Source organism: Desulfobulbus oralis, from assembly GCF_002952055.1.
GTDB classification, from domain to species: Bacteria; Desulfobacterota; Desulfobulbia; order Desulfobulbales; family Desulfobulbaceae; genus Desulfobulbus; species Desulfobulbus oralis.
Genome location: NZ_CP021255.1, coordinates 2,636,941 through 2,694,611 on the forward strand (window position 1 = coordinate 2,636,941; position 57,671 = coordinate 2,694,611).

Below are 57,671 nucleotides of genomic sequence, written 5' to 3' on the forward strand. Positions count from 1 at the left end.
CTGCGGCCAGGGCCGCCCTGGAAACGGCCCGCATCAACCTGAACTATACCAAAGTCAAAGCGCCGATCAGCGGCCGCATCGGCAAGAGCAAGGTCACCGAGGGCGCATTGATGACCGCCCAGCAGGCCGAGGCCATGGCGGTGATCCAGCAGATCGATCCGCTCTATGTGGACGTGAACGCGCCGGCAAACGAGCTTCTGGCCCTGCGCACCAAGCTGGAGAGCAGCGGCGCGAACGCCGCCGCCTCGGCGCCTGCGAGCGTGCAGGTGCTCATGGCCGACGGCGCGCCGCTGGAGCAGCAGGGCACGATGGAGTTTTCGGACATCACCGTGGACCAGGGCACGGGCACGGTCAGCATCCGCGCCACAGTGCCCAATCGGGAGCGCAAGCTGCTGCCCGGCATGTTCATCCGCGCCCGTCTGACCAGCCCCCAGGAGATGCCAACGATCATGGCGCCCCTGGCCGCCCTGACCCGCACCCAGAGGGGCGAGCCGATGGCCTACGTGGTGGACGAGCAGTCCAGGGCCCAGATCCGTCTCATCCAGACCGGCCGCACCGAGGGCCAGATGATGGTGATCACCAGTGGCCTCAAGGCCGGCGAGCGCGTGATCGTGCAGGGGCTCCAAAAGATCCGTCCCGAGGTCCAGGTCAGGGTGGTGGACAAGGCCGCAGCCCCGGCGGACGCAGGCAAAGCGGAGTGAGCCATGGCCAGATTCTTTATCGACCGGCCCATCTTCGCCTGGGTCATTGCCATTGTCATCATGCTGGCGGGCCTGCTCGCCATCGACACGCTGCCCATTGCCCAGTATCCGGAAATCGCGCCGCCCTCGGTCCGCGTCACCACCTCCTACCGGGGCGCCGCGGCCAGCACCGTGGAAAGCAACGTGGTGCAGGTCATCGAGGAGAACATGACCGGCCTGGACAACTTCCTCTACATGAAGAGCGAAAGCGCCTCTTCGGGCCGGGTCTCCATGACCCTGACCTTCGAGTCCGGCACTGATCCGGACATGGCCCAGGTGCAGGTGCAGAACAAGCTGCAGGGCGCGCTCAGCAATCTGCCCCAGGCGGTGCAGCAGGAAGGCGTGAGCGTGGCCAAGGCCAACGACACCTTCCTCATGCTGGTCTCGCTGATCTCCCCTGACGGCAGCCTCGACAACTACGACCTGAACGATTTCCTCGTCTCCAACATGCGCGATCCGGTAAGCCGGCTGGAGGGCGTGGGTTCGGTGCAGGTCTTTGGTTCCGGTTACGCCATGCGCGTCTGGCTGGACCCGCACAAGCTGAACAGCCACAAGCTCACCCCTTCGGATGTGACCAACGCCATTGCCGTACAGAACAAGCAGGTGACTGTGGGCGCCCTGGGCGGCGCGCCCAGCATTCCGGGCCAGCAGACCTCCTTTACGCTGATGGCCCAGATGATGATGACCAATATCGACGAGTTCAAGGACATCCTGCTCAAAGTGAATGCGGACGGCTCCCAGGTGCGGCTCAGGGACGTGGCCCGGATTTCGGTGGGGGCGGAAAATTACAACGCTTACGGCGTCTACGCCAAGGATGGCCAGATCCAGCCCTCCGCCTCCATGGCCATCATGCTGGGCAGCGGCGCCAACGCCATGGCCACGGCCCAGCGGGTGCGCGCCAAGGTCAAGGAACTGGAGATCTACTTTCCGCCGGGCGTCCAGGCCCTCTTTCCCTACGACACCACCACCTTCGTCAAAGTCTCCATCACCGAGGTGGCCCATACCCTGGTCGAGGCCATCATCCTGGTCTTCCTCGTCATGTACCTCTTTCTCCAGAATTTCCGCGCCACCCTGGTGCCGACCATTGCGGTGCCGGTGGTGCTTCTGGGCACCTTTGGCATCATGTCGCTCCTGGGCTACTCCATCAACACCCTCACCATGTTCGGTCTGGTACTGGCCATTGGTCTGCTGGTGGATGACGCCATCGTGGTGGTGGAGAACGTGGAACGCGTGATGCGGGAAGAGGGGCTGTCGCCCAGGGAGGCCACCCGCAAATCCATGGACCAGATCACCGGCGCCCTTATCGGCATCGCCCTGGTGCTCTCCGCCGTGTTCGTGCCCATGGCCTTCATGGGCGGCGCCACCGGCCAGATCTACCGCCAGTTCTCGATCACCATCGTCTCGGCCATGGGCCTCTCGGTGCTGGTGGCCCTGACCCTGTCGCCCGCGCTCTGCGCCTCGCTGCTGCAGCCGGTCAACCAGGCGAAGCATCAGGAGAAAAGGGGCTTTTTCGGCTGGTTCAACCGGGGTTTCGAAGCCAGCGCCGACCGCTACCGCGACACGGTGCGCCATGTGCTGTACGCACCGGGCCGCGGCATTCTGACCTATCTGGTCATTCTGGGCATTATGGGCCTGCTCTTCGCGAAGCTGCCCTCTGCCTTCATTCCTGAAGAGGATCAGGGCGTATTCGTGACCCTGTTTCAGCTCCCGGCCGGCGCCACCCTGGAGCGCACCATGGCGGTGCAAAAGGAGGTGCTGAAATACTACACCACCGATGAAGGGGAAAATATAGAGGGCGTCATTGGCATAGTTGGCTTCAGTTTTGCCGGCATGGCCCAGAACATGGGCATGGCCTTTGCCCAGCTCAAAGACTGGAGCCTGCGGCCCCGGGCCGACCAGAGTGTGGACGCGATCCTGGGCCGGGCCATGCAGCGCTTTGCCCGGATCAAGGAGGGCATAGTCATTTCCTTCAACCTGCCGGCCGTGCCCGCCCTGGGGCTGGCCACAGGCTTCGACCTCTTTCTGCAGGACCGCGCCGGTCTGGGCCATGCGAAGCTGCTGGAGGCCAGAAACCAGTTGCTGGGCCTGGCCAGCCAGAACCCGAATCTGGTGCGGGTGCGGCCCAACGGCATGGATGATGTGCCGGAATATCATCTCGATATGGATTACGAACAGGTCATGGCCCAGGGCGTGAGCATCTCCGACCTGAACAACACCCTGGCCATAGCCTGGGGTTCCAGCTATGTGAACGACTTTCTCTACAAGGGCCGGGTCAAGAAGGTCATGGTCCAGGCCGACGCGCCCTACCGCATGACGCCCGAGAATGTGGACCAGTGGTATGTGCGCAACAATCAGGGCGCCATGGTGCCGATCTCGGCCGTGACCTCGGGCGCGTGGAGCTACGGCTCGCCGCGTCTGGAACGCTACAACAGCTATCCGGCCGTGGAGATCCAGGGCGAGCCCATACGGGGCAAGTCCAGCGGCGATGCCATGCGGATCATGGAGGAACTGATAAAACAACTCCCTGAAGGTTTCGGCTTCGAGTGGACCGGCACCTCCTTCCAGGAGCAGCGGGCCGGCCAACAGGCGCCTTTCCTCTATGCGGTTTCACTGCTGGTCGTCTTCCTCTGCCTCGCCGCCCTGTATGAAAGCTGGACCGTGCCTTTTGCGGTCATCATGTCAGTGCCGCTGGGCGTGCTGGGCGCCCTGGCCGCCACCTGGCTGCGCGGGCTGGAAAACGACGTGTACTTCCAGGTCGGCCTGCTCACCACCATCGGGCTGTCGGCGAAAAACGCCATTCTGATTGTCGAATTCGCCAAGCGCCGCGTGGACAAGGGCCGGGAAGTGGTGGAGGCCACGGTGCGCGCCGCCAGGCAGCGCCTGCGCCCGATCCTGATGACCTCCATGGCCTTCATCTTCGGCGTCCTGCCGCTGGCAATCAGCAGCGGCGCGGGCGCGAACGCCCGGCATGCCATCGGCACCGGCGTGGCGGGCGGCATGCTGTCAGCCACCTTCCTGGCCGTTATTTTTGTGCCGGTGTTCTACGTGGTGGTGGTGAAAACCTTTACCAGGCACGGCGGCAAGGCCCGCAACCCGGAAACGGACAAGGCCTCTGCGCCGGCCGGCCCTGTGCAATCCAACTGAGGAATTGCCATGCAAAAAACACATCTGTTTCTGGGCGCCGGCCTGCTGCTCTGCGTCCTTTCCGGCTGCACCATGGCTCCACGGTACCTGCGGCCGGACATGCCGGTACCGGCCCAGCTCCCGATCGCGGACAGTCAAGGCCAGGCGGGCACGGATGTCAGCGACATCGGCTGGCAGACTTTCTACACGGACCCGGGCCTGCGACAGGCCATTGCCACGGCGCTGGAGAACAACCGCGATCTCAGGGCCGCAGCCCTGAGCGTCGAGAGCTATCAGGCCCAGTACCGCATTCAGCGGGCGGCCCTGTTTCCGAGCCTCGGCGCGAACGGGAGCTGGAGCAAACAGCGGACGCTTGCCAGCGGCCAGTATGTCACCGGCGAGATGTATTCCGCAGCCGTGGGCGTCACGTCCTATGAACTCGACCTCTTCGGCCGGGTGCGCAGCCTGAAGGCAGAGGCCCTGGAACAGTATCTGGGCCAGGTGGCGACGCACCGCTCCGCAGTCATCTCGCTGGTGGCGGAAACGGCCCGCTCCTATCTGAGTCTGCTGGCCGACCGGGAACTGCTGGCCATCAGCCAGGATACCTTCAAGAGCCAGGGCGAGTCCTTTGGACTCGTGCAGCAGCGCTTTGAGAGCGGCATTGCCAACAGTCTGGAAATAGCCCAGTCGCGCACCATGCTGGAACAGGTGCGCGCCTCCCTGGCCCAGTACCAGCTCCAGAGCGAGCAGGACAAAAACGCGCTGAACCTGCTGGCCGGCGTGGCCATGCCCGATCCCGCAGGCGGCCAGCGGCTCGAGGATCATGACCTGACCCTGCAACTGCCCGCCAACCTGCCCTCCACCGTGCTCCTGCAGCGTCCGGACATCCAGGCGGCGGAACATGCGCTCAAGGCGGCCAACGCCAATATCGGCGCGGCCCGGGCCGCCTTTTTCCCGACCATCAGCCTGACCGGCCAGGCCGGCTACATGGCTCCGGATTTCGGCGACCTCTTTGACAGCAAAAGCGGCGTCTGGGCTTTTACGCCCTCGATCAGCATTCCGATTTTCACGGGCGGCCGGCTCACGGCCCAACTGGACCTGGCGGAGATCCGCAAGGAGGCGGCCGTCGTGAACTACGAAAAGGCCATCCAGACCGCATTCCGGGAGGTCGCGGACGGGCTGGCGGCCCGGAAATGGCTGGCCGAGCGGGTGGCGGCGCAGAAGGCCCTGGTGGATGCGGCCCAGGAATATTACAAGCTGGCATCCTTCCGCTATCAGGAGGGCATCGACAGCTTCCTGACCCAGCTCGATGCGGAGCGTTCCCTGTTTGCGGCCCGGCAGACCTATGTGACCCTGCGTCTGGCGCAGCAGAACAACCAGGTGAATCTGTTCAAGGCGCTGGGAGGCGGGTGGCAGCAGTGAGCGCCGGCCGCCTTGAGCCCCCGCTGCGCGAGAGGTAGCGCCATGGCGAGAAAAACCAAGGAAGAGGCCAGGGAAACCCGGGCTGCCATTCAAAAGGCGGCTTTGGCGCTCTTTGCCACCCGAGGCATCTCGGAGACCACGCTTTCCGATGTGGCCAGGATCGCCGGCGTGACCCGCGGCGCGATTTACTGGCACTTCGAGAACAAGGAGGCGCTGCTGCGCTCGCTCCGCGACGAAACCTGCCTGCCCTACGAGCAGATTGCCCTGGCAGGCGAAAAAGAGGATGAGCCCGATCCCCTGGGCAGGCTGCGGGATATGCTGCGTGCCCTGATTGAGGATGCGGCGGAATCCGGCGTGACCCGTCAGGTGTTTCAGATCTGGCTGGATCGGGGCAGGCTGGGCATCAAGGATCGGGGCGAAAACGCCCAGGAAGAGGAGGAGCGCCGCCACGCGGCCATTCGCAAAACGGAAAGCATCCTGAAAAATGCGGTGCGGCAGGGCCAGTTGCCGAAAAATTTCGATATTCGTCTGGGGGCCGTGTCCATGATGAGCTTTATCGACGGCAGCATTGTTGCCGTGTTGCTGGCCCCGGCCGGCCGGAACATCAAGAACGACATCCTCCGGCTGATCGATGCCTTTCTGTTTGCCATGCAGGCCGATAACAATCCCTATCTGCTGCAGGAGCCCGCAGCCTGAAGGGGCTGCCGCAGCAACAAAAAGGGGGCGGAGGATGCACAGATCCCGCCCCCGTCCCGCACGTGCAACTCCCCTGCGGCGGCTCCTGCCCGCGAAAGCGGAACCGGCTCCTGGCTCACAGTCCGTCTGCCGCCAGCTCCCGCACCAGCTTTTCCTGCGTTTCCGTCAAATGTCTGGGCACCGCCACAGCCACCCGCACCAGGAGGTCGCCGCGCGCGTCCCCGATCGGACCAGCCGGCAGCCCAAAGCCCTTGATACGCAGCCGCGCGTCCTGCTGGACACCGGCCGGCACCCGGACATGAAAGCGCCTGCCCTCCAGGCTCTCCACCTCGATCTCCGTGCCCAGACAGGCCTGACTGAAACTGATTCGCCGTTCCACCACCAGATCATCCTCATCCCGCTGAAAATGGGGATGGGGCGCCAACTGGATCTTCAGATACATGTCGCCGTTCGGGCCGCCGCTGGCAGAGGGTGCGCCCTTGCCCGCCACCCGCAGTTTCTTGCCGTTTTCTATGCCTCTGGGCACCCGGACCGAAATGCTCTGCTGGACGCCGTCCGGCTGGCGCAGGCTCACGGTCTTTTCCGCGCCATGCAGCACGTCCTCGAGGGTGATGGCCAGCGTGTAGTGCAGGTCCGCACCCGCCGCAGGCTGCCGGCAGTCCTGCTGACAGCCGCCGCCAGCCCCGCGGAACATCTGCTCAAAGGGTGAGGTTCCACCACCTCTGCCCGTGCGGAAGCTGCCGCCCCCGAAGGCGCTGGCCCCGCCGAAGCCGCTGGCCCCGCCGAAGCCGCCGCCAAAGCCGAACTGGCGCAGGATGCTGTCCAGATCGAAATTTCTGAAAATGTCTTCCTGACTGAAGCGCTGGTGAAAGCCCGCCGAACCAAAGGTATCGTACTGGCGGCGTTTCTCGGGATCGGAGAGCACGGCATAGGCCTCACTGATTTCCTTGAATTTTTCTTCCGCCACCTTGTTGCCCGGATTTTTGTCCGGGTGATACCTGAGGGCAAGCTTCCGGTAGGCCTTCTTGATCTCTCCCGCAGTGGCGCCTTTGGCGAGGCCCAGGGCTTCGTAGTAGTCAGTCTTCTTTTTATTCATGGTGTGCACAGATGGGAGAAAAATACAGGAAAGTATTCGGCAAGTATAAGAACGATGCCTGCTTCGGCAAGGGCCGGCTATTTTTTCCGGCTCCTGCCCTGGCGCCGGCCCCTGTCTGCCGCCTGGTCGCGGCCCTGCAGCCTGGCCAGCACGCGGTCACGCGTGTTTTTGGGCTGGTTCAGCATGATCACGTAAGCCCGGCCATCCGGCAGGTAGCCGGCCAGATTGTACACGCCGCTCATGGTTCCGCTTTTACTGGCCACCCCGTGCTGCTGCTGCAACACGCCGCGGTAGGGCCGGAAACGCTGCAGGATGGTCAGCATGCTGCGGCAACTGACCCGATCCTGCCGGGAAATGCCCGAAGCTTCCACCAGGTGAACGGCAGCCTTCGGGCCCAGCAGTTCCCGCAGTTCCGCCTGCATCATCTTCTGGCCCTTGGCCCAGGTGGCGGGAAAACCGTATCGCTTCGCGCCGGCCTGCAAAAACAGGAGGTTGGCGATAAAGTTGGAGGAGGAACGCATGAGATCCTGGGCAATAAGCTCCAGGTTCCCGCTGCTCTCGTAGCGGAGCAGCAGCCGGGCATCCTGCGGCACGACGCCACGGCCGCCCAGCCCTTCGACCCTGATCCCCGCCTGCTCCAGCAGGGCACGGAAGAGCTCCTCCGCGTAGCGGATACTGCACTGCTCCGTGTCCGCCCCGCCCATGCAGACGTTCAGGCGCATGCGACCGGAGGCCTGGTTTCTGGCCAGCTCCTGCATGAGGGGCAGTTCCGGCGTCTGGGCCTCACCGGAGGCGATGCCGGCCTGGGTTTTCACAATGGCCAGGGTATTGAAATTGACCGCCAGTGCGGCCACCGGCGCATCATAGGGATTGGCGCTTGCGCTCTGGCCGGGCATGGGCCCTTCCAGCGCAAAGGCGCTGTCGTCCACGAAAAGTGTGGCCACCCGGGTCAGGCCCAGGCTCCGCAGACGAGTTGCAATCCGGGCCACCTCCTCGGAGACCAGCGTGGGATCGCCCAGCCCCCGGATGTAGAGATTGCCCAGCTGATCCTGATAAAATTCGGTTGCAAAGTGGTAATCCGGCCCCAGGATCCGCATGGCCGCCAAAACCGTTGCCACCTTGATGATGCTGGCCGGCATCAGGCTTTCGTCCAGATTGCAGCCGGCCGTGATGCGGCCGGAGCTATCGGCCACGCCGTAGGCGCCGTGGCTGATCAGATCGGTCATGCCGGGGCAGGAGGCGGCGGGAGCGCTGCCCTGGGTCCCCAGGATCGCGGCCGCAAGGGCCAGGAGGCGCAGGGCATGGTGGAACGATTTCGGCATGAGGTTTTCCCTCCTGGTTCAAGGGCCGGACACAGGAACAGCCTGCCGCATGCCGCGGCAGGCTGCACAAACTGGCCCTGGCCAGGAGCGGACAGGGCCAGTGACAGGCGCGTTCAGACAATCTCCGGCAGACGGGCCAGGGATTTTTCGATGTCCTCCTGCGGATAGCTGTAATCCTGCAAGCCGCCCCTGAGGTATGTGTCATAGGAGGGCAGATCGATGACGCCGGTGCCTGAGAGGTTGAAGAGGATCGTCTTCGGCTCCTTGAGGTCTCTTGTCGCCTCGATGATGGCCCCGCGAATGGCATGGGTGCTCTCCGGCGCGGGAATAATGCCTTCGGTGCGGGCAAACAGCAGGCCTGCCTGAAAGCATTCGAGCTGCTGCAGGGCCATGGGCTCGACAATGCCCTCGCGGGTCAGGGCCGAAATCACCGGGGCCATGCCGTGATAGCGCAGGCCGCCCGCGTGCAGGCCCGGCGGCACGAAGTCGTGGCCCAGGGTGTACATGAACAGAAGCGGGGTCATCATGGCCACGTCGCCCGCGTCATAGGCCAGCCTGCCGCTGGTCAGGGTGGGGCAGGAGGCCGGTTCGCAGCCCACAAAGCGGATCTTTCTGCCGTTGAGATAATCGGGCACAAAGGGGGTCATGAGACCGGCAAAGTTGGAACCGCCGCCGCAGCAGCCGATCACCACGTCCGGGAAGTCCCCGGCCAGTTCCATCTGCTTTCTGGCCTCCAGGCCCGCAATGGTCTGGTGCAGGGCCACGTGGTTCAGCACCGAGCCAAGGGCATAATGGGTGTCGCTGCGGCTCGCGGCGTCCGCCAGGGCCTCGGAAATCGCCATGCCGAGCGAACCGGGCGTGTCCGGCATCCGGGCCAGAATGTCGCGGCCGACCTGGGTGTCCCCGCTGGGGCTGGCCACCACCTCGCCGCCGTAGGTCTGCATCATGAACTTGCGGTAGGGCTTCTGATCGTAGGACACGCGCACCATATACACCTTGCACTGCATGCCGAACTTGGAGGCGGCAAAGCAGAGCGCGCTGCCCCACTGACCCGCCCCGGTTTCGGTGGTGAGCCGCCTGATGCCTTCGCGCCTGTTGAAATAGGCCTGGGCCACGGCGGAGTTGGGCTTGTGGCTGCCCACCGGGGAAACGCTTTCGTTTTTGAAATAGATTCTGGCCTTGGTGCCCAGGGCCTCTTCCAGCTTGTTGGCGCGCACCAGGGGGCTGGGCCGCCAGATGGCATAGATATCCAGCACCTCTTCCGGAATGGGAATGAAGCGCTCCTGACTCATCTCCTGCTCCAGCAGGCCCTCCGGGAAGATGGCGCCCAGCTTCTCCGCACTGACGGGCTCATGGGTCACGGGGTCCAGCGACGGCTTGATACCGCCGGGAATGTCCGGCACCACATTGTACCATTGCCGGGGCATTTCATCTTCGCGCAGCACGATCTTTTTCATGGCTTCTCCTTGGCAAAAAGCGGCAGCGCCGTGCCGCACGGATTTCTTGAAAAACGGCCCGCATTAGTACCGCAAAGCGGTCAATTGCTCAAGCCGGAACCGACATCCCCGCTTTCCAGCCTGACGATTCGGGCGCAGAGGGCATCTTCGTGGGCCAAAGCGCAGACCTGCTCCAGCACCTCGCGGGGGCTCACGCCGGGCCTGCCCTGCTCCTGGATGAGTGCAAGCCGTATTTTGCCGGCTCCGACCTCCAGACTGGCCACCAGCGGCCGGATGTCAAAGGTGGCGCTTTTGCCCTTGCGGAAGCGGGTCAGGGGAAAGCGCTCGGCAGCCCGGAAGGCCTCGACCTTTGCCGCAAGCGCCGCCGCGTCGGCATGCTCCGGCAGGTCGATTTCATACAGGTTTCTGACCGCTCCCGCCTGCTTTTTCGGGGCCGGCGTCACCCGGCTCACCACCAGACCGGGCGGCAGCTCACGGTTCAGGGCCTCGACCAGAGCGGCGTCCGCCATCACAGGCCGGGTCAGCTCCATGTCAAAGTATTCGGCCAGACTTTCCATACCCACCGGCAGGGCCTGGCTGAAGGAGACCCTGGGCGAGGGATTGAAGCCCTGGGTATAGGCGATCGGCAGGCCGGCGCGTCTGAGGGCGCGGAACACCAGCACCAACAGCTCCAGATGGCCCAGCAGATGGCTGGGCGGACGGCGGCTGTAGCGGACCCGGTAGCAGCAGCGCGGCGGTTGGCCGCCCTCGGCCGGGGCTTCGGCGGGCAGGCTCTGTGCCGACTGCTCCGGCGCTTCCCGATGCAGCGTCGGTTTGATGGTCCTGAAGTCGCAAATGCCGCAGCCCTGGCAGCCGTGGGTACGGCAGTCCGGCGTATAGATCCCTGAGAAGGCCCGTTCCCGCTCCCGCAGCAGGAAGTCGCGACTGACCCCGCAATCCAGATGCTCCCAAGGCAGGGCCTCATCCAGACAACGGGGCCGCAGATAATCGTCCGGATTCAGGCCGCAGTCCGCGGCCGCCTCCTGCCAGAGCGCCAGATTGAACTGCTCCCCCCAACTGTCCAGCCGCGCGCCGCGCTGCCAGGCCGCCTCGACGAGCAGGCTCAGGCGGCGGTCGCCCCTGGCGAACACGCCTTCCAGATAAGACTGCCTGGGATCATGCCATTTCAGATGATAACCGCGCGCCGGGAGCAATCGCTTCAACAGGTGAATGCGCTCCTGCGCCGCCTCGAGTCCCAACTGGCCCTCCCACTGAAAGGCGGTGCAGGCCTTGGGGACAAAGGTGCCCACGCCCAGGTTGATCTGCACGCTCTTCCAGGCGGCCCCGGCCTGGTTGCGCGCCGCCCTGACCAGCTCGACGATGGCCTCGACATCGGCCTCTGTTTCCGTGGGCAGGCCGGTCATGAAGTAGCATTTGACGAGCTTCCAGCCAAGACTGAAGGCGTTTTTGCAGGTGGCCAGGAGATCCGCCTCGGTAATGCCCTTGTTGATGACCCGGCGAAGTCGCTCGCTGCCCGCCTCGGGCGCGACCGTGAAACCGGTTTTGCGCACCCGCCGGATCTGCTCCATGATGGCCGGCGTGATGGTGCCGACCCGCATGGAGGGCATGGACAGAGACACCCGTTTCCGGGCAAAGCGGTTCATCAGGGCCAGCACCAGTTCGTCCAGGCAGGAATAGTCGCCGGTCGAGAGCGAGAGCAGGGCCATCTCCTCAAAGCCGCTGGCAGCGATGCCCCTATCGGCCCAGTCCAGAATCTGCGCCACGCTGCGTTCCCGTACGGGCCGGTAAATGATGCCGGCCTGGCAGAAACGGCAGCCGCGCGTGCAGCCGCGGGCGATTTCCATGGCGAGCCGGTCATGCACCGTGCCGACCACGGGCACCAGCGGGCGGCACTGGTTTCCGCCGTCGTCCAGCTCGGGCAGAATCGCGCGCCGCACCCTGGTGTATCCTGCCCTGAGCGGCTTCATGCCGGCAAAACGGCCATTTTCGTAGCGGGGTGCAAAAAAGGCCGGCACATAGACGCCGGTCACCGTGGCAAGCCGCGCCAGCACCCCGTCCCGGTCTGTTTTCTCAGCCTTGGCTGTCCGCAAGACCTCTGCGATCCGGACCACCGCCTCTTCGGCATCGCCCACAAGAATGGCGTCGAAAAAGTCTGCCACCGGCTCCGGATTGAAGGCGCAGGAGCCGCCGCCCAGCACCAGCGGATATCCTTCGTCCCGATCCCGCGCCCGGAGCGGCAGGCCGGCCAGATCCAGCACGGTGAGGATATTGGTAAAGCAGAGTTCATAGGGCAGGGTAATGCCCAGAACATCGTAACGGGCGAGCGGCATGCCCGCTTCCAGGGAGCAGAGCGGCAGTTTCTGCTCCCTGAGGAGCGCCTCCATGTCGGTGTCCGGCGCATAGGAGCGGTGCGCGGTCACGCCTGGCTGGCTGTTCAGGATATGGTAGAGAATCTGCAGACCCTGGTGGGACATGCCGATTTCGTAGATATCCGGAAAGAGCAGGCAGAAGTTCAGGTCATGGGGCCTGAATTCGCCGGAGACGGCGTTGTGTTCAAGGCCCAGGTACTGCGCTGGCTTGCGGACCAGCGGCAGACGGGCCTGCAGGGCCGCCCGCGCGGCAGCGGCAGACAGGGGGGCAGAGGAATCTGGTGTCATACGGATCGGCAGGTCATGGGAGGCTGCGTACGGGCCCATGCTGCACGCAAGTCCTGAAAAGAAAAGGGCAATAGTGCCCGGTAGTATGAAAAATACTTGCTTCCTGAGCGGCAACTGCGTATCTCTTTCAGAGCGTTTTTGCCGCTTTCAGTCTCATTTCCGCCTTATCAAAATCATGAAAATTCTCTTTTCTACCATGTTTGGCTGGCTCGCACCCGCTTTTTTCCTGATTTTTTGCGCAAGCGCCTCTGTCCAGGCTGCACAGTTGCAAAAAATTGAACACCGGAGCGGTGCGAACGGCGAAGAAGTGGTGCTCAGCTTCGATGCCGCGGTCCACCCCAAGACCTTTACCATGAACGGCAGCAATCCCCGCATGGTCTTCGATTTTCCCGACACCCAGACCGGCCGGGGCGTCCGCAACCTGTCGCCGAAATCTGCGGTGGTCAAGGGCCTTCGGGTCGGCGTCCACCGGGATGGCGGGCTCAAAACCAGGCTGGTCATGGACCTGGCGACTGCGAGTGCCAAGCCCAGCTACAGCGTGTCGGGCAATACGGTCGTCATCCATCTTGGAAACAAGGCCGGCAGGACTGCGGCCCATGAAGAGGCGCCGACCAGATTGCAGCCCCAGAATGCCAGGAAAAAAAGCCCTGCCCAGACCCGGGCCCCGGCCGCTGCCGACCAGCCAGCCAGCGCTCCGGCCGGGTCTGCCACGCCCAAAGGCCGAAAGAAGGAGCAGGCCAGGCCCGCGCCGCCCAAGACGCCGGAGTCGCCGGCTCAGGAGAGTGAGGCCAAGGCGCCCGACCAGAAGGCCGCAGCCGAAAAAGCAGAGCAGGACGAACCCGCCGCCGGGCAGCAGGCGGCGCAGCCCGCCCAGCCGGAAGCCGCCGCGCCAGCGGCCGCCGTCGACCAGCAGGCGCCTCAGGCCGCTGCCACGGAACCGCCCTACCTCTCGGCCATCCAGTTCGATCCGGATTCGCCCAAGGGCGAGCTGGTGCAGTTCAGATTGAACGGCTTCTATCCGCCGGTGCTGCGCAGCGTGGAAACCGGCACGCCGCAGGTCATCTGCGAGTTCAGCAATCTGGAAGTGGCTCCGGCTTTGGAAGGACCGCTCAAGATCAGCGGCAAGCTGGTCCAGGCCATTCGTATGGACAAATCGGCCGGCAGCGGCAAGGTGCGGGTCTTTATCGAGCTGCTGCCCAACAAGCGCTACAATCTGCAGCAGGTCTTCTTCAAGGAAGACAATTTCTTCGTGCTGATCATCAATGCCGCACAGGACTGAGCGCGGCAATCCCGTTTTCAGGCTGCAGGGCGCCGGTCTTGCACCGCAGCGCCCTGCGTTTTCCGGCAAACATTGACGAACAGGGGCAGGCTGCCACCCGCAACTCTTTTAATGCCATGGAACCGTTCAATTTTCTGCGTGACGTGACCGCCTTCAACCCGAACAACCTGGAAATGCTGTTACGGTTGCTGGCGGCTCTTGTGGCCGGCACCATCGTCGGCTTTGAACGCACCTACCGCGGCCGGCCGGCCGGCTTCCGCACCCACGCGCTGGTCTGCATGACCTCCTGCCTGCTGATGCTGGTGACCGTGTTCCAATCCCAGTGGGTTCTGGAAAAAAGCGATTACCTGATCCGTCTCGACCCGACCCGCATGGCCCAGGGCATCATGACCGGCATCGGTTTCCTGGGCGCCGGCGTGATCATGAAAGAAGGCCCCACGGTACGCGGGCTGACCACGGCCGCATCCATCTGGATCACCGCGGCCATCGGCATTCTGGCCGGCATTGGCTTCTATTTTCCCCTCGTGGTTTCGGTGGCGCTCACCATTCTGGTGCTGTCCATACTGCGGGTGATCGAGAACCTGCTGCCATCCGAGGCCTATTACAACTTCGACGTACGCGGCGAGCGCAACAACGAGTTTACCGAGCAGATCGTCCGCGACCTGCTGAAATCCTGCGGCTTTCGCATCGCCCACACCAGCTACCGGCTGGACGACAAGGGCTGCGAACGCCGTTTCAGCATGGTGCTGCGCACCAGCCGCCGCACCGGCTCCGCCTGCCTGTCCGGCAAGCTGGAACAGATCGACGCTGTGCACGCCTTTCGCATCACGCCGATCAGCGAGTAGCGCTCGGGCGCGCCGCCGGCCCTGTGCCAGGCCGGCCCATGGCTGCCTTGCCGGCAAAAGGGCGGAGCCCAATGGGCGGCTGGGGCAAGGCGCCGCTGCATTCCGCCCCATTCCAGGATGGGCAGCAGCCGTGCCTGTCCGGCAGCCCCCGGGCAGGAGCCATCCCTGGCATGTCCCCTGCCCTGCAGCCATGAACATGCCGGCCTGTGGCAGGGCATCTGCTCCAGCCACAGCATCCTGGCTCCAAAAAACTGGCACAAAAGCCTACCCAACCTGAAGCAAGTTGGGTAGGTATTGTCTCTGCAGACAAAAAACTACACGGGCAGAGACGCGCCCGGGCGTGCCTCCCCCGTTCCCAGGCCGGAACGAGCCATGACAGCGGCTCCCTGGCGGGCGGAGAGCGCAGTACGAAACCATCACCTGTCCTTCTTTCCGCCCCCTCCCCCGCTGCGGGCCTGTTCCCCGGACACCCCGGAGGCACCTGTATGATGAGGATGATGAACATGGCCAGACTGTTGCCGCTGCTCCTGCTGTTCGCCCTGGCCGGCTGCAGGGAGCAGGCTGCGCCGGAAGAGCCGCTGCGCCCCGTGAAGAGCGTGGTGGTGACGGCGGACAGGCCCACGGCGCAGAGCCTGCCCGCCGGCCGCGTGCAGGCCCATACCGAGGTCAGCGTCGCCTTCCGCATGACGGGCAAGGTGGCGGCGCGTCACGCGGCCGTTGGCGACCGGGTCCGGGCCGGGCAAAAGCTGGCCCGGCTTGACGACACGGTAGCGCGCGATGCGCTGACTGCGGCCGGGGCCGAGGTGGCCGCGGCCAGGGCCGCTTTGGAGCAGAGCCAAAAACAGGCGGAGCGCACAGCCCGTCTGCTGCGCCGGCATGCGGTGTCGCAGAGCGAGCGGGAAATTGCCCAGCGCCAGTTTCGGGCCGCCAAAGCCCAGCTCGAGGCAGCCCTGGCCAGGGAGCATGCCGCGGCGGAACAGCTCGACTACGCCGTACTACAGACCCCGGCCGACGGGGTGATCACGGAGCGGCTGGTGGAAAGCGGCGAGGTGGTGGCTGCCGGCCAGCCCGTCTTCCGTCTGGCTGCCGACACGGGCCGGGATGCGGTCTTCGATGCGCCGGAAAGCCTGCTTGGGACCCTCAGGATCGGCGGCAGGCTCGAGGTCTGTCTGACAGATCGCCGGAACCTGTGTTCATCCGCCACCCTCTACGAAATTGCGCCGAAAGCGGACAGGATCACCGGTACCTATCAAATCAGGGCCCTGCTTGACAATGCGGCAGACATGCCCCTGGGCGCGGCCCTCACCGGCGCCCTGCCGGCCGGCGGCGCCCCGGCCATCAGCATCCCCGCCGCAGCGCTCGGCAATGTGGACGGCAGGCCGGTGGTCTGGATTGTTGACCCTGCGAGCGCCACGGTCAGCACCAGAGTGGTGCGCATCGGCAACTATCTGAAGGACACTGTGATCATCGAGGCAGGGCTCGCAGCCGGAGAAACCGTGGTCACCGCGGGCGTGCAGAACCTGCGGCAGGGGCAGAAAGTCAGACTCATGAACAGCGATGCCCGGCCTTAATCTTTCCAAATGGGCCATAGAGCATCGTGCGCTCATGGTCTTTTGCATGATGCTGGTGGCGGTGGCGGGCGTGCGCGCCTACTTCCATCTGGGCCAGAACGAAGACCCGGCCTTCACCGTCAAGACCATGGTGGTGCGGGCCTATCTGCCCGGCGCCACCATGGAGGAGACCCTGCTGCAGCTCACGGAGCGGCTGGAAAAGAAACTCCAGGAAACCCCCCATCTGGACACGCTGGAGAGCTATACCCTGCCCGGGCAGACCACGATTTTTGTGGGGCTCAGGGAGAGCACGGACAAAAAGATCGTGCCGGACTGCTGGTATCAGGTGCGGAAAAAGGCGGGCGACATCCGCCACGAATTGCCGGCCGAAACCCTGGGGCCCTACTTCGACGACGAGTTCGGCGAGACCTATGGCATCATCTACGCCTTCACCGCGGCCGGAGGCTTCAGCCACCGTGAGCTGAAAGACCTTGTGGAGGAGCTGCGCGGCGAACTGCTGCGCGTGCAGGATGTGGCAAAGATCACCACCATTGGCGCGCAGGACGAACGATTCTATGTGACCTTCCAGCCCAAACGCCTGGCCAGCCTGGGCATCAGCCGCGAGGCCCTGCTGCTGGCCATCCGCCAGCAGAACGCGCTCACGCCCGCAGGCATTGTGGACACCGGCAAGGAGCAGATTGCGCTGGAAAGCACGGGCCGCTTCCTCTCCGAATCCGACCTGGCCAATGTGTCGCTCCATGCGGGCGGTCGCAGCATCCGGCTGGGCGACATCGCGGAGATCCGCCGCACTACCGCCGACCCGCCCCAACCGATCTTCCGCTACAATGGCCGAGACGCCGTGGGGCTGGGCCTTTCCATGCAGGAGGGCGGCGACGTGCTGCAACTGGAAAAGAACATGGCAGCCGCCATGAAGCGCCTGGAGGCCGAGCTGCCGGTGGGCATCGAGGCCCATCTGGTGTCCAACCAGCCCAGGGTGGTACGCGAGGCGGTCGCCGAGTTTCTGGAGGCGCTCTTCGAGGCCGTGGCCATCGTGCTGGCCATCAGCTTCATCAGCCTGGGCCTGCGCGCGGGCACGGTGGTGGCCTTTTCCATCCCCTTTGTCCTGGCCTTCGTCTTCCTGGGCATGGAACTCTGCGGCATAGATCTGCAACGGGTTTCTCTGGGCGCGCTCATCATTTCCCTGGGCCTCTTGGTGGATGACGCCATGATCACCGTGGAAAGCATGGTCTCCAGGCTGGAAGCCGGCTGGCCCAAGGCCAGGGCCGCCACCTTTGCCTACACCTCCACGGCCTTTCCCATGCTGACCGGCACGCTGGTCACCATCTTCGGCTTCATCCCGATCGGCCTTTCCAGGAGCATGGCCGGCGAATACACCTTTTCGCTCTTCGCCGTGGTGGGCATGGCGCTTTTGGTGTCGTGGTTCGTGGCCGTGCTCTTTGCCCCGGTGATCGGCATGAAGATGCTGAAGGAAAACCCGGGCCAGCACGAGCCCAGACCCAGCCGGCCGGCACGGATCTTCCACAGGATGCTGCGCCTGGCCATGCGCCGGCCCAGAACCACGGTCACGGCAACCCTGCTCCTCTTTGCCGCCGCCATTCTGGCCCTGCCGCTGGTGCCGGAACAGTTCTTTCCCTCCTCCGACCGGCCCGAGCTGCTGGTGGACATGACGCTCCGCCACGGCGTGTCGATCAGGGCCACGGACGAGGTTTCCAAACGGATGGACGCGCTGCTGAAAGACGATCCTGACATTGCGCACTGGAGTTCCTACGTGGGGCGGGGCGCCATCCGCTTCTATCTGCCGCTGGACGAGAAACTGCCAAACGATTTCTTTGCCCAGACCGTGATTGTCACCAGGGGCAACGAGGCGCGGGAACGGGTGCGCAAACGGCTGCAGCATGCCCTGGACCACGATTTCCCGGAGCTGCTGGGCCGCATCTCGTCCCTGGAGCTGGGGCCGCCCGTGGGCTGGCCGGTCCAGTACCGGATCGCCGGCAGGGATGCGGATCTGGTGCAGCACTATGGCCGCCGCCTGGCAGCCATCATGGCCGCCAACGCCGATCTGCACACCATCAACGGCAACTGGGGCACCAAGGCCCGCAAGCTCAGGCTGCGCATCCGGCAGGACGAGGCCAGGCGGCTGGGCCTGTCATCGGCCGGCATCGCCCAGGCGCTCTACAGCACGGTCAGCGGGGTGAGGGCCACCGCGGTGCGGGATGACATCTATCTCATCGACGTGGTCCTGCGGGCGGACGAGGAGAGCCGCACCAGCATCGAAAACCTCAAGACCCTGGATCTGCCGCTGCCCGGCGGCAAAAGCGTGGCCCTGGCCGCGGTTGCGGACATCGACTTTGTGCAGGATTATCCGCTCGTCTGGCGGCGGGACCGGCTGCCCACCCTGACCGTGCAGGCCGATGTGCGGAAAGGCGTCATGCCCGCGACCGTGGTGCGGGCGCTGCAGCGGGATGTGCAGGCGCTGCAGGAGGAACTGCCGCCCGGCTACCGGATTGCAACCGGCGGCGCGGTGGAGGAAAGTGAAAAGGCCCAGGCCTCGGTTCTGGCAACCATGCCGGTCATGGCGATTCTGATGCTCTTCGTGCTCATGGTGCAGCTCGGCAATTTCCGGCATCTGGTCCTGGTCATCTGCGTCGCGCCCCTGGGGCTCATCGGCGTGGTGCTGGGCCTGCTCGTCACGCGGCAGCCGCTCGGCTTTGTGGCGCTTCTGGGCGTGGTCGCCATGATCGGCATGATCATCCGCAACTCGGTCATCCTGGTGCACCAGATCGACCGGGAAAAACAGGCAGGCAAATCCGACTGGGATGCGCTGGAGGCTGCGGCCACCGTCCGTTTCCGGCCCATCATGCTGACCGCGGTGGCGGCCATCCTGGGCATGGCGCCCATCGCGCCGACCGTGTTCTGGGGGCCGATGGCCAATGCCATCATGGGCGGGCTGGCCGTGGCCACGGCGCTGACCCTGCTCTTTCTGCCCGCCTGCTATGTGCTCTGGTATGGGCTGCAGGCGCCAGAGGAGCCGGCAGCTCCGGGCAAAAAAGGGCCGAGTCCGGGAAGACCCCGGGCAGCCGGCGGGTTCGATGGGCATCCATGAAGTTCTGATGGGCGCCCTGCGGCTCTCCGTTTTGAGACGCCGTGAACGCCGGTGTTCCGGCGGCCGCAAGCAGGATGCCCGCCATCCTGCCTGGGCTGACGGAGGAAAAGCGCCGGCCCGGGCTGCGGCTGGAGCGGGCACTCAGCGGGCGGCGGACAGCAGCGCTCCCTGCCGGAAGACCTTCTCACGGAAAAAGTCGATGGTATCCCCGCGGCGCCGGCTCATGCGGGCCTGCTCTGCAATCATGCTGGCGCGGGCATTGCGCATGATGGCCATCTTGTACTCGATGGTGGGCGCGAGCGCATTGTCCAGATACCAGGCATAAAAAAGCCCAAAATAGAGCCCCGGCGGCGTGAAGCCTTCGGCAAGGTTCACCGCCCGGGTGAACACCCCCTGTTCCGTGGCGCTGGGCCGCATCCGGATAAGCTGCAGATAGGAGCCGATGTCGCTCCATTTCAGAAAACTTTTGAGCCGCTCCGGCTCCGCCATCTGCAGGCGATAGACCAGCCCCACCGGGCTGCCGCGAAAGAGCAGCGGCTCCATGCTCTTCTGGGCCGCATAGTTGCCCAGAAGCGACTGGCCCAGGGCCTGCAGGAAGGCGCTCTCCAGCATCCTGCCGTCCCTCACCTGATCGTCGCGGATCAGGATCCGGCGGGTTTCGGGCTGATAGGTGGAAACGATATTGTCCCATTCCTGGGCGTACTTCCAGACCGTGGTATCCACGAGCCAGATCTTCTGCGGCTCGGCCAAATGCTCCAGGGGAATGTCCGGATGCCGCCAGAGAATGGCCAGGAGCGCCTGCAGCAGCGCCTGTCTTTTGCCGGGCGTGAGCGGCGCCGGGGATTCGGTCTCGGCCTGGACCATGGTATCGACACGGCCAATGCCCAGAGCGGCAAGCCGCTGCCGCATCCGGGCGTAGCGCTCGCAGGGCACGAGCCTGGGCACGGTGCGGTGCGGCGCGCCGGCCGGGGGCAGATCCTGCAGGGGCCGGGTGGCCGCGGGCTGTTTCAGCAGTCCCACATGGCGCAACAGCCAGAGGGCCTTCACAGTCCGGGCCAGGGCGTCCGGATCGTGCTGAATGCGCTTTTGCCGGCTCAGCAGCGGGCGGGAGAAGACCGCCGCCTCGATCAGCCCAAAGCCCAGTTCCTGCACGCGGCCGCGATCCACCATGATGGGCTCCTTGGCCTCCAGCGCGTAGCCCTGCAGCACCGAGCCCGGAATGTCCGCCATGTCGAGGGCGATGACATGGGAAAAGAGCCCCTGCACGCCGCCCGGGATGTTGCGGTGATAGGCGGTGACCATGTCGGAAACATAGAATTTCCGTTCCGGCGCTTCCCGGGTGGCGTCGGTCTCGCCCATCTGCACCCAGATGTTGGCCACCAGCAGCTTCAGGGCCCGGTGGTTGGCGCGGATGGCTCCGGCCACGCCCGGAATCTGCAGAATCGGGATGATGGAGGTATAGAGACTGCCCGGGGCAAAGAGCAGGATATCCGCCTCGGCAATGAGGCCCAGCAGTCCGGGATGCAGCGCCGCCTCGCCGCAAAACGCGGTCATGACGCGGTCCACCGGGTAAAAACGGCGCACAGCGCTGGACTTGTCTTCGCTGGTGGACAGTACGCCGTTGCTGTACAAAAGACTGAGTTCGGCCGGCGTGAGTGCTGCAGGCAGCACAGCGTCTTCCTGCACGCCCAGCGCACGCGCCAGATCGGCCAGGCCCTGTATCGTGGCCTGCTGCAGGTCGTTAGGCTGCCGGGCCAAGGCGAAGCTGCCCCCGGCACTGTCCTTAAGCCGCAGATGCCGGTAGATGGCCGCAGCCAGCAGCAGATTGCCCAGACACTGGGGATAGGCCAAAACCGGGCTGAGGCGCGGATCGAGGAAGAGCGACTCCAAAAGCGGCAAGAGCAGCTCGCGAAGCGGGCCGGGCAAGGCATCCGGCCGCAGGCCGGACGCGCTCAGCAGCGCCCCGGCCGACTTGGGCGGCACGGAAAAACGGTAGTTGAAGAGACGGTGCAGGTTCAGCGCCAGTTGACCGGCCCCGGCCTCGGAGAGCGCGTAGATCCGGATCAGGGCGTCCCGCCGGACAGCGGCCAGGAGCACGTGACGCAGATCGCCCAGGGCCACGAGCGGCAGGGTCTTGCGCAATTCGCCCGTGGAACCGCCGTCATCGGTCACGCAGACCACGCTGTGCAGATCGGAAAAGTACTGCTTCAGGCCCGTGAAGGGGCGTTCGGGCCAGTCCTCGCGCCGGGAATCACCGCCCACGATGGTGGCCAGGCCCGTGCCGCCGCCAAAGACCACGACCTTGACGCCAGAGGTGTCGATGCCCTCCATCTGCTCGCGAAAACGGCCGAAGAGGCCCAAAAGATCGGGCGACACAGACTTCATGGCGCCGCCCAGCAGCAGGGACACCAACCGCTCCTCGGCGCTGTTGTCTGCAAAAAGGTCGAGCGGCGTGTAGCGGGCCGTACGCAGTTGGGCCAGGATTTCGGCGGCCGACCGGGCGCAGTCCCGCATTACCACCCCTGGGCCAGCATCTGCTCCACCCGGTCGACATCCGCGGCCGTGTCCACCTCGATGGAGTCGTGGCTGGTCAGCGCCACGCGGATGGTGTAGCCGTGTTCCAGGGCACGAAGCTGTTCCAGCTTCTCCAGCCGCTCCCACTGGCCCATGGGCAGGGCCACGAAGGTGTCGAGGAATTGCTTGCGGTAGGCGTAAAAGCCCAGATGCCGGTAGCTGGGGGCCTCGAGCTGGTTGCCGTCGCGAAAGCAGGGAATCGGCGAGCGGGAAAAGTAGAGCGCCCGGCCCCTTCGGTCAAACACGGTTTTCACGTGATTGGGATTGGTTATTTCTTCGGGCCGGGTGATCCTGTAGACAAGGGTGGCCATGGGCAGTTCCGGCTCGTCCAGCAGCGGCTGGACGACCTCGGCCAGGATGGCCGGCGCGAACAGGGGCTGATCGCCCTGGACATTGACCACGATATCGTCGTCGGAGAGACCGAGCTTGCCGGCCGCCTCGGCCAGGCGGTCGGTGCCGCTTTTGTGCCCGATATTCGTCATGACAAAGCTGCCGCCAAAGGCCGCGACCGCATCCGCTATGCGCTCGTCATCGGTGGCCACCACCACCTGCCTGACCAGGGGCGAGGCGGACGCGCGCTCGACCACGTGCTGGATCATGGGTTTGCCGGCGATCAGAACCAGTGGTTTGCCCGCGAGGCGGCTGCTCTGATAGCGGGACGGGATAATGACGGAAACAGATGGGCTCATGGGCGTTCGGGGATGGAGAAGTGGTCGGCTTTTTTACTGCGGAACGAGCGGAATCACCTTAACGGGAGGAGGGGAAAAAGGCAATGATCAAGGAACATTGGCCACTGAAAAGCCTGGAGGAAACGGCTGCCCTGAGCGTCTGGGCAGACAGCGGCGCGGACAGGATACAGGCCGGGCGGCTGGCCGAACGGCTCGGCCTGCCGATGGCGCAGGGGCAGCCCGCCCATGGTCTGGCACTGCGCTTCGGCGCCCATGGTCTTGAGTTGTGCTGCACCCGCGGCGGGGCAGATGTGCTGTGTCTGAGAGGCGATTTCACCCGGATGCTGCCGCGCCTGCAGCCAGGCAGTCTCCAGCGTGAACTGCTGGTACGGGCTGCCCGGATCCGACGCCCAACAGGCCGGCTGGTGGCCATTGACGCCACCGCCGGACTGGGCGAAGACGCCATGCTGCTGGCAGCCGCCGGATTTTCGGTGCAGCTCTACGAGTCCAATCCGGTGATCGCGGCCCTGCTTGCCGATGCCCTGGACAGGGCGGCCGGCGTGCCGGCACTGGCCCCGGTGGTCAGCCGGATGCAGCTCCACGAGACCGACAGCCGCACGGCCCTGCCCAAACTGCCCGCCCCACCCGATGTCATCCTGCTGGACCCCATGTTTCCGGCCCGCCACAAGAGCGCTCTGGTCAAGAAAAAGCTCCAGCTGCTCCAGATGCTGGCCTGCCCCTGCGCGGACGAAGCCGCGCTCCTCATGGCGGCCATTGCGGCCCGGCCCCGCAAGGTGCTGGTCAAGCGGCCGCTCAAGGGCGCCTGTCTTGCCGGCATCAAAGCCTCCCATTCGTTCACCGGCCGGGCCATCCGCATTGACTGTCTGGTCCTGCCCGGTCCCCAGACGCATTGACAGCGCCGTACCTGCCGGGTATGTTCGAAGGTTTCAACAACTTTGCCAGGCTTGGAGTGGTGATCATGAAAGTGCTGATTCCGGTTCTTTTTGTTCTTGGTCTCGTTTGCCCTGCAGGCAGCGCTCCGGCTGCGCCTGCCCCGGGCATCGCCAAAACGCCCTATTGCTCGGCCCTGAGCATCAACGCGGAAACCGGCGAAGTCCTTTTTGAAGACAATGCCGATGCCCAGGTCTATCCGGCCAGTGTCCTCAAACTAATGGATCTCTACATCGTGCTCAGCCGTATAGAATCAGGAAAACTGGCGCTGAGCGACATGGTGCAGGTTACGCCGGAGGCGGCCGGAATGGGCGGGTCCCAGGTCTATCTGGACGAAAAGGAACAGTTCCCGGTGGAGGAACTCCTCTATGCCCTCATGGTGCAATCGGCCAACGATGCCGCCACCGCGCTGGCCATTCACATCGCCGGTTCCCGGGAGGCCTTTGTCGGGCTGATGAATCAGACCGCGCAGGAACTGGGCATGACGCATACCACCTTTCACAGCGAACACGGCCTGCCGCCCGGCAAAGGCCAAGAGCCGGACGTGACCACGGCCCGGGATATGGCGATCCTCTGCCGGGAGCTGGTCAAACGGCCCAATGCCCTGCACTATACCAGCACCATCACCCGGGGCTTTCGCAATGACCAATTCATCATGCACAATCACAACAAGCTGCTCGGCCTGGCTCCGGGCGTGGATGGCCTGAAAACCGGCTACTTCCGGCAGGCCGGCTATTCCATCGCCGCCACCGCCCCGCAGAACGGACAAAGGGTGATTACGCTTGTGATGGGCAGTGCCAGCGCCAAGGAACGGGACGCCAAGGCACTGGAAATTCTGCGCACCTCTCTGGCCAGGTTGCCGCCCAGAACAGAAGCCCCCAAGGCCTCGCAGCTTGCCCAGCCGCAGCACCTGCCGTCGGCGCCGCAGGAGGCTGCGCCGGCCGTGGAGGAAAAACCGGCGGCCAGGGGCCCCTTATCCGCAGGCTGGGGCAAATTCTTCCTCGGCCTGGGGATCGGACTGCTCGTTTTTGTCGGCATCATTCTGGCCGCCGGCCGCTATCTGCGCAACCAACGGAGCAGAGGCATGTATCTCCGCAGGCGTTAGACATCCGCCCTGCAAAAGACCTTTTAGAGGCGTTTCATATCAAAATTTGCACAGGAAAACTCAGTCATGACAGATAACAAAAAGAGTGAAAGCAGTGAAAAGCAGGTCAGCGAAGCGGGGCTTGCCGATGTGGTGGCCTGCAACTCGGGCATTTCGCTGATCGATGGCCAGGCAGGGCAACTGCTCTACCGGGGCTACGATGCGGTAGAGCTGGCCCGGCATTCCACCTTCGAGGAGGTGGCCTACCTGCTCTGGTACGGCCGGCTGCCGGGCTTAAGCGAGTTCGAGGCCTTTCTGGACGGCTTCACCGGGTCCATGCGCCTGCCCGTGGAAACGGTCATGATTATGCGTATGTTCCCCCATGTCGCCACGCCGATGGAGATCCTGCGCACCGCCGTATCCTCCATGGGTCACTGGGATCCGGACAGCGGCGTCACCCGCCTGGACGCCCTCATGCGCAAGGCCCAGCGCATCACCGAACGCATGCCGCTGATCATCTCCTCCTATCAGCGTCTGCGAAACGGCATGGAGCCCATCGAACCGCGCAGCAACAGCGGCATTGCCATGAACTTCCTCTACACGCTGACCGGCAAGGAGCCCGATCCGGTCATGGTCAGGGCCATGGACAGCGCGCTCATTCTGCATGCCGACCATGAGCTGAACGCGTCCACCTTCACCGCGCGGGTCGTGGCTGCCACCCTGACCGACATTTATTCGTGCATCACCAGCGCCATTGCAGCCCTGAAAGGACCGCTGCACGGCGGCGCGAACGCCGAGGTCATGAACATGCTGGATGCAATCGGCGATCCGGCCCGGGCCGATTCCTGGGTCAAGCAGCGGCTCTCGGAAAAGAAAAAGATTCCGGGTTTCGGCCACCGGGTCTACCGCTGCGAAGACCCACGCGCCACGGCCCTCAGGGAAACCGCCCGGAAAATCACCACCATGACCGGCAATACCCACTACTTTGAAATTGCCGAGGAGGTGGAGAAAACCATGCTGGCGAACACCAAGGTTTTCCCCAATGTGGACTTCTTCTCCGGGACGCTCTACAACGCCATGGGCATCCCCAGCGAGCTGTTCACCCCCATTTTCGCCATCAGCCGCGTCGTGGGCTGGACGGCCCACATCCTGGAGCAATTGAAAAACAACCGGCTCATCAGGCCAACCGCCAACTACGTCGGGCCGTCACTGACGCCCTACGTCGATATCAGCGCCCGCTCCTGAAGCTGGGCTCACAGGGCCTTGTCATGCTGTGACCATGGACATACAATGACCTGTTATGCGCCAGATGACGCGGGTCAGGCGGTCACCAGCGCTCCCGGGGATGCATTTTCCGCCATGCCCAGGGTGGCGCCGGGTCTGGTTCCTGCCACAGTCCCAAACGGGCGGAGCGGGCCTCGTCCTGCAAGCGGGCCCATTCACCGCACAGGCTGGGAAACTTGCAAAAATGCGGATACATCCAGGCAGCCCCGCATCGCACCATCTCGCGGTTGACCAGCCGGCCGTCAGCCCAGACCAGCGCTACCACGCGGCCATAGGAATCCCTGGATACGGTTTGCAGCACCACCTCACGACCTGCCAGCAAATGCCGGGCAGCCTGCAGCGCTGCCCGGCCATAGCTTTGCCGAAGCTCCGGACTGTCAATGCCGTGCAGGCGCACGCGCAGCGTTTTGCCACTGCGCCGCACCTGGAAGGAATCCCCATCTGCCAGACTGACGACCTGTGCCGTCCACACACTGCCCTGCCCGGGCCTTTCCGTATCGCTGTTCCCCTCAAAAAAGCCAACCCGCCCGGCAGCCGGCCAGGCAACAAGTACAAAGAGGCTACAAAAAGACAACAAAAAAATAATTTTTCGTTTCTCAGCTTGCATTCTGCCTCCCCTTCCCGGAAAATGGCCACAACTGATCCGTGGCCTGACTCCGATGCGCAGCGAAATCGGGAAAATAAAAATATGACGCAAAAAAAACTTCATATCGGCCTGCGTGTCGCGTATAGTATCGTACTTTTTGGGATAAAATGCATGTAGTGTCAAGCCCGGGCACACAGGCGCCTATCGTTTCGGCATGGCAAAATTGACCGATCCGGGCGAGATGAGTCTGAGTCCATTTTGTCTTACAAGATCGCATGTCATGAGGTAATTCTATGAATTATGGCGTTGTCAGTCAGGAGCAGCTGGAGCAAATCGACAAGATTCTCAATGAAAAATTGATCAGAATCGGCGTTGATTGTGTCATTATCATCGATATGGCGGGCAATATCATCACCGCGAAGGAAAACGGCAAGACAAAATATGACGTTTATTCCTTTGCCGCTTTGGCTGCCGGCAACTTTGCCACGGTTGATGCCATGGCCAAGCTGGTTGGTGAAACTGAATTCTCCCTGCTTTTCCACAAGGGCACGGAATGCAACATTCATTTCTCGAAAATTGATGATGAACTCCTGCTGATTACCATGTTTGGCAAAACCATTTCTTTGGGCTATCTCCGACTCAATGTGGTGGAAGCCATTGAAGAAATCAGAAAGCTCTGGGCAAACGGCTGATCTTTCCTCCCTGCTCTTGCTATCGTGTGCAATTTGGTTTAATCGATACACAATCAGGAGACTGTCGTGAGTTTCGTAAATCTCAGGGAACGGATCGTTCAGGTCAAGATTGTCTATTATGGCCCAGGGCGTGGCGGCAAAACCACGAATCTTGAATACATCAACAAAAAATTTCAAAAACAGATTCAGTCAGAGATGGTCAGCCTGAAAACCCATGGCGACCGTACGCTGTTTTTTGACTTTCTCCCCTTCGACATGGGGCAAATCAAGGGGTACGACCTCAAAATTCAGTTGTACACCGTACCTGGTCAGGTTAAATATAATGCTACCAGGAAATTGGTCCTGAAGGGGGTTGATGGCATTGTTTTTGTTGCAGATGCCCAGGAACAGATGCGCGAGAAGAATATCCGCTCTCTGAACCAGTTGCACGAAAATCTGGTGGAGTACAATGAATCCATTTTCCGGCTGCCGCTGGTTCTGCAGTACAACAAGGTGGATCTGCGAAATCAGGGCATACCGATTCTCCCCACTGCCATTCTGGAAAAGGATCTCAACAGCAAACTCAAAGCGCCCCACTTTGAAGCCAGTGCCATTACCGGGTACAATGTCCCGGAAACCCTCAAAAAAATTATCTCTCTCACTGTGCTTTCCATTCAGAAAAAGCTGATGTAAACGGGCCTCACCCGTGAACCCTGACAGTAGCTGCGGGATATGACAAACCAAACGAATGTACCAGAAGACGTCAACGAGTATGACGATTTGACCCGCTTTGCGGATGAAAATTTCGACACAGGCGAGGTCGATCTGTTCCAGTTCATTGGTGACGATTCTTCCCCACTGACCCGGCTCAAGTCAGTGATTCTGTCGCTGGACTGGGATATTACCGACGAATATCTGCAGGAGCTGGCCGAAGAACTGGCCGAGCTGGCCCCTGACTGGCAGGATGACAGGGCCGCGACCATCTACCTGCAGGGCATGGGAAAAATTGGCAAATATCTTCGCCTGCGTGGCGCCCATGCCCATCCCAATGCCATCAAATTACTGCTGACCTACTTTTACGACTTCGAAAAAATCTTCTCCACCCCTGATCTCGGCGAAGCACAGATCACCCAGATGTTGCAGAACGACGTCAGGAAATTCAATGTGCTCCAGTACCAGATCAAACTCGCGGAAGAGGCAGCGAACGAAGAGGTCAGAGGTTTAAACGGCGGACGCGAGACCGGCAAGGCAGGCAACGCGCTGCGGCAGTTCAAGGCCGCCATTCTCGAATTGGACTGGGAGGTCACCGACGACAGTCTGGCCCGGTTTGCCGAGGCGCTCAAGGTCTTGGGGGATGTGCAAATCAAGAACAAGGCCGCCCTGCTCCTGATTCATGGCATGCAGGTCCTGGGCAGGTATATTTCCGACGAACGCGCTCATGCCCACCCAGGCGTCTTCAATCTGCTGCACGCCTTTCATGACGGTTTGGAGCGCATTCTGGATACCGGCTCTGGAGCGCTCAACCAGCAACAGAAAAAAAATATTCTGCTGGACCGGGTCAACCGCCTGAACCATCTGAAATCCCTGATCGCTCCGCAGAATGACCAGGCTGCCGCCACCAGCTCCGTCCCTGCCGGAGAAGGGGCTGAACTCAAAAAAGAGCCAGTCTCCGTTGAGGCAATACCGGAATTTGAAAATGTGGTCAAGCCGGCAAGCATGACCCAGACTGCAGCCCGTGAAGCGCTTCCCCTGCAAACAACGCCATTTTCCGGGCAGCAGGCATACACCGGCGAGTTCGAACTGGTCAACGAGCACGAAGCGGTCGCTTCCATTGATGGCTTACCGTCCTTTGAAGGACAGGAACTGGATGCCGACTCTCCCGCCACAGCGGCGAACATGCGGCCGTTGCAGACAACGACTGCAGCAGAACCGCTCCAGGAGGCGGAGGACAGCGATCACGACTTTGAACTCTTTGATAATAATGGCGTTGCCCATACGCTTGATGCCACTCCGGACGAAGATGCAGCCCTGTTTGCCGGCGAGACGGCGCTTGCAGGAGAGTTTTCCGACAATGGCGGACTGGACAAGGTCACCGATTCTGCAGACATGGTCCAGGATATCGACGATGTTTTTGGCAATGACCCGAAACGGGCCATGCTCAGTGCAGAAGAGGAATATCCGATCGAAGAGTTGCCCGCGAGCGCTTTCGAGGCTGTTGATGACAAGGTCTCCGATGGCTTTCGCGACCGCTACCTGGGGAGCCGCGACGAGATCATGCCAGCCCTCACCGAGGTGGAGGAAGAGGCAGCGCTGACTGAGGAGGATAACGATTTGCTGGACACCGAAACCCAGGCCGAACTGAACGAAAAACTCGACTTTTTCTTTGGCGAGGCGGCTCGCAAGCAGCATAAAGCCACCCCCGCCCTGACCACCACAGCGACTGCGGACAGAGCATTCGACGATGACGATGAGGCAGCTCTTTTTCCGCCCACGTCCAGCGATGATGAACTGCCTGCAGCCCTGACCGATGCTGAACCGCCCGAAGAGGCAGTGCTTTTTGACAGGGAAGACAGCGAGATCGCCGCCAAACTGGACGGCTTTTTCGGCAACTCGGACGAAAAGGCGGCAGACAGCGGCAGTGCATCGGCCCCGCTGGGTGCTGACGAAGCCGATCTTTTCACCCGGGAAGCATCCGATGCCACGGCCGCGCTGGCCGATGTCGAGCGGCCTGCGGACGCGGCGTCTTTCGAGACCGAAGACCGGGAATTTTCTGCAGAGCTGGACGACTTCTTTGGCAGCTCGGATGAACAGGCGGGAGCAGGCCAGCCGCTACCCGGTGAAGAGGATGCCCTGTTCGCCGATGACGCCGATTTCTTTGCCGGGGAACCGGCTGCCCCGGCAGTCCTTGCCGACGACGACGCCCTCCTGGCCGACACGCGGGGTCAAGAAGCGAAAGCGACTCTGCCTGCTGCACTGGCCGATGTCGAAGCGCCTGAGGACGCCGCTCTTTTCGCTGGCGAAGGCAGGGAACTCTCGGCAGAGCTGGACGACTTCTTTGGCAGCTCGGATGAAAAGGCGCCCATTACGGCGCAGGAAAGTCCTGCCGATGCCAGGTCGGCCCTGAGAGGAGACGTAAGCCCGCACTTTGAATTTTCAGAACCGGAGGAGAAAACGCTGAACGCAGAAGAACGCTTTGCCGACAAGGGTGCTGCAGCGCCGATCGAAGCAGACGGCGACAGAGAGGCCCTGCTGATCCCGGATGACGGGGGCGCCATTCAGCCTGCCTCCTGCAGCATTGACGACAACATTGTGGCCGCCCTGTCGGATGTCGAAGTCACCGGCAAGACCGCGGGCATGCTCTACGATGAGGCGGAGCCCGATTTCCAGAATCAGCTGGACAATTTTTTCAATCTGCCTTCCGATGAGATCCAGCAGGCGTTCTCTCCCGAGCCGGCGGCGGAACCCGCGGTCCAGGAGAGTCCCAGCGCCGGGCCCCGGGAAGCTGCTCTGCCCCCTGCCCCCGGCACAGAGCCCAGGTTGTCGCTCGACGATGCTCCCTTTGCCCTGTCCGAGGAAGAAAGTGCCGAAAGCTATCAGCAGGAGCCTGCTCCGGCACCCAGCAGCTTTGACGATCTGGTTGACAGTGCCGAAGTGCATGATTTCCTCCTCAGTGGCCACGATATAGAGGAAATCCCGGATGAGGAGCTCGCATTCACCGAAGAGGAAATCTTTGTGGATGAGCTGCCCGGTACGGAAGAAGCCGGGGCTGCGGCTGAAACACCGGCAGACGACCTGTTTGCCGACCCGGATATGGCAGAGGCCGCAGGCGATGCTCCAATCGATCAGCCCGAGCCTGTCTGGATTGCGGAGCCTGCGGACAGCGTCCTGGCCATGGACGAGCTGCTGTCAGGCGAAGAGACCCAGGCAATCCTGAACGAGGATGCCCCCGAAATCCCAACAGCGCCATCTTCTGTCGACGCCCTCGCCACTCTGGGGGCATCCCTGCCGGCTCTGCTGAGCCAGTGCTCGCCCCGCCATCTGAGCGAGGCCCGGGAACAACTGCAGACGCTGCGCTCCACGGTGGCGCTGTCTCCGATGCAGATGGCTGCGGCCGGCATGCTGGACACCGTCCTGTCAGGGCTGTCAGGTCAGATGGGCCCCTGCACTCCGGCGACTGCTTCCGTCATGGACAGACTCTACAGGTCGCTGGCCGAACCCCGGGAGCACATGCCCCTGGAAACGGTCACCGCCTTCACCCAGTGGGTACAGGGCCTGCTGGCCACGGCCAGACCTGCGGCTGAAGAAGAAGCATCTGCAGACGAGACGCTTTCTGCCCGCGAGCTGCACCGCGAACTCTCCGCTTTCCGTTCCAGTATGGAGCGGACATTGGCCCGGATTCAGGACGAACTGCGGCAGCGATAACCCAGCCCCATCACAAAAAAAGCAGCGAGGAGCCGGAGCGATCCGGCTCCTTTTTTTTGTGGGCAAGGCGCGCATAAAGGGAGCGGAGTCCTGCTGTCAGGGCGCAAGGGCCACCCCGTAACAGCCGGGGGAGGGCAAGGCTTGCCGCGTTCACTGGAATACAGGGGAGTCCCGAGCGCTGCACAAAGGAGACCTGTAGTCCTTCTCATCAGGATACTCAGGGCAATTTTCGGAAAAGGCACAGGTCCCGCCGGTCACGCCTGTGCCCTATTCGTCCCGGGTCTGCCTAGGATCGAAGGCGTCGCGCAGGGCATCGCCTATGAAGATCAGAAGCACCAGGGTGCCGACCAGCACCAGAAAGGTGGAGAGCGACAACCACCAGGCATCGATATTGGCCTTGCCCTGGGCCAGGAGTTCGCCCAGACTGGGTGTGGAGGGGGGGACGCCCAAACCCAGAAAATCGAGACTGGTCAGGGCAAAGATGGCGCCAGACATGCGGAAGGGCAGGAAGGTAATGACCGGCGTCATGCAGTTGGGCAGCAGGTGCCGGTACATGATGCTCAGGTTTCCGGCGCCCAGCGCCCTGGCCGCGCGCACATAGTCCAGATTGCGCCCCTTGAGGAACTCGGCCCGGACATAGTCCGAGAGCCCCATCCAGCCAAAGAGTGAGAGCAGGATCAAAAGGAGCAGCATGCTGGGCTTGAAGAGGGAGGCAAAGATGATGAGCAGATACAACTCCGGCATGGCGCTCCAGATCTCGATGAAACGCTGCAGCAAGAGATCGGTTTTACCCCCGAAATAGCCCTGCACCGCGCCGGCGACAATCCCCAGAAAGGTGCCCACCACGGTCAGGGCCAGGCCAAAGAGCACACTCAGACGAAAACCATAGATGAGGCGCGCCAGCACATCGCGGCCGCGGTCATCGGTACCCAGGTAATTGACCCGGGTGGGGGGCGAGGGCACCGGCTGGTTGATGTAGAAATTGATCGAGTTGTAACTGTGCGGGTTGACGGGAAAGATGACAAAATTGCCTTCTGCCCGCAGACGACCGAGAATATAGGGATCGCGATAGTCGGCGGCAGTGGCGAAGTCGCCGCCGAATTCCGTTTCCGCGTAGTCGTGCCAGATGGGAAAGTACCAGTGGCCCTGGTAGCGGATCACCAGAGGCCGGTCATTGCTCAGGAACTCGGCAAAAAGGCTCAGGCCAAAGAAGCAGAGAAAAATCCACAAGGACCAGTAGCCGCGGCGGTTCATGGCAAAACGGCGCCAGCGGCGACGAGACGGGGACTGGGATGCAGCGCTGGCCATCTCAGCCCTGGCTCTCGAAGCTGATGCGCGGATCCACCAGCACGTAGGACAGATCGGACAGGAGCCGCGATACCAGGCCCAGAAGGGTAAAGAAGTACAGGGTGCCCAGCACCACGGGATAGTCCCGGTTCACGACCGACTGGTAGGCCAGAAGGCCCATGCCGTCGAGCGAAAAAATGGTTTCAATCAGCAGGCTGCCGGTAAAAAAGGCGGTGATGAAGCTGCCTGGAAAGCCGGTGATGATGGGGATGATGGCGTTTCTGAACACGTGGCCGTAGAGCACCTGATGATCGCTCAGTCCCTTGGCTCTGGCCGTGATGACGTACTGCTTGCGGATGTCTTCCAGAAAGGAGTTTTTGGTGAGCAGGGTCATCAGCGCCAGACTGCCCACGGTGGATGACAGGACCGGCAGGACCATGTGCCAGAGGTAGTCCAGCACCTTGTGGCAGAGCGTCATCCCGGCCCAGTTGTCGGAGGTCAGGCCGCGAAGGGGAAAAAAACTCCAGAAACTGCCGCCGCCGAAGAGCACCAGCAGCACAATGCCCAGCACGAAACCCGGGATGGCGTAGCCGATCAGGAGCACCGTGGTCGTGGCCACGTCAAAGGTGCTGCCTGCCCGTACCGCCTTGGCAATGCCCAAGGGGATGCAGGTGGCGTACACGATGACAAAACTCCAGAGGCCAAGCGACATGGACACCGGCATCTTGGAGATGACCAGTTGCACCACACTCTGATGGTGGTAATAGGACTGGCCGAAGTCGAAGACCAGGTAGGAACGCATCATCCGGAAAAAACGGGTCATGGCCGGCTGGTCGAAACCGTAGAGCCTGTTCAACTGCTCCAGCCGCTCCGGATCCAGCCCTCGTTTGCCCTGATACAGAGCTCCGCCGCCCGTCTCGCCGCCCGCGCCATAACCGCTCATCTGCGCGACCATGCGTTCCACCGGCCCTCCAGGCACGAACTGGGTGATCGTAAAGGTGAGCAGCATGATCCCGAACACCGTCGGGATCATCAGCAGGAGGCGTTTGACGATATAGGCCAGCATGCAGGACAGGGCAAACGCGCCGTGAATCAGGAAATGCGGATGCCGCCGATCCGGTCGTTGTCCTGGGGCAAATCCCCGGCTTCCTCGCGCTGCCCGGGCGCCAGGTCCTCCACCTGCCGCACCCGCTCGCGCAGGTTATCGAGGCTCAGCGGCGGACGGACCGCATGGGCGCCGCGCAGCGACAGGCGAGGCGACTGGCGGGCCAGGGGGCGCTGCTGCCCCGCCTGCTGGGGGGCAATGGGCGGAGTGTTCGCGGGCAACACCCCATCCTGCCGGGGCGAGAGGCCGGAAAGTGCCGCGGAATCGGCTTCAGGCCTTTTCAGAAAGGCCAGCAGACCGTCCTGCAGCAGGGCCACGCTCACCAGTTCCCAGCCCTGCTGTCCAAGCTGGTTCAGATTGCGCTCCAACTCCTCGTCATCCACGTAGCGATTGCTTAAAAGACCATCCTTGGAAAACTCGAAGAGCACCGTTTTATATTCCCAAATCATCGTTTCCTTTCCTCTGGAGCTTATTCCACCTGCCGGCCATCCTCGAAACGCACGTCAATGCTCCGTCCGTCCGGATAGATGATGCGGCCTCTGCCATCGCACCTGCCCCGGCGAAAGCCGCCCCGGTACTCCCTGCCGTCCGGCTCGGTGAGCACCCCCTCGCCTTCCGGCAGGTCATGAGCGAATTCGCCTACATATTTCTTGCCGCCCGCATAGGTCAGCGTGCCCTGACCGGAGAACAGGCCCCGGTCGAATTCCCCCTCATACCGGCTGCCGTCCGAAAAACGGTAGCTGCCCCGGCCCTGAAAGCGGCCATGGGCGAACTGGCCTTCATAGCTGGATGCATCCGGGAAACGCATGCTGCCCTGGCCGGATTTGAGGTCATTGTCAAAATGGCCTTTATAGATCCGGCCATCGGCATGGCGCAACACGCCCTCACCGTGTTTTTTGCCCTGCCTGAAGCTGCCCTGATACTCGTCGCCCTGGCCGGAGTGCCACAGCCCCTGACCATCCATGAGACCGTTTTTGAAACTCCCCCTGTAGCTGCTGCCATCGGCAAAGGTATTGAAAGCCTCGCCGCTGAAAGGCCGGGTGGCCGCCCGATCCAGATACAGGACCCCATCCAGGGTGTAGAGCCGGCCGCCCTGCGGAGGCGAGCCGGCGGTCTTTTTCCGCGGTGCGGCCGTGCCTTTGCCGGCGCCGTCATCGCTGCGACTGCGGACGCTCATGTACGGCAGAGGGCTTGCCTGCTGCCGGGGACTCTCCCCAGCAGCGGCAGGCTCCTGAGCCGGAGATTCGACCCCAGCAGCAACCTCAGCCCGCTCTTCCTCAGCAGCCGGCGGCCCGGCGTCCACCGGCCGGTCGTCGGCAAAACGGCCCCGGTAGCGGCGACCGTCGGCATAGTCCAGGCGGCCCTTGCCGCTTCGCTTGCCGGCCAGCCATTGGCCCCGGTAGCGGGCGCCGTCCGCATAGTGCATTTCACCTTCGCCCTCGGGCAGACTGTGAACAAATTCGCCTTCATAGCGGCGGCCATCCGGCCAGGTTCCAGTCCCTGCGCCCTCAAGCCGGCCCCGGACAAAGCCGCCCCTCAGCACGGAACCGTCAGCCTGCCGCAGCACGCCGGCGCCCTCGGGCTGATCGGCTGCAAAGCCGCCTTCATAGCGGGAGCCGTCGAAGCCCTGCAGAAGGCCCTGCCCCTCACGGCGGCCGGCCACGAATCCACCCTCGTAGACCGAACCATCCAGATAACGCCTCAGGCCCCTGCCCTGGGGCTTCCCATTCAGGAAAGCGCCCTCGTAGGAGGAACCGTCCGCATACTGGAGCCGGCCGTGGCCGTCGATGAGGTTGTCGCGAAAATCGCCCACATACTCGCGGCCATCGGAGCAGAGCAGAATGCCCTTGCCGTGCAGGCGGCCCCGATCAAAAGTGCCCCGATAGACGCTGCCGTCACTGCGGGTCAGCGTGCCCTTGCCGTGGTAAACGCCATGGACAAAGTGACCCACATACACCGTGCCGCCGGGCAGGCTCAGGCGACCCTCGCCCCAGGGCAGGCCCTTTTTGAAGACGCCGGTATAGACCAGACCGTTCTTCCCGGTCAGCACGCCCCTGCCGTTCTGGCAGTTTCCCGCGGTACAGGCGGCCTGCGTGTCCACCGCCGGCAACAGTGGAGCACAGGCCAGCAACAGAGACAGGATAACCAAGCTTTGCCGCACGGTGCGCGCTTCCTCCAAAAAAGGGGCGGGATGAAAACGGGCCGGCGCAGGCGCCTCCCTGGCGCCTTTGCTGACAGGGGAGCGATTGTACCCGTTTCCCCGCGAAAATACCAGGAAAGATGCGGCTCGGCAGGCGGGTTCAGCGACCGCAGCCCGCATCGCGGCAGGGCTGGCAGCCCAGGTGCCGGCATCGGTCCGGCAGCCACTGTGGTGATCAAGGCTTGCGAAAAAATGCAATACAGGTGATAGTAGGCGCGAAAATCCGGACAGCCCCATCCTCTGCCCTGGTCGCGCAAGGCCGGGCAAGCGCTATCATCACATCATGCAGCAGGCACAGTCTTCAAAACCGCACGACGCCCTCGAGCTGAAGGGCAGCGCCCTTGCCGTGGTGGTTCTGCACCTGAAAAGCAGTGACCCCAGGGTGCTGTATCCCCAACTGGAAGAAGTAATTGACGAAGCCGGCTCCTTTTTGAGCAGGGCCCCCCTTCTCATTGATGTCGCCTCGCTGGACGATACCGCCCGCGAAGGGCTGGACTTTGCCTATCTGGCGCGGTATCTGCGCGGCGCGGGCGTCATGCCTGTGGGTGTGCAGGGGGCGCAGCCCGGCCTGCAAAACGCCATCGCCAATACGGGGCTTTTGTGGCTGCCAGGAAAGGGCAGCCAGTCGGCCGCGGCAGGCAATGCGCCGAAGCGGGAGGCAACTGAACCCATGACCAGGCCGGAGCCAAAGCCGGAGCCCAAACCGGAGCCCAAGCCGGAACGGAACAGCGCGGCGGCAAAAGCGGAAACCGGCAAGCGCCGTACCGCAGAGCCGGCAGCCGTGCCGCCTCTGGTCATCACCCGGCCGGTTCGGGCAGGCCAGCAGATCAACGCGGCCGAAGGCGATCTCATCGTGATGGGCCCGGTCAACACCGGCTCGGAACTCTTTGCCGCGGGCAATATCCACGTGTACGGCCCGCTGCGCGGCCGGGCTCTCGCCGGCGTGAACGGCGACACCAATGCCCGCATCTTTGCCCTGCAGGGCAACCCGGAACTGCTGGCCATTGCCGGCGAATACGTGGTCAACGAGGAACTCCCGCCCAGAGCGGTCAACCGGAGTTTTGCCGTGAGCTGGTCCCAGTCGGGCCTTCGTTTTCATATTCTGGGCTCCTTTGAGCCGTAATTCACCACTTACATTTCGAGCAGCACATGAGCGACACGAACACAGCAGGCGACGAGGGACGCAATCTGGCCACCGTGGTGGTGGTCACTTCCGGCAAGGGCGGAGTCGGCAAAACCACCACCAGCGCTGCCTTTGCCGCTGGCCTGGCCAAACGCGGCTATTCGACCGTGGTGGTCGATTTCGATGTCGGCCTGCGCAACCTGGATCTGATCATGGGCTGCGAGCGCCGGGTCGTCTATGACCTCCTGAACGTCATTCACGGCGAAGGCTCGCTCAACCAGGCGCTCATCAAGGACAAGCGGGAGGACAAGCTCTTCATCCTGCCCGCCTCGCAGACCAGAAACAAGGACGCCCTGTCCTTCGAGGGGGTGCGCAGCGTGATTGCCGAACTGCAGGAGCGCTTCGACTTCGTGGTCTGCGATTCTCCGGCCGGCATCGAAAAGGGCGCCATGGCCGCCATGTACTTTGCCGACGAGGCCCTGGTCGTCACCAATCCGGAAATCTCCTCGGTGCGGGATTCCGACCGCATCATCGGCATGCTGGACAGCAAAACCCGCAGGGCCGAGGAAGGGCTGGATCCCGTGGCCCGGCACCTGGTCATCACCCGCTACGATGCCCAGCGGGTCAGTCAGGGCGACATGCTGAGCGCCGCGGACATTCAGGAAGTCCTGTCCATCCCCTTTCTGGGCGTGGTGCCGGAATCCAAAGACGTGGTCATCGCCTCCAATGCGGGCATTCCCCTCACGCTCTGCGAACCGAATGACGCCGGCGAAGCCTATTTTGACATCGTTGACCGCTTCCTGGGAACGGACAAGCCCCAGCGCTTTCTGGACGCGCCCAAAAAAGGCTTTTTCGGCAGGCTGTTCGGCAAGGAGTGACCTATGGCACTGGATCTTTTTTCCTTCTTCCGTCAAAAAAAGCCGAGTTCCGCGGAGATCGCCAAGGAGCGCCTGCAGATCATCGTCGCTCACGGCGGCCGCACGGCCAGTTCTCCGGATTTCCTGACCAGGCTGGAAAAGGACATTCTGGAAGTGGTCCGGAAGTACATCAAAATCAGTGAAGACCAGATCAACGTCTCCCTGGACAAGGAGGATGACTGCGAAATGCTGGGCATCAATATTTCCCTGTCCGAGCGGGTGGAAGAGCCCAGCGACGAGCCGCCCCCGCACCGGGCGCCGGCCCCGCAGAAGCCCTACAAGTCCACCCAGGAGACGCCCTTTTAAGGCGCCTTCTCCCTTTTCTGCCGAAACGGCAGGAGCAAGCCATGCGATATATCAGCACCAGAGGCGGCATCGCCCCCCTGCCCTTTCAGGATGCGCTCATGATGGGCCTGGCCAGGGACGGTGGCCTGCTCGTGCCGGAACGGCTGCCCTCGGTCAGCGAGGCCACGCTTGAACAGTGGCAGCGCTTCAGCTACCAGCAACTCGCGCTGGAGCTGCTCTCCCTCTTCATTGACGACATCGGGCGACAGACGCTCAACGAGCTGATCGAAAGCGCCTACGCGCACTTCGACCACCCGCAGGTCACGCCCATGCGACGGCAGGGAGAGCTGTTCATCCTGGAGCTCTTTCACGGCCCGACCCTGGCCTTCAAGGACGTGGCCCTGCAGCTTCTGGGCAACCTCTTTACCCATGTGCTGGGCCAGCGCGGCGGCTGCATGAACATTCTGGGCGCGACCTCCGGCGACACCGGCAGCGCGGCCATTGCCGGCGTGCGCGGCAAGCCGGGCATCAACATCTTCATCCTGCACCCCCACGGCCGCACCAGCCCGCTGCAGGCCCTGCAGATGACCACGGTGCTGGACAAAAACGTGTTCAACATCGCGGTGCGCGGCTCATTCGACGACGCCCAGGCCATTGTCAAGACCCTGTTCAACGACCTCGCCTTCCGCGACCGCTATTGCCTGGGCGCGGTCAATTCCATCAACTGGGCGCGGATCCTGGCGCAGGTGGTGTACTACGTGTTCTCGTATCTCAAGCTGCGCGGGCTGGGGCACAGGAGCGTGGACTTTGCCGTGCCTACCGGCAATTTCGGGGACATCTTCGCCGGCTTTGTGGCGAAAAACCTGCTGCCCAGGGGCTGCATCCAGCGTCTGATCCTGGCGACCAACGCCAACGACATCCTGACCCGCTTTGTCAAGCGCGGCGACTATTCCCGCAGCCAGGTCATCCCGACCAGCAGCCCGTCCATGGATATCCAGATCGCCTCCAACTTCGAGCGCTATCTGTACTATCTGCACGACGGCGACAGCGCGGCGCTCAGGGCCGACATGGAGCAATTCGCGCAAAGCGGCTGTCTCGACCTCTCGCGCTTCAGGGCGCGTACGGCCGAAGATTTCCGTTCCCACTCGGTTTCTGAAGACGAGACCATTGCCACCATTTCCGAGTTTTACCAAAAACACGCTTATCTGCTCGATCCCCACACGGCGGTCGGCGTCAGGGCGGCCATGGCCTGCCGGGAGGAGCGACCCGTGATCTGCCTGGCCACAGCCCATCCGGCCAAGTTCGTCGCTTCGGTGCAAAAGGCCATCGGCCGGGAAGCGCCCATGCCGCCCCAGCTTGCCGAACTGGCCCACAGGGAAAGTCGCTGTGAGGTTCTGGACGCGGATGTGGAGGCGGTGCGGAACTTTGTCGTGGCCCATGCCCTGCAAAAACCCGGATCATGACCACGACCGGGCAGAAGGACACACATGCGTTCCGACAGGAGGTCGAGGAATGCGCCGCCTTTCTGGCAGCGCGTCTGAGGGCAACACCGGAAATCCTCATCCAACTGGGCACCGGCCTGGGCGAACTGGCCGGTGCGCTGGCCGAGCCGCAGCGCTTTCCCTACGCAGAACTCCCGCATTTTCCCAAAACCACGGCGCCCAGCCATTGCGGCCAGCTTTGGCTGGGCAGGCTTGCCGGCAGGAATCTGGCCATCTTGCAGGGCCGCTTCCACTTTTATGAAGGCCACAGCGCCCAAAGGGTGGGCTTTCCCATCCGGGTCCTGTCCCGGCTGGGCGCCCGCATGGCGCTCATCGCCAATGCGAGCGGCGGGCTGAACCCGGCCTTTCGTCCGGGCGACATCATGCTGGCCAATGACCACATCAATCTCCTGCCCGACAATCCGCTGCGCGGCCCCAACCAGGACCAGTGGGGGCCGCGTTTTCCCGACTGCTCCGCGCCCTACGACGCCGGACTGCGTCAGGGGCTCATGGCGAGCGCCGCAGCGCTGCAGCTCCCGGGTCTGCGCAGCGGCGTGTACGTCTGTGTGCCCGGCCCCAGCCTGGAGACCCCGGCTGAAACCCACTATTTCAGGCAGATCGGCGGCGATGCCATTGGCATGTCCTCTGTCCCCGAAGTGCTGACCGCCCTGCACGCCGGCATGCGTGTCGCCATGCTCTCCGTGATCGCCAACGTCAACGATTCGGACGCCTTTACGCCCATTCGCATCGAAGACATCGTGGCCGCGGCCCAGGCCGCCGAGCCACGACTGCGGGCGCTTATCCACCACTTCATTGCCGCCTCATGACCCAGCCCCTTCTGCTCAGCGGCCGGTACCTGCTCACACTGGACGCCGCCCATCCCTGCATCGAAGACGGAGCCCTGCTCGCCAGAGACGGCCGCATTGCCGCCATAGGCACCCGCGCCGAACTGGCAGCCCGCCATCCCGGAGTGCGGGCCCTGCACACGCCCCATGGTCTCATCATGCCGGGGCTTGTCAACACGCATACCCATGCGGCCATGGCCCTGTTCCGCGGCCTGGCCGACGATCTACCCCTCATGGAGTGGCTGCAGGACTACATCTTTCCGGTGGAGGCCACGCTCACCGCCGATATGGTGCGGGTGGGCGCCCTGCTCTCCTGCTGCGAAATGATCCGCTCCGGCACCACCAGCTTCTGCGACATGTACCTCTTTGCAGAAGCCGTGGCGCAGGCCACGGAGCAAAGCGGCATGCGCGCCTGGCTGGGCGAGGCTGTTTACGATTTTCCATCGCCCTGTTATGGCGAGCCTGCAAACGGTGTCCGGCTCACCCGCGACCTCATTGCCCGATTCCGACAGCACCCGCTGATTCATGCTATCTCCGTGGCCCACGCCGTCTATACCTGCTCACCGGATCTCCTGGTGCAAATGGCAGAGCTGGCCCGGCAGGAAGATGTCCTGCTGGCCCTGCATCTTGCGGAAAATGCGGAAGAAGACCAGAGCTGCCGCGAGCGTTACGGCAGCAGCCCGGTTCAGCATCTGGAGCGGCTGGGCATTCTGGGGCCGAAGCTTTTGGCCGCCCACTGCGTCACGCCAGACGCGGCGGACACTCAGTTGCTGGCCAGACGCGGGGTCAAGGTAGCGCACTGCCCGCAATCCAACATGAAGCTGGGTTCCGGCATCGCCCCGATTGACAGCTTCCTGCAGGCCGGCATCTGCGTGAGCCTGGGTACGGATGGCAGCGCCTCCAACAACACGGTGGACATGTTCGCCGAGATGAATGTCATGGCAAAGATCCACAAGGCCAGGCGCTGCGATCCGCTCCAGGTCACAGCCGAAGAAAGCCTGCACGCGGCCACGCTGGGGGGCGCCAGGGCCCTGGGCGCCGAAGCGCATATCGGCAGTCTGCAGAAGGGCAAGGCGGCGGACTGCATTGTGGTGGACATGGATCAGCCGCATCTGACCCCGCTCTATAACCCGGTGTCGCAGCTCGTGTATGCGGCCAGGGGCAGCGATGTGCTGCACAGCATGGTGAACGGCCGCCTTCTCATGCAGGACCGCAAAGTGCTGAGCCTGGACGAGGCCGGCATCATGGCAGAGGCACGGGCACTGGCCGGGCACTTTGCCCGGGTGGCGAAAAAACGGCAAGCCTGAGTCTCCCCTGGCCTGAAAACAGGGCCAACGGAGATGCCCACGGCTGGAGGAGGAAAATATTCACCCAATTACTTGAATACAAGATTGTGATTCTATAAAATAGAAACAAGTTTAGTAAATAACCCTGTATCACAGGGTGTGGATATGGTTGCGTGATCGCAGATGTTGGCCATCTGAAAACCACCAATTTTCTGCTCCCGTCAATCGCTGGCAGAGTACGCCTCTCATGAGCATGGCTTCTGCCATTGTCTGGGATAGGTGCTTGACGGCATCTCAGCAGGGTGTGGCATTAGTCACACCCTTTTTGAATCTAACCAATGGAGAATCAGCATGAAGAGTTCAATTAAAATGACTCTATTCGTCATTCCATTTTTTATTGTCTGCTCTTGTGCAAGTAAGCACTCGATTGTCGAATATGACAATAACGTTTTTGAGATTGTTTACAGTTCTGAAGGAGAAAGCTGGCAAACTATAGCAGGGAAAATGGAGCTAATGGCTGCTTATGTTGCAGAAAGAAAAGGGTGCGAATGGTTTGGTAAATACACTGGTATAAGCAATGCTCAACGTTCAGAATTTTCCATGGGGATATTAAGCCCAAGACAAACAAATGCTATAATGTATAAATGTTCTTCAAATGTAGATGATATCTATCTTACCGAGACAAATATGAACACAAAACAGGTAATACAAATACAAGAAAGTCGTTATGGATCATTGAGAAATATAGTAAATAAATAATAAAATATAGTCTATTTTCTATTTGTATTTATTATTTTTTAATTATTTATCACTGATCATTATAAATTTTCAATAAACATCTTGATGATACAACAGATTCCCTCCATCCTCGTTTCTTGATGAGTACCGTGTCCGGTTGAAATTCTGCAAGGACATAGCGCTCCTCAGGGCACGAAACGAAACAGTGGAGTACCATCTTGCCCATTGCCTAGATATACGGGATGCTGCGCAGCTTTTTTTCTGGGAATCAAGAAAGAGAGCAGCGCTCCATCATCTACATTGTCGGATTCAATTTGGGGTACTGTTGCGGGCCTTATTTGGTTTTGGCGCCCCCAGGGGCTGGGCCGATGCTGGAGCCGGGCTGATTTTGCCCGAATTGGCCACCTGAACCTGCTCATCTTGACTTTGTAGCGGCCGAGCGAGGCTGATACCCCAAATTTTGTCATGATTGTCATTTTGAGCTGGAGCAACTGACACGCTTGCACAACCGGTTGCCTTTGCGTCCCCTTCAGGAAAAACCAAGGTTCTTCAAGGGAAAGCCAAGGCTTTTTTACCAAGCTGGCAGGCTCTTCTGCAAGTCAACATCCTAATTTTTCTCGGTCAGATCGGTACGGATGAACAGCGCAACAGGGCAACAGATAAGCGACGCATTCAGCTGGGGAAACCTTATTCCCAATTTTCCCGCGCTGGCGGACTGGCGTTCGTCCGCGGACGGCCTGACGGCAGCCTTTGTGCTGTTTATTTTGGTGATTTTTGCCTACTTCCTAGTCTTGGCGGGCATTAAGTGGCTCGCGGCCCGCCGGCACATCCGTTTTTATGAGAAGCTTTTACAAGACATAAACGCAAATAATCTGGTGCAAAATCGGGAAGAGTTAAAACAACGCGCCAAGAAGATGGAGGCATACGCCGGGCTATGGCAGGAATTTGACGAAACCCTGGTCTGCTACGAGGTTCCGGGTGGGAGCCGCCGTTTGTGCAACACATATGACGCCGAACAGTTCTTCAATGCGGCCACTCTGTCCCACGGCCTGAGCGGTAACCGGTTGTTGGCGGCAGTTCCGGCCTTCCTGACCGCCGTTGGCGTTATCGGCACCTTTGTTGGCCTCACTTTGGGCATGGAAGCACTCAAACTCAATCAGAGCACGGGCAATTCCGCCGAACTGAGCCAGGGCATCCGCGACATGATCAGCGGCGCGGCCATGGCCTTTTTGACCTCGGTTTGGGGGGTCATCTCCAGCCTGCTCTTCAACTTTATTGAAAAGCTGATGGAACGCAGCGTAATACGCCTCATCACCCGCCTGCAAAACCGCATCGATTTCCTCTTTCCCCGCTTCAGCCCGGACGAATGCCTGATCAAAATCGCCGAGTCCAATGCCGTGTCCCAGCAAACCCTGCAAGGTTTGGCAGAACAGATCGGCAACCGGTTTCAGGAAACCCTGAACAACATCATGGGTCCGACCATGAACGCCCTGACAAGTGAAATGGGGTCGCTGATTGCCGGACAATCCGAGCAGTCAAAGCAAATTCATGAAAATCTTGCCGGTTTGCTTCAACAATTTTCCGAAGCAGCCAGCGGCAGTGCAGCAGCAGGTCAAGGGCTGCAACAATCCAGTGAGCAAATGCAGGCTGCCTCCACCGAACTCGGAAAAATGGCAAGGGCCATGCAAAACGCAATGGAGACACTGGAAACCAGTGTGGGCAGTGCCGCCGCTCAAACGGCGGATGTGGCCGTAAAAAATCATGAAGCCAGCGAAAATCTGCAATCTTATCTCAACAGTTACCAGCAATTGGCCGGACAATTTGATACGATAGCCGCGAATCTGGATGCAGCCACAACACGGGCCAATAGCTTTATTGCCACGGTAGCCCCCTTGGTGGACAAATCAGAACAGATGAACCGACAGCTGGCCGATTTGCTGCTAAAATTCGGCTCCGTTGCCGTGCCCTTGGATTCTGCCGGCAAGAACTTGGCTGCGTCAAGCAGGCAAATGCTGGACGGCGCTACACAGCTGGGGCAAATGTCTGCTGCCCTGCAAACGGCAACCGACAAACTTTCGGGCGATATTGGCCGAGCCGCCGACATCACCGCAGGTGTTTCTGAACAAAACTCTCGTACCAGCAATACGTTGAAGGAGTCGCTTGCCAGTTACCAAAACCTGACCAAGGAGATAGAGCCAGTGTTCGCCACGCTGAAGGAAGCGACCGAACACGCAGAACGCGGATTAACCAGTGTCCGCGACAATCTTCAGCAATGCGGCGACACCATCAAGCGTAACGTTGCCGACCTTGACATTCAGCTCCGGAAAACACTAGAAGCTCACATTCAAACGGTGGACGAGCAGGTTGGCAGACTGCTTACAGGGTATGCCGAGCAAGTGCAAAATCAGACAAGCGCGCGCCTGGAGCAGTGGAACCAGCAAACAGCCAATTATACCGATTCGATGACAAGAGCGGTCCAGGCATTGAACGGCGTCGTTGACGAGATCGAAGGCAAGGTGGGAGCACGCGCATGAGCGACAAGATCTTCGCCCGGCGGCACACCGCAGCAGAAGACGATAACCCCTACTGGATTTCCTTTTCGGATATCATGTCCGGTCTGCTGATCATTTTTGTACTGGCCTCGCTGGCCTTGATTCTGGAACTCAGGGACAAAGTGGACAAGGTGACGGTGGAACTGGCCATGGCTGAACAGGTACGCCGCGATATTCTGGAGGAAATTCAGGAGACTCTGAAGATAAAAAACATTGAGGTGGAAATCAGCGACAACCATACCGTTCTGCGCATCCCCGACAGTACGCTGACCTTTGCCACCAACCGCCACAGCATTCCGCTGGACGAAGCCATGCGCACAACGGTGCTGGAAATTGGCTTGGTGCTGTATGAGGCAATCAGCAAGGAGGAGCGCTGGCGTTACCTGGACACGATTTTTGTTGAGGGCCATACCGATCGGCGGCCTTCGTACCGGGACGCCATGGGCAACTGGGGACTTTCCACGTACAGGGCCATCTCCGTCTGGAACTATTGGAACGAAAATTTGCCGGAGTCCAAGCGCCTGAATGAACGCAAGAACCACAACGGCGCGCCTCTTTTTTCCGTGAGCGGCTACGGCGAAACCCGACCCGTGCAGGTGGTGCAGGAAACCGAAACGGACTGGCAAAAAAACCGGCGCATTGACATCCGTTTTACTGTGCGCCAACCTGCGCTGGAAGAGTTCAAAAACCTCAAGGATCTGCGGAAAATGCTGGAGGACAGGCCGTGAGCCCTTTACCCAAACTGACCTTTCAGCTCCGTAAATGGAGAACAAACGATTTCAAGCCTTTTGCGAACAGCGCAAAAAAATTAAAAAAGCTCGCAGGCAGGGCCGGACAAGGCACTGACGCCTTTGAAAAAGCCAGGAATGAACTTTTGCGCCTTGCCCAAAATGGGCAGGCGAACAGGATTCCGGCGGCAATACAAAGGCCTGTTGACGTGCGGGCCTTGTCCTTTCTGTTTGGTGATGAAAGTTTCCGGGCCAACACGCAAATAACCAAAGATATGCTGGACAGTCTGCATAAGCCCAGGACCCCGCTGGGACTGCTCAACCTCATGCAGTTGCTGGGCGTATTTTTCCGTTTTTTTGACCAGCTTGCAGACGGCGGCCAGAACGTGTTTGGGTATTTTTGTGCCTTGCTGAAAAAAGAACTGGCGATGCGGGCACGGGGACGAGCCAAGCAGCACAGTGATCTGGCCATTCTCTACCATAACCGCTGGCTTTTCTCCCTAGACGGGCCAGCGATGCTCGTTGGCAAAGTCCTGCAAAATAATCTGGAACTTGAACCGGCCTTTGCCCGCTTTGCTTTGCAACACTACCGTCACGATGCCCGCTTCCACATGGTCTGCCGTTTTCGCTATTATCTGAAACAACTGCGGCAACTGCCGGTTGGAGCCGATGGTCCGGTATTGGTGGAAGTCTGCAAAGAAGAAGTGTATGACGCGCCTGCAGGTGGCGACCGCCTGCTTGGCCATAAAATCCTTGAGATTCTCATTGACCGGGCTTCTCCTGATACAATCAGCGACGCATGGCGCGGAGTTATTCTGACCATTGCAGGAGATCCCAGGGTTGCCGAGAGCAGTAATCACTTTGTCAAATGGTGGTTTAAGCTGGGCAGGAAACGGCAAAACAAGGTGAGAGCCTGGCTGTCAGGCTTTGACCTCCGTTTGTTCCTCGAAGCGCTCGAAGATTACGGGGACAGTCAGGCCCAGGAAGATTTGCAGCGCATGTTTCCTGCCCGCAAAGCCTTTCTCGAAGGATTGCTCAAACAAAAGCTCATCCAGCACGCCCGACTTTTTGTCAGCCGTGGCGCGGAGGCTTATCTGCACCAACACTACGGTGATAACGAGTTGCCGGAGTATGCTCAGGTACAGGATCCCTATCGTTCCATGATTTACCTGCAAATAGGGCACTGCCACATGATAGAGGGAAGTCACAGTTTCAGGCTTCGGCTGTATCCAAAACTGCCTCCTGAAAACGCCATTACCCAATATGCACGGAAACGTTTTACCCCGGACAGCTTGGGCAAAGGACTGCAAATGCTGTACCACAAAACATACGGAGACAACGCAAGGTCTCTGAGTGTCGTCCACCATCCCAATCGGCGCTGGCTTGCAGAGGCCATACAATTTCTGCGACAGGAAGGCATCCAGCTTGATGTGGAACAGCTGCTGGAACCAGGAGCTTACCAGCAATTCAAACGACAATATAGCATTTTTTGATTACATCATGCCCATTAGAAATATCATTCAAAAAATACTGACGGGCAAAGACGAAACCCGCTTCGGCATAATCGCCGACAGTGAGGGTCTGAATTTTACCCTGCCCCAGAACCACTTGGCACAATGCCGCGCAAACAGGGCTGGCAAGTGGGCAATGCTGCAATACGTCACGTTAAAAATGCTGGAGGAGCAGGGCTATGCCGAACAGATTGTCGACGGCTACCTCATTCCTTCCGAGCCTGCGGTTGCCGTGGATGAGGAGGCAAAGAAGATACTGGAATTTCCCCCACCCTTTCCCGGAAGCTACTGCGTCAATATCACTGGTGAAACCTTCCGCAACACCTTTGCCGTGCAAATTATTCCAGTCAGGGAGGACGGCAGTGAATTGCCCGATTATGAACTGAAAGGCCCCTGTCTGCGCATCAGTTCCCAGGAAATATACCTGCTGAGCCAGGCCGAGTGGCTGGCCTTTGCAGCCCTGCGCACACACCAGCAACGTGCGGCGGATGAAAAAAACGAATGGCGCAACCTGCAACTGGTTGGCAGCTTGCAGGCCGCAAAAAAACTGGGCATGAAGATTGACTTGGCCCATTTTGACGAGCTGCATGTGCAAGAACCGGAAAGCGTGGGCGTAAATGCGGTCTTGCAGGCGGACGGCAGCCTGCACTTGACACCCACTTTTGCCACCGGGCTTGACCCGGAGGAAATTCGCAAACGGCTGGGCCAGTTGCAATCGCCCGGCAAGACGATGCAGGATTTCGCCGTTATCCGTGTCCAGCAGCAGATTGTGGTGCTAGACGAAAAGCGACTGGAAGCGGCCCACGAAATCCTGACCAACCGCACTATCCCCAAGGAGCAGGTCAAGAAATTTCTGGAAACACCATCTGCCTTTCTGGATGCCAGTCTGGTTGACCTAGACACTGGCTTTTCCCTGCGGGTGCATGGCGCGACCGTGTTTCGGCCCGCCTATTTTGGAGCAACCGATGAATCTGGCATTGACTGGTTTGAACAGGCTGCACAGGGCCGGATTTATCCGCCCAACGAGCTGGAAAAACTGGTGACCTGCGAAGAGCTCCCCCAACTGCGCAAACAGCTTGAAGAAACCTTCAAGGCCGGGGCCACACTGCTCCTCTGGGCAAACAAGACCATTGACGTTGCCGATACCGTAGCGGTTGAATGCGTCATCAAGAGGATTGAAAAAAAATGCGCGGGCGAGGCGAAACCAAGGCAAGGTGCAGGCGAAAAACAACCGGGACCCGGCAAGGACGGTGAAGGGAACGAGTCTGTTGTTGTGGATATTACCCTAAACGACTTTGAGGCTGACGAAATTCCGGCTTTCATACGAAACGCAGCTTACAAGGGTGCGATTGACTATGCCCCGCTGAAGCGCCGCCCCTTTCCGCATCAGGACGAAGGCATTCGCTGGATTTTGGGCCTTGCGGAACGCAGTTTCCCGGCGCAGGCGGAACAGGAAAGCCACGGCGCTTTGCTGGCCGACGACATGGGCTTGGGCAAAACCTACATGTCCTTGGTCGCGGTTGCGGAATACTACCGCCTATGCCGGGAAAAGCAGGTAGTGGAACGCCCAGTGCTGGTCGTGGTGCCGCTCACCCTGCTGGAAAACTGGCAAGAGGAAATTGCCCAGACCTTCCACGAAAGTCCCTTTGCCGATGCCGTGCTTTTGCAGGCGGATGCGGATTTGAGCAAGTTCCGCATTCAGGGCGGAGGCGTGGAAACCAGGCAGGATGCGGGCAAGCGGCATACGTCCATAATCGAAATGCCCTTTCCCATGGAACTCTCCCCAACCACATTGGAAGACGCCATCCGCTATTCCCTCAAAACCGGCAAAAATTTTGGTCAAGAACGTCTGGATTTGCCAAAGCGTCTGGTACTGACCACCTACCAGACTTTGCGGGACTATCAGTTTTCTCTGTGCCGTGTTGACTGGTCGTTTGTTATCTTTGACGAGGCACAGCACATCAAAAATCCGAACACCCTGGCAACCCGTGCGGCCAAGGGACTGAAGGCACAATTCAAATTGCTGGCAACTGGCACGCCTGTGGAAAACAGCCTACGCGATTTCTGGTGCCTCATGGACACCGCCAAACCGAATCTTTTAGGAGCCTACCAAAATTTCCGGCAGGAATACATCGCCCCTATCACCCAGGCAGGACCGGATGAAGTTGCCGGGGTGCGACAGGCTATGGGCCTGAAACTGCGGCGCAAGGTGGGTGCGCTCATGCTGCGGCGGCTCAAGGAAGAGCAACTGCAAGGATTACCGCAAAAGCATATTTTTGCGGGCACTGAAGAGGTGGAAGAACTCGGTGGCCAGTACGATCCCAATCTCGCCCGAGAAATGTTGGGTGAACAGCGGCAGCGCTACGACACGGCCATTGACACAGTGGTGGAACTGCAGCAACAGGGCAGCAGAAACAACCCTGTGCTGGCCGGTCTGCATCAGCTGCGGGACATCTCGCTGCATCCACGTCTGTCAAACAACGGCCTCTTACCCACGCCCAAAAATTCCAACGAAGCCCGTGACAACATGGCGCTTTCCGGCAAGCTGGCTGTGCTTTTGGACCTGCTGAATCAAATCAAAAAGCGAAACGAAAAAGCGCTGCTCTTTCTCATCAACAAGCGGCTGCAAAGTTTTCTCAAAATCGCACTGGGTCGCATCTACGGCATCAATGTGGAAATCATCAATGGCGACACGCCGGCGCTTGCCAGAGCAGCCCAGAATGCCGAGCGCACGCGGAAAGGCATTATTGATGCCTTTTCGGCTGAACCGGGCTTTGGGGTCATCATCATGTCGCCCATTGCCGCCGGCACAGGTCTGACCGTGGTTGCGGCCAACAACGTAATTCATCTGGAGCGACACTGGAACCCGGCCAAGGAAAACCAGGCCACAGACCGGGTGTACCGCATCGGCCAGACTCGCAATGTCAACATTTACCTGCCCGTACTTACCCACCCGGACAAGCCGTCTTTTGACGTGAACCTGCACCGGCTCCTGGCAAAAAAAGTGACGCTCAAGGACGCGGTGGTCACGCCGGAAGAGGTAACACCCGAAGAGATGGGTCGCGCCAACTTCCCCGGGGCGGGCAATCAGGAAGATTCAACGCGACCCTTGCGGGGCAGTGATTTGGAACGGCTGTCGCCAAGGGAATTTGAGGCTCTCTGTGCGGAAATTTATGGGGCCAGCTTGCAGGGCACGGCATTGTTAACGGCCAACCACGACTTTGGCGCGGATGTGGTGGTTTTTGATAAAAACGGCAACGCCCTGATTCAGTGCAAACATCAACAGAACGCGGCTAGGCCCTGTGACCGCCGTACAGCCCTACAAGAAATTTACAGCGCGAAGCCCAAGTATGAAGAAAGAACCGGAAAAACTTTTGCCACTCTGATTGTGGCCACCAACGCCTGCTGTTTCTCCAGACGAGTCATACAGGAAACACAGCCCTACGGGGTCAGGCTGGCTACTCAAAAAGATATGGACGAGTTGCTGCAACAGTATCCTGTTTGCCGCCGGAGAATCCAACAACGCCTGCTGGCCGAACGCTTCTAAACAGCTCGTTGAAAAAATCGCAACAATGTGCATTGCGAGTAAAAACTTCGTAACGCAGAGGAGTAACTCACTTATTCTGCATTACTTGGAATTTGAAATTCCTGTAGCTTGGGAACTGAAATATAGTTTTTCAGCGGGTTGCTAAACGCCAACCTGCCCGCGTACCAGGCGAGGCCGGCATCATGGCACGGGCCGGGCACTTTGCCCGGGTGGCGAAAAAATGGCAAGCCTGGGTCTCCCCTGATCTGGAAACAGGGCCGCTATCAGCCGATTCTCCAGATCATACAGATAGTACGTGGTCTTCGTGCCTACGCTCTTCCGAACCCGCCAGTTCTGGCTGTCATAGCCGTAGCCGGCTACCACGTGCCCGTTCCGCCGGACTGTTTTCAGACGACCCAGCCGCATCCCAGCCGAAGCTGCGTACCCCGTCAGAGAGCAGGCGCAGGCTGCGTCATAAGTATAGCCCGCTCCTCCGCGTACCGCCAGTTGATTGTTGACCCCATCGATGCTGTAGCTCTCGCTGCCCGATTCCACAGCAGGCACGCTCGGCCCCCTAGCCCCCGCCGCCTGGCCGGGCCCGTTGCGGCTGGAGTCGACAACAGGCCTGCGCACCTCTTTTAACAGGCCGCATTCGCCCCGGCAGAGTAGTGCCAACGAGAACGGCAGTGGCCTTTTGCGACAGTATGTTCCAAGGGGCATCAGCTTGCACGAGATCACGGGAGCACTGCCCAGAAACATCGCAGAACGGCTGAATGACCGACCTCGCAACCGGTCAAGCTACCAGAGTCCCGCTGCAGTTTTTAACCAGGCCCGCACGGCTGCACTTGGCTGTTGCATTCATCCCCCAAAAAACGGATCTTGTTGCGGCGAGCGTTTTTCAAAGGAGCGCATCGGGCTGCCCGCGTTTCCCCAGCCTGATTTCAGCCGGCCTGCGTCTGGGCCGGAGCAGGGGCGCCTGGCGGGTTCGTTGGCGCTGGTCTGGGTGGCGCTGCCGGCGCAGTTTTGGGTGGAGCCGGGTTCGTTGGCGCTGGCCTGGCTGGTGCTGCCGGCACGGCTTTGGGTGGAGCCGGGTTCGTTGGCGCTGGCCTGGGTGGTGCTGCCGGCACGGTTTTGGGTGGAGCCGGCTTCGGCGGCGCCGCCTTGGCCGGGGCGCTGGCCTGCGTTTTGGCCGACGATTCAAGGGCAGGCGGCGCGGCCGCGGTGGCAGCCTTCTTCTCCACCGTTTTTTCCACCTGCGCTGCTGGCTTTATGCCCAGGCAGGCGTCCAGACTGCCACTCTGCCAGAGCCAGTAACCCGCGCCCAAAAGCAGGGTCAGCAGCAGGCAGAGCCACAGGCAGCCACTGTTGCCCCTCTCGTCGCGGAAAGGATCGAGCATCGCCTGGCGCTCGATGTTGGGAGGCGGTACGGCCATGGCGGTGAGCGCACGGCCCATCTTGATGTTGATGGGCAAAAGGCTGTTCACCGCCCAGCCGGAGGCCTCCAGCACCGGACCCAGCGTGCGCTTTCGGAACTTGAGCCAGGCCATGAAGACGGATGGCCCGGAAATGACGAGGAAGATGCCCAGGAGCAGGAGCGGGAACTGCCACCAGCGCAGGGCAAACAGGGCCTGCGCAATGCTGCCCGCTGCCGTGCCGAGTGCGCCCAGGGCGATGCCCACGGCTGCGAAGATGCCCACATTCCTGCCCATGTCAAAGGGCTGTCCGCCGGGCTTGGGCATGGCGGCCGTCGTCACCGCGCTTTGGGTCGATTTCAGCCCTTCCTGATCCTTGTTGGCGGCGAATTTTTCCACTTGCGCGCCAATGAACCGGCTGACGCGCTTGTAGGGCGCCCAGACGGCCTGCCGGAAACTGATGGGGTTGCGCACGATTTTAACCAGGGTGGCGTCCCAGTCCCCGCCCGTGTTGTCGACAAAGACACCGTTGCGGCCCTCTACAAGGACATCGTCGTCGCCTGCGGTCATGGCCGCCATGATGGTGCGCCTGCCGGGCGCCGCGGCTACATCCCGGCGGGTGCATTCGCAATACAGAAGACACATCTGACTCATGGCCGCAAGCTTGCTGTGCGCCTCGACGGCTTCAACCGGCACGCAGAGCTGGCAGGAGCGGCCGTCCAGATACAGGGTGCCGGCGCGAAAGAGCAGATTGGGGCGCAGGGCGTAGAAATCGTGGAAGGACACGAAATTCATGAGCAGGCGGTGCAGATGCAGGAAGTACAGCACCAGCCGCTCCAGATCGGCAATGGCTGCGATGGCGGCGCTGCTGCCCAGATCCTGCTCGCACCGGGACAGAAAGCGCTCCCGGACCTCCTGGGCCAGCAGACGCTGCACGCCCTGCTCGCCCAGGGCGTCGATGGCTGCGGCCGGGTTGACCGGCGGGGCAAAGGCTCCGTCCTCGCAGACCTGCACTTCCGGGCGGGCGGCCAGGGCAGCGCCGTAGGGCGCGAATGCCGCCTGCACGGCTTTCCAGGCGCTTTCCGACAGTTCGCCGGCATCCTGCAGCAGTGGGGCCACGAGCCTGGCGAAACGCTGCACCCGCTCGCGCCAGATGGGGTTGAGCCCCGTTTTCAGAGGCAGGGCGGCCTCCGGGGCGACTCTGGCAAGGGGCAGTGCGGCCAGGACTTCCGCGTCAATGTCCAGGCGCTCCGCCGGGTTGATGGCCGCATGCAGGCGCTCTTCCGCATTCAGGGGCGTTTCGGCCCGGGGTGCGAAGGCCGCCAGGCTGCAGCGGAGAAAAAAGTCGTCCACCTTGGGCCGGATTTCCTCCAGGAGCGCCCAGGCCGCATCTGTTTCGGGCACCGGATGCGGCGCGGCGTCCACAACCTCCCGGCGCCAGTGCTGCCAGTTTTCCAGCTCCTGCACCAGGGCCTCGGCCAGCGGCCGGTTCAGACCGGCTGCGCCGCTGGCATCCCTGGCGCCGCCCACAATGGCCAGGCCTGCGCTCACAAAGGCCCGCACCGCATCGTCCAGCTCAGGCACAGGCGGAAAAACGCCGTCGCCATTGCAGGACTGGCCGGCCGCATCTGTCATGGCCTGGGCCACATCCTCCTGGGAGAGCTCCTCGTCATCCGGCCGGCCCAGTTGGGTGAGCACGGTGCGGGCCGTGGCCAGCAGTTGCCTACCGGCCTCGCTGCCGGTATCGATGGCGGCCAGAGGCATGGCGCTGGACTGGCTGCCGGGGTCGGCCGTGTCTTTGAGGCGGGAGGCCAGCCATTCCACGGCATCCAGCACTTCGGGCATGCGAATGCGGCCGTCGCCGTTGCTGTCCAGCAGACGCATGGTGCGCTGGTCGAACTCGACGCCTGTGGCCGGGCAACTGAGGGCACCCCAGAGTTTGGGGTCGAGTTCGCGCAGCCGGCGCAGTTCGGCCATGGTGCTCAGGGTCGCCTGATCGGTGCCGCCCATGCGGCGGCAATGCCAGGTAAAATTATGTGCTTTGTCCGACATGACAGTGCCTTTTGGAGAATGGATTGCAGTGCTCAACGGGCGGGAGCGGGGCTGCCTCATGAAGGGGCGCTTGCTGTGGCCAGTCTGACCGGGCCCCACTTACGCGGGGCATATATACGGCAAAATGAAAAAATGGAAACAGCTTTCAGCGGGCAAGGGCTGAGCTCCGGATCAGCGCGCTGCGGCCCGGGCCTGCCGCTCCACTTCATCCACCAGGGTCTTCGTGGCCGCATCGTCCGGCAGGGAGGCGTCCAGGGGAAGAAAACGCTGGCTGAAACCGGAAACCGCCCTGCCCTCCGGCACAAGCGCCCCCCCGGCCTGGTGCCGCCAGCGGCCCGGGCCCTGCCAGTCGATGTGCAGAAGGCCCAGGTATTTGCCCCGGGTCGAAGTCTGGCTGATGAGCGCATGGCCCACCTGGGTCGGGGGCAGATTGCCCATCGTGTAGCCGGCCTGAAAGATGAGATCCAGACCCGGACAGGCGGTGGCGATCTTCTTGTTTTCGGTGAAGGGCTGGTTTGAAAGCAGAACCAGGAGATGGGCCTCTGGCCGGAGTTTTTGCACCAACTGCGGCAAGACCTCCTGCCAGGGCCGGAGCCGGCATCCTGACGGAACCCTGGCCTGCGGATCGGTCAGCGCCAGTACCGTTACCCTGAGCTGCCCCGCCTGCACCGTGGTGAATGCCGGAAAGAGCAGCGCTCCGCTCTGGCTGTCCACCAGATTGGCGGAGAGCCAGGTAAAGCCGTCGCCCGCGATGGCCCGCAGGAATCCCGGCCCGGCAGCCAGATCGTTTGCGGCAATGCCGGCAATGCCCAGGCCCATCTGCCGGTTTGCGGCCACCACGCCCCGTGCCCGGATGCGCGCGGCCAGGGCCTGCCCCGCTTCGGCCGGCAGTTCCGGCTTTCTGAAGGCCAGATTGCCGGCATCCAGGGCCAGCAGCGGGCTGCCCCCGTTCTGTGTGCGGAGCGCCTGCAGGCGGGCGGCCTTGCGGGCCAGACCTCCAATGTCGTAGCTGCAGCCGCAGGAGAGCAGCTCGCCCTGGTTGTCGTTGCCATAGACGATGCGGAGTTCCTGCGTCTGTGCGTATCCGGGCAGCAGGAGGAGGATGGCAAGCAGCAGGATCAGCCTGCCGTGCTCAAGTGCTTTTCTTGTCATGCCGAGTTCGTTCCCTGAGGATTTGCCGCCATTTGCGGAGGCGTTCGCCGACCAGCGCCTCGTAGCCCCGCCTGGTGGGTTCGTAGTAGATGGTGCCCGCCAGTTCGGGCGGCAGGTGTTCCTGGCTGACCAGGGCATCCCGGTTGTCGTGGGCGTACTGGTAGCCCTGGCCGTAGCCCAGGTCTTTCATGAGCCTGGTCGGTGCGTTGCGGATATGCATGGGCACCGGCAGACTGCCCGTGCGCCTGATGTCCGCCTGCACCTTGTAGGTCAGGGCGTAGACCGCGTTGCTTTTGGGCGCGGTCGCGAGGTAGACCGCCGCCTGATAGAGGGCCAGTTCGCCTTCCGGCGAGCCGAGCAGATGATAGGCCTCGCGGCAGTTGAGCGCGATCTGCAGGGCCTGGGGATCGGCGTTGCCCACATCCTCCGAGGCAAAGCGGATCATGCGGCGGGCAATGTAGAGGGGGTCTTCGCCTGCACTGAGCATCCGGCCCAGCCAGTAGACCGCAGCGTCGGGGTCACTGTCGCGCAGGCTTTTGTGCAGGGCGGAGATCAGGTTGTAGTGCTCCTCGCCGTCCGCGTCGTAGCGCAGGGTGCGTTCCTGCACCGCCTCCCTGGCCGCATGCAGATCGATTGCCAAAGCTGCGCCGCCCTGCCCCTTGCGCTCCAGGGTCAGCAGGGCGGCATTTTCCAGAAAATTCAGGCCCCGCCTGCAGTCGCCGTCAGCCGCATTGGCCAGAAAGTCCAGGGCCTCGGCGCTGATCGCCAGTCCCTGCGCTCCGAGACCCCTTGCGCTCTCCATGGCCCGCTGCAGCACCGTTTTGATGTGCGCAGGCGAAAGCGCATGGAGGACCAGCACCTGACAGCGGGACAAGAGCGGCGGATTGATGGCAAAAGAGGGATTTTCCGTGGTTGCGCCGATGAGGGTCAGCAGCCCGCTTTCCACGTGGGGCAGAAAGGCGTCCTGCTGGCCCTTGTTGAAACGGTGGATTTCGTCCACAAAGAGGATGGTGCTGCGTTGCTCCGTATTGCGCAGGAGGCGCGCCCTGTCCACAATGTCGCGGATCTCCTTCACGCCGGAGAGCACGGCGGAAAAAAAGACGAAGTTCGAGTCCGTGGCCCTGGCCAACAGGCTTGCCATCGAGGTTTTGCCCGAACCGGGCGGGCCCCAGAAGAGCAGCGAGGGCAGCCTGCCGCCCGCAAGGATCTGCCGGAGAAAGCGGCCTTCGCCCACCAGGTGCTCCTGACCCACATAGTCGTCCAGCGTTTCGGGCCGCATTCGTTCGGCCAGGGGAATATGGGGGGCAGAAGTGGTTTTCATGGGCACAGGCAGCAGGAAAGGGTCTTTCACGGGCCCCCTGCTTGCGGGGGGCCGGCGGCCGTGGTATTTTACAGCATTTCGTGTGGTTTGCCGCATTTTTTAATGTCCGGACAGGCGGAACGAGCGAGCGATGGAGAAAGGGACAGAAGGCATATTGGCACGCTATCTGGGGGCTGAAGCCGCGGCCCAGACCTGCGCCTGCCCGGAGCCGGCCCGCCTGGGCGCGGTGCGGCAGGCCTGTGTGCTGTTTGCCGATATGCGCCATTTTTCCCGTCTGGCCGAGCAGATGGAACTGCTGGCGCTGCGCCGTTTTCTGGGTGATTTTATGCAGCTCTTCGTGGACAGCGTGGAGGCGCGGGGCGGCATGGTCAACAAGTTTGTGGGCGACGGCGCGCTGGCGGGTTTTCAGCGGCCCGGCCCGGCAGCCCTGGCCGCACTGCGCCTGCATGAGGATTTTTTGCAGCTCCGCAGCCGCTGGCAGGCGGCGTCTGCCGCCGGATGCCGGGCTGCCTTTGCCGCGCTGGATCTGGCCGTGGGCCTGAGCTGCGGCGCGATTTTTCTGGGCAATGTGGGCGGCGGCGGCCGTTACGACTTCACGG

40 protein-coding genes and 1 pseudogene (2 of these 41 only partly in view) are annotated in these 57,671 nt (G+C 61.7%); 26 read left to right on the forward strand and 15 right to left on the reverse strand.

Going from position 1 to position 57,671, the window contains the following annotated elements:
* The 4 genes in view from CAY53_RS11820 to CAY53_RS11835 are tightly spaced (at most 42 nt apart) and all read left to right on the forward strand, a layout consistent with a single transcriptional unit that may run on beyond the window.
* A protein-coding gene (locus CAY53_RS11820) for an efflux RND transporter periplasmic adaptor subunit (RefSeq protein WP_104937271.1) crosses the window boundary here: on the forward strand, positions 1-701 show its 3' portion. Its footprint begins 490 nt before the window's first position; 701 of the gene's 1,191 nt are visible here — the last part of the coding sequence; its start codon lies off the left edge, out of view; its stop codon occupies positions 699-701.
* A 3-nt stretch (positions 702-704) separates the two neighbouring features.
* Positions 705-3,884, forward strand: coding sequence for an efflux RND transporter permease subunit (locus tag CAY53_RS11825; RefSeq protein WP_104937272.1), 3,180 nt, complete (start codon positions 705-707; stop codon positions 3,882-3,884).
* 9 nt (positions 3,885-3,893) lie between these two features.
* Complete coding sequence (locus tag CAY53_RS11830) at positions 3,894-5,285, forward strand: efflux transporter outer membrane subunit (RefSeq protein ID WP_104937273.1); 1,392 nt, start codon at positions 3,894-3,896, stop codon at positions 5,283-5,285.
* A 42-nt stretch (positions 5,286-5,327) separates the two neighbouring features.
* Entirely contained in the window at positions 5,328-5,981 is a 654-nt protein-coding gene (locus tag CAY53_RS11835) for a TetR family transcriptional regulator (protein ID WP_104937274.1), read from the forward strand.
* Between the two features lie 115 nt (positions 5,982-6,096).
* Here the strand turns inward: CAY53_RS11835 and CAY53_RS11840 are convergent, their stop codons facing one another.
* The 4 genes from CAY53_RS11840 to CAY53_RS11855 all read right to left on the reverse strand — a co-directional run bounded on the left by CAY53_RS11840 (position 6,097) and on the right by CAY53_RS11855 (position 12,513).
* On the reverse strand, positions 6,097-7,077 hold the full coding sequence (locus tag CAY53_RS11840) for a DnaJ C-terminal domain-containing protein (protein ID WP_104937275.1): 981 nt from the start codon (positions 7,075-7,077) through the stop codon (positions 6,097-6,099).
* A gap of 77 nt (positions 7,078-7,154) precedes the next feature.
* Positions 7,155-8,399 carry a D-alanyl-D-alanine carboxypeptidase/D-alanyl-D-alanine-endopeptidase gene (locus CAY53_RS11845; protein ID WP_104937276.1) on the reverse strand — a complete coding sequence of 415 codons (1,245 nt, stop codon included), beginning with the start codon at positions 8,397-8,399 and terminating at the stop codon, positions 7,155-7,157.
* 113 nt (positions 8,400-8,512) lie between these two features.
* The gene (locus CAY53_RS11850) at positions 8,513-9,856 is read right to left on the reverse strand and encodes a TrpB-like pyridoxal phosphate-dependent enzyme (protein WP_104937277.1); all 1,344 of its coding nucleotides are present in this window, start codon (positions 9,854-9,856) and stop codon (positions 8,513-8,515) included.
* Positions 9,857-9,936: 80 nt separating this feature from the next.
* Positions 9,937-12,513 carry a TIGR03960 family B12-binding radical SAM protein gene (locus CAY53_RS11855; protein WP_104937556.1) on the reverse strand — a complete coding sequence of 859 codons (2,577 nt, stop codon included), beginning with the start codon at positions 12,511-12,513 and terminating at the stop codon, positions 9,937-9,939.
* Positions 12,514-12,688: 175 nt separating this feature from the next.
* Here CAY53_RS11855 and CAY53_RS11860 point away from each other — a divergent pair, with 175 nt between their 5' ends.
* The 4 genes from CAY53_RS11860 to CAY53_RS11875 all read left to right on the forward strand — a co-directional run bounded on the left by CAY53_RS11860 (position 12,689) and on the right by CAY53_RS11875 (position 19,311).
* Positions 12,689-13,792, forward strand: coding sequence for an AMIN domain-containing protein (locus CAY53_RS11860; protein WP_181040300.1), 1,104 nt, complete (start codon positions 12,689-12,691; stop codon positions 13,790-13,792).
* A 38-nt stretch (positions 13,793-13,830) separates the two neighbouring features.
* The gene (locus tag CAY53_RS11865) at positions 13,831-14,637 is read left to right on the forward strand and encodes an MgtC/SapB family protein (RefSeq protein ID WP_219842677.1); all 807 of its coding nucleotides are present in this window, start codon (positions 13,831-13,833) and stop codon (positions 14,635-14,637) included.
* A gap of 485 nt (positions 14,638-15,122) precedes the next feature.
* A complete protein-coding gene (locus CAY53_RS11870; RefSeq protein ID WP_104937279.1) occupies positions 15,123-16,208 on the forward strand; it encodes an efflux RND transporter periplasmic adaptor subunit in 1,086 nt (361 codons plus the stop codon).
* Positions 16,195-19,311, forward strand: a complete 3,117-nt coding sequence (locus CAY53_RS11875) for an efflux RND transporter permease subunit (RefSeq protein ID WP_104937280.1) — start codon at positions 16,195-16,197, stop codon at positions 19,309-19,311. Before CAY53_RS11870 ends, CAY53_RS11875 begins: the two co-directional genes overlap by 14 nt.
* Before the next feature lie 141 nt (positions 19,312-19,452).
* Here the strand turns inward: CAY53_RS11875 and CAY53_RS11880 are convergent, their stop codons facing one another.
* Positions 19,453-21,825, reverse strand: a complete 2,373-nt coding sequence (locus CAY53_RS11880) for a gluconeogenesis factor YvcK family protein (protein ID WP_104937281.1) — start codon at positions 21,823-21,825, stop codon at positions 19,453-19,455.
* Positions 21,825-22,574: a 3-deoxy-manno-octulosonate cytidylyltransferase gene (gene kdsB / locus CAY53_RS11885; protein ID WP_104937282.1), complete on the reverse strand. Its 750-nt coding sequence runs from the start codon at positions 22,572-22,574 to the stop codon at positions 21,825-21,827. Before kdsB ends, CAY53_RS11880 begins: the two co-directional genes overlap by 1 nt.
* Before the next feature lie 83 nt (positions 22,575-22,657).
* On the opposite strand from kdsB, the gene CAY53_RS11890 reads away from it, so the two are divergent.
* The 3 genes from CAY53_RS11890 (at position 22,658) to CAY53_RS11900 (ending at position 25,833) form a co-directional block, all read left to right on the forward strand.
* A complete protein-coding gene (locus tag CAY53_RS11890; RefSeq protein WP_104937283.1) occupies positions 22,658-23,467 on the forward strand; it encodes a class I SAM-dependent methyltransferase in 810 nt (269 codons plus the stop codon).
* A 65-nt stretch (positions 23,468-23,532) separates the two neighbouring features.
* Positions 23,533-24,609, forward strand: a complete 1,077-nt coding sequence (locus CAY53_RS11895) for a D-alanyl-D-alanine carboxypeptidase family protein (RefSeq protein WP_104937558.1) — start codon at positions 23,533-23,535, stop codon at positions 24,607-24,609.
* A gap of 66 nt (positions 24,610-24,675) precedes the next feature.
* On the forward strand, positions 24,676-25,833 hold the full coding sequence (locus CAY53_RS11900; protein ID WP_104937284.1) for a citrate/2-methylcitrate synthase: 1,158 nt from the start codon (positions 24,676-24,678) through the stop codon (positions 25,831-25,833).
* Positions 25,834-25,915: 82 nt separating this feature from the next.
* Here CAY53_RS11900 and CAY53_RS13070 read toward each other — a convergent pair whose 3' ends face one another.
* On the reverse strand, positions 25,916-26,344 hold the full coding sequence (locus CAY53_RS13070; RefSeq protein WP_181040301.1) for a thermonuclease family protein: 429 nt from the start codon (positions 26,342-26,344) through the stop codon (positions 25,916-25,918).
* Between the two features lie 407 nt (positions 26,345-26,751).
* Here CAY53_RS13070 and CAY53_RS11910 point away from each other — a divergent pair, with 407 nt between their 5' ends.
* From CAY53_RS11910 to CAY53_RS11920, 3 genes are all read left to right on the forward strand, one after another.
* On the forward strand, positions 26,752-27,150 hold the full coding sequence (locus CAY53_RS11910) for a roadblock/LC7 domain-containing protein (protein WP_017865883.1): 399 nt from the start codon (positions 26,752-26,754) through the stop codon (positions 27,148-27,150).
* Positions 27,151-27,216: 66 nt separating this feature from the next.
* A complete protein-coding gene (locus CAY53_RS11915; protein WP_017865884.1) occupies positions 27,217-27,822 on the forward strand; it encodes a GTP-binding protein in 606 nt (201 codons plus the stop codon).
* Positions 27,823-27,861: 39 nt separating this feature from the next.
* Positions 27,862-31,551 carry a hypothetical protein gene (locus tag CAY53_RS11920; RefSeq protein WP_104937286.1) on the forward strand — a complete coding sequence of 1,230 codons (3,690 nt, stop codon included), beginning with the start codon at positions 27,862-27,864 and terminating at the stop codon, positions 31,549-31,551.
* Positions 31,552-31,818: 267 nt separating this feature from the next.
* On the opposite strand, the gene CAY53_RS11925 is transcribed toward CAY53_RS11920, so the two are convergent.
* Genes CAY53_RS11925 through CAY53_RS11940 form a run of 4 tightly spaced genes read right to left on the reverse strand, consistent with a single transcriptional unit; the run spans position 31,819 to position 36,104 of the window.
* The gene (locus tag CAY53_RS11925; RefSeq protein WP_104937287.1) at positions 31,819-32,859 is read right to left on the reverse strand and encodes an ABC transporter permease; all 1,041 of its coding nucleotides are present in this window, start codon (positions 32,857-32,859) and stop codon (positions 31,819-31,821) included.
* Between the two features lies 1 nt (position 32,860).
* Positions 32,861-33,904, reverse strand: a complete 1,044-nt coding sequence (locus CAY53_RS11930; RefSeq protein ID WP_104937288.1) for a microcin C ABC transporter permease YejB — start codon at positions 33,902-33,904, stop codon at positions 32,861-32,863.
* Between the two features lie 26 nt (positions 33,905-33,930).
* A complete protein-coding gene (locus tag CAY53_RS11935) occupies positions 33,931-34,392 on the reverse strand; it encodes a DUF4177 domain-containing protein (protein WP_104937289.1) in 462 nt (153 codons plus the stop codon).
* Positions 34,393-34,412: 20 nt separating this feature from the next.
* A complete protein-coding gene (locus CAY53_RS11940) occupies positions 34,413-36,104 on the reverse strand; it encodes an MORN repeat-containing protein (protein WP_181040303.1) in 1,692 nt (563 codons plus the stop codon).
* 322 nt (positions 36,105-36,426) lie between these two features.
* Between CAY53_RS11940 and minC the strand changes: the two genes are divergently transcribed.
* From minC to CAY53_RS11990, 11 genes and pseudogenes are all read left to right on the forward strand, one after another.
* Positions 36,427-37,266: a septum site-determining protein MinC gene (gene minC, locus CAY53_RS11945; protein WP_104937291.1), complete on the forward strand. Its 840-nt coding sequence runs from the start codon at positions 36,427-36,429 to the stop codon at positions 37,264-37,266.
* Positions 37,267-37,331: 65 nt separating this feature from the next.
* Complete coding sequence (gene minD / locus CAY53_RS11950; RefSeq protein ID WP_104937559.1) at positions 37,332-38,144, forward strand: septum site-determining protein MinD; 813 nt, start codon at positions 37,332-37,334, stop codon at positions 38,142-38,144.
* 9 nt (positions 38,145-38,153) lie between these two features.
* Positions 38,154-38,402: pseudogene (gene minE / locus CAY53_RS11955) on the forward strand (cell division topological specificity factor MinE); the annotation flags it as partial.
* A 128-nt stretch (positions 38,403-38,530) separates the two neighbouring features.
* Positions 38,531-39,931 (forward strand): threonine synthase, encoded by a 1,401-nt coding sequence (gene thrC, locus CAY53_RS11960; RefSeq protein ID WP_104937293.1) that lies wholly within the window; start codon positions 38,531-38,533, stop codon positions 39,929-39,931.
* Complete coding sequence (locus CAY53_RS11965) at positions 39,928-40,776, forward strand: purine-nucleoside phosphorylase (protein ID WP_104937294.1); 849 nt, start codon at positions 39,928-39,930, stop codon at positions 40,774-40,776. Before thrC ends, CAY53_RS11965 begins: the two co-directional genes overlap by 4 nt.
* Positions 40,773-42,101 carry an amidohydrolase family protein gene (locus CAY53_RS11970; protein ID WP_104937295.1) on the forward strand — a complete coding sequence of 443 codons (1,329 nt, stop codon included), beginning with the start codon at positions 40,773-40,775 and terminating at the stop codon, positions 42,099-42,101. Before CAY53_RS11965 ends, CAY53_RS11970 begins: the two co-directional genes overlap by 4 nt.
* Positions 42,102-42,431: 330 nt before the next feature.
* Positions 42,432-42,839: a hypothetical protein gene (locus CAY53_RS12800; protein ID WP_146106517.1), complete on the forward strand. Its 408-nt coding sequence runs from the start codon at positions 42,432-42,434 to the stop codon at positions 42,837-42,839.
* Positions 42,840-43,453: 614 nt separating this feature from the next.
* The gene (gene zorA / locus CAY53_RS11975) at positions 43,454-45,352 is read left to right on the forward strand and encodes an anti-phage ZorAB system protein ZorA (protein ID WP_104937296.1); all 1,899 of its coding nucleotides are present in this window, start codon (positions 43,454-43,456) and stop codon (positions 45,350-45,352) included.
* A complete protein-coding gene (locus CAY53_RS11980; RefSeq protein WP_104937297.1) occupies positions 45,349-46,098 on the forward strand; it encodes an OmpA/MotB family protein in 750 nt (249 codons plus the stop codon). Before zorA ends, CAY53_RS11980 begins: the two co-directional genes overlap by 4 nt.
* Positions 46,095-47,591, forward strand: a complete 1,497-nt coding sequence (locus CAY53_RS11985; RefSeq protein WP_104937298.1) for an EH signature domain-containing protein — start codon at positions 46,095-46,097, stop codon at positions 47,589-47,591. Before CAY53_RS11980 ends, CAY53_RS11985 begins: the two co-directional genes overlap by 4 nt.
* 7 nt (positions 47,592-47,598) lie before the next feature.
* The gene (locus CAY53_RS11990) at positions 47,599-51,156 is read left to right on the forward strand and encodes an SNF2-related protein (protein ID WP_181040304.1); all 3,558 of its coding nucleotides are present in this window, start codon (positions 47,599-47,601) and stop codon (positions 51,154-51,156) included.
* Between the two features lie 180 nt (positions 51,157-51,336).
* On the opposite strand, the gene CAY53_RS12805 is transcribed toward CAY53_RS11990, so the two are convergent.
* The 4 genes from CAY53_RS12805 to CAY53_RS12010 form a co-directional block, all read right to left on the reverse strand.
* A complete protein-coding gene (locus tag CAY53_RS12805; protein WP_146106518.1) occupies positions 51,337-51,699 on the reverse strand; it encodes a hypothetical protein in 363 nt (120 codons plus the stop codon).
* Between the two features lie 377 nt (positions 51,700-52,076).
* A complete protein-coding gene (locus CAY53_RS12000; RefSeq protein WP_104937301.1) occupies positions 52,077-54,599 on the reverse strand; it encodes a hypothetical protein in 2,523 nt (840 codons plus the stop codon).
* A 171-nt stretch (positions 54,600-54,770) separates the two neighbouring features.
* Positions 54,771-55,751, reverse strand: a complete 981-nt coding sequence (locus CAY53_RS12005; RefSeq protein WP_104937302.1) for a bifunctional UDP-sugar hydrolase/5'-nucleotidase — start codon at positions 55,749-55,751, stop codon at positions 54,771-54,773.
* A complete protein-coding gene (locus CAY53_RS12010; RefSeq protein WP_104937560.1) occupies positions 55,732-57,072 on the reverse strand; it encodes a replication-associated recombination protein A in 1,341 nt (446 codons plus the stop codon). Before CAY53_RS12010 ends, CAY53_RS12005 begins: the two co-directional genes overlap by 20 nt.
* Before the next feature lie 130 nt (positions 57,073-57,202).
* Between CAY53_RS12010 and CAY53_RS12015 the strand changes: the two genes are divergently transcribed.
* On the forward strand, positions 57,203-57,671 hold the 5' portion of the coding sequence (locus tag CAY53_RS12015; protein WP_104937303.1) for an adenylate/guanylate cyclase domain-containing protein. It continues 182 nt past the right edge of the window; the window shows 469 of its 651 coding nt (coding positions 1-469); the start codon lies at positions 57,203-57,205; the stop codon falls past the right edge of the window.

Coding starts and splice junctions, on each gene's coding strand:
- CAY53_RS11830 (WP_104937273.1), top strand. CDS start 3,894: ATGCAAAAAACACATCTGTTTCTGGGCGCCGGCCTGCTGCTCTGCGTC.
- CAY53_RS11835 (WP_104937274.1), top strand. CDS start 5,328: ATGGCGAGAAAAACCAAGGAAGAGGCCAGGGAAACCCGGGCTGCCATT.
- CAY53_RS11860 (WP_181040300.1), top strand. CDS start 12,689: ATGAAAATTCTCTTTTCTACCATGTTTGGCTGGCTCGCACCCGCTTTT.
- minC (WP_104937291.1), top strand. CDS start 36,427: ATGCAGCAGGCACAGTCTTCAAAACCGCACGACGCCCTCGAGCTGAAG.
- CAY53_RS11840 (WP_104937275.1), bottom strand. CDS start 7,077: ATGAATAAAAAGAAGACTGACTACTACGAAGCCCTGGGCCTCGCCAAA.
- zorA (WP_104937296.1), top strand. CDS start 43,454: ATGAACAGCGCAACAGGGCAACAGATAAGCGACGCATTCAGCTGGGGA.
- CAY53_RS11925 (WP_104937287.1), bottom strand. CDS start 32,859: ATGGCCAGCGCTGCATCCCAGTCCCCGTCTCGTCGCCGCTGGCGCCGT.
- kdsB (WP_104937282.1), bottom strand. CDS start 22,574: ATGAGCCCATCTGTTTCCGTCATTATCCCGTCCCGCTATCAGAGCAGC.
- CAY53_RS12005 (WP_104937302.1), bottom strand. CDS start 55,751: ATGACAAGAAAAGCACTTGAGCACGGCAGGCTGATCCTGCTGCTTGCC.
- CAY53_RS11990 (WP_181040304.1), top strand. CDS start 47,599: ATGCCCATTAGAAATATCATTCAAAAAATACTGACGGGCAAAGACGAA.
- CAY53_RS11845 (WP_104937276.1), bottom strand. CDS start 8,399: ATGCCGAAATCGTTCCACCATGCCCTGCGCCTCCTGGCCCTTGCGGCC.
- thrC (WP_104937293.1), top strand. CDS start 38,531: ATGCGATATATCAGCACCAGAGGCGGCATCGCCCCCCTGCCCTTTCAG.
- CAY53_RS12000 (WP_104937301.1), bottom strand. CDS start 54,599: ATGTCGGACAAAGCACATAATTTTACCTGGCATTGCCGCCGCATGGGC.
- CAY53_RS11895 (WP_104937558.1), top strand. CDS start 23,533: ATGAAAGTGCTGATTCCGGTTCTTTTTGTTCTTGGTCTCGTTTGCCCT.
- CAY53_RS11920 (WP_104937286.1), top strand. CDS start 27,862: ATGACAAACCAAACGAATGTACCAGAAGACGTCAACGAGTATGACGAT.
- CAY53_RS11825 (WP_104937272.1), top strand. CDS start 705: ATGGCCAGATTCTTTATCGACCGGCCCATCTTCGCCTGGGTCATTGCC.
- CAY53_RS11970 (WP_104937295.1), top strand. CDS start 40,773: ATGACCCAGCCCCTTCTGCTCAGCGGCCGGTACCTGCTCACACTGGAC.
- CAY53_RS12800 (WP_146106517.1), top strand. CDS start 42,432: ATGAAGAGTTCAATTAAAATGACTCTATTCGTCATTCCATTTTTTATT.
- CAY53_RS11890 (WP_104937283.1), top strand. CDS start 22,658: ATGATCAAGGAACATTGGCCACTGAAAAGCCTGGAGGAAACGGCTGCC.
- CAY53_RS11900 (WP_104937284.1), top strand. CDS start 24,676: ATGACAGATAACAAAAAGAGTGAAAGCAGTGAAAAGCAGGTCAGCGAA.
- CAY53_RS11935 (WP_104937289.1), bottom strand. CDS start 34,392: ATGATTTGGGAATATAAAACGGTGCTCTTCGAGTTTTCCAAGGATGGT.
- CAY53_RS11850 (WP_104937277.1), bottom strand. CDS start 9,856: ATGAAAAAGATCGTGCTGCGCGAAGATGAAATGCCCCGGCAATGGTAC.
- CAY53_RS11965 (WP_104937294.1), top strand. CDS start 39,928: ATGACCACGACCGGGCAGAAGGACACACATGCGTTCCGACAGGAGGTC.
- CAY53_RS11855 (WP_104937556.1), bottom strand. CDS start 12,513: ATGACACCAGATTCCTCTGCCCCCCTGTCTGCCGCTGCCGCGCGGGCG.
- CAY53_RS11870 (WP_104937279.1), top strand. CDS start 15,123: ATGATGAGGATGATGAACATGGCCAGACTGTTGCCGCTGCTCCTGCTG.
- CAY53_RS11875 (WP_104937280.1), top strand. CDS start 16,195: ATGCCCGGCCTTAATCTTTCCAAATGGGCCATAGAGCATCGTGCGCTC.
- CAY53_RS11930 (WP_104937288.1), bottom strand. CDS start 33,904: ATGCTGGCCTATATCGTCAAACGCCTCCTGCTGATGATCCCGACGGTG.
- CAY53_RS11980 (WP_104937297.1), top strand. CDS start 45,349: ATGAGCGACAAGATCTTCGCCCGGCGGCACACCGCAGCAGAAGACGAT.
- CAY53_RS12010 (WP_104937560.1), bottom strand. CDS start 57,072: ATGAAAACCACTTCTGCCCCCCATATTCCCCTGGCCGAACGAATGCGG.
- CAY53_RS11880 (WP_104937281.1), bottom strand. CDS start 21,825: ATGCGGGACTGCGCCCGGTCGGCCGCCGAAATCCTGGCCCAACTGCGT.
- CAY53_RS11910 (WP_017865883.1), top strand. CDS start 26,752: ATGAATTATGGCGTTGTCAGTCAGGAGCAGCTGGAGCAAATCGACAAG.